Source organism: Lactobacillus melliventris (assembly GCF_013346935.1).
Lineage (GTDB): Bacteria > Bacillota > Bacilli > Lactobacillales > Lactobacillaceae > Lactobacillus.
Map to the genome: position 1 here is coordinate 1 of NZ_JAAEEB010000006.1, position 57,671 is coordinate 57,671.

The window sequence follows — 57,671 nt, forward strand, 5'->3', positions numbered from 1 at the left end:
TGACTTTTGTCAACTGCTTTTGCTTGATTTTTTAACGCTGTCTTCGTGCTCTTGCCTTGCGGCTCATTGCCCGACGACAGTTATTAATACTAGCAAGTATTTTTCTTTTTTGCAAGTCTTTTTTGCAAATTATTCAAGTGACTATCTTCTTTATTCATGATAAAGTTGTCATATCAACGTTTAGAGGGGAGTTTTCAAAATAAAAAAATTTGATTTAGCAATTATAGGAGCAGGTCCCGTAGGGTTATTCTGTGCCAATTTTGCTCATCTTCATGACCTAAATACAATAATTTTTGATTCACTAGCTGAGGTTGGCGGGCAACCAAAACTACTTTATCCTTTTAAAGAAATTTTGGATATACCAGCTTACAGTTCTATTTTAGCTCATGAATTAATTACCAAATTACAAAATGATGCCAGACAACATACAACATTTGTTTTAAATCATCCAGTTAGAGCCATTGAGCAAAGTAACAATGAATTTGTTATCGATGACGACTATTCTGTTAGAAGCGTCATTATTGCTACTGGGACTGGGTTTTTCAGTCCTAAAAAATTTCCACTAAAAACGAATGAGGAAATTGAAAAAAGGATTCACTATTATGTTAAAGATCCCCAGGATTTTGCTCATCAAAAAGTAGGTGTCTTCGGTGGTGGTGATTCAGCTCTTGACTGGGCAATTGAATTAGCAAACCAACCAGCTGCAAAGATCAAACTAGTTCATAGAAGAAATGAATTTCGCGGTCTCGAATCAAGTGTCACCAAACTAAAAAGTTTAAAAAATGTTGAAATAAAGACCCCTTATCTTCCTAAATCAATTGAAATTAGAGATAATCAGCTTAATATTAGCTTGAAAAAAATTGGAAGTAACGCTATTACTGACGAGCAATTTGATCAAATAGTCGTTGGCTATGGCTTTCGAGCTAATAATCAGTTTGTAAAAAAATGGGGTGTTAATTTAGTTAATAACCAAATAGAAGTTTCTCGCTCTATGGAAACCAATGTACCTGGTATTTATGCAATAGGCGATGTCACTACTTATTCTGGCCGAGTCCCACTTATTGGTCTGGGCTTTGGAGAAGCACAAATTGCAATTACTACAATTATGCGTAAGCTTTTCCCTGAAAAGACCTTAACAATACATTCAACCAGCATTTAGGAGATGTTTATGACAATAATCAATTTTATTTTGCACATCGATCACCATTTGATTGAAATAGTCAATCAGTTTGGCAATTGGACGTATTTGATTATCTTTGCCATTATTTTTATTGAAACTGGATTAGTTATATTTCCCTTTTTACCAGGTGATTCATTAATTTTTGCTGCCAGTTCTTTAGCAGTTAATCCTGCATATAATTTAAATATCTGGTGGATTTATTTTGCAGTGCTGCTGGCAGCAATACTAGGCGATGCCTGTAATTATGAAATAGGTGCCTGGTCGGTTAGACAAGGCTCTAAACATACCTGGTTTAATAGATTAATCAATCAAAAAAATCGGACGGCAGCTGAAAACTTTTTTGAGCGACATGGACCAATTACTATTGTTATTGGCAGATTTATCCCCTTTATCAGAACTTTTGTCCCTTTCATTTCAGGTGGAAGTAACATGCATTATGGCAAGTTTGCCTTATATAACGTAGTTGGCGGAATATTTTGGAGTGGTTTGTTCACAATACTTGGTGCCTTCTTTGGCAACATCCCTTTTGTCAAAAATCATTTCTCAATGTTAATACTTGCAATAATTATAATCTCGGTTCTGCCGATTTTTATAGTATCGTTAAAAAAACGGATTAAAAATAAAAAGGAGATCCATTAAGGACTCCTTTTTATTTTTGTAATAATTTATCTGCAAAATACAATTCGTAGACGATACCGGCAATCGCAAAACAAGAAGCAAAAAAGCCTTCTGTGAGCACATTAATAATCGGATCTGTAGCTGGATCAAATAGCCAAGTATTGCTGCCAGCAAAAAACAAATGATGAAATGTAATAAAAAAATTATCAAAATTTGCCAAGGCAAACGGTAAAACGGCAATCGGCAATAGCAAAAATAATAACGCCCAAACCTTATCTAAGCGCAAAAACTTTTTGTTTTGTCTTTTACACCAAAAATATATGACCAAACAGCACAAGAAGGCAACGATCGCCAAAACAAATAATTTTTTGACATCAGCAAAATGCTTGGCAGCCATTGCAGAAGTATGAAAATCACGCATGTGCAGCTTACGCTTAAATGGCCAAATGAGGTACCACAACAACTGATTATAACTAGTCATCACCTGTTCAATCGATAAATTGACTGTTTTATTTGTTTTTTGCACTAATACAAATACGAATAACAGTGGCCAACTTGCAACAAGAGCTGTCACCACACTAGTAGAAATAGCAAAAATAAAATGATAAATAATAGTTAATATATTATTTCTTTTGCTCATAATTTAACCTGATCCAAACTGTCAACTACAATTGTCGGCTGCCTTTTGCCTTCAATGTCAGCCAATTTTGTAATACCCGTCGTTACCAGCAATTGGTCAACATGACTGTTAAAACCCGCCTTGATATCAGTATCGTAGTTATCACCTACTAAAAGTGCATCTTCTTTAGAAAACTGTAGTTTAGCTAACAGCATATCAATAATCACGGAAGAAGGCTTGCCGATAAAAAATGGTTTATGGCCACTTGAAGCCGCAATCATCGCACACTGAGAACCATTACCGGGCAATAAACCTTTTTCACTAGGCAAATTTAAATCTGCGTTAGTCCCAATAAAAGTAGCACCGTTCCTAATTGCAGTAGCAGCCACTTGAATTTTATGATAAGTCAAGTCCGTATCCATCCCCACAATCACGTATTCAGGATTAAAATCAGTGACTTCAAAAGCAGAATTTTGCAAAAATTCACGCCATAAACCAATTTGACCTATTATATAAATACCGATTTTACTTTGCCGCTTCTTTTCACGGCTTAAAATATAACTTACCGTTGCCATGCAAGGAGTATAAATGTGCGCAACATCGGTTTTAATGCCATGAGTTTTAAGCTTATCCACCACCATTTGTGGCGTACGAGTAGTATTATTAGTCAAAAAAATATAGCTTTTGTTTGCCTGTTCAAGGCGCTTAACGAAACGAACACCTGCAGCAATAGTTTCCTTGCCCCGATAAATGGTGCCATCAAGATCAATTAAAAACAAACGGTAATCTTTCACTTATTTGCTGCCCTTCCTTTTTTTGATTACAAAAGAATGGTTATTTGCACGCTCTTTTTTTATTGCTATTGTTTCGGGCTTCTTTATCTTGGGTTGGCGAACATGGTAGCTCTTAAACGATTTATAAAGCTTCTTTCTGTGTATATTTTGTCCCCGATTTTTAAACGAATTTAGTCGTCTTTTTCTTTTATTATTATGATAATGATGTACCGGACTTAACAACTGCAAGATAAAATACGGACTGCCGGGATTGCAGTATTCTAGTAAATAATCCGCAATAGTTTGTTTCTTACGATCTATTGCAGCCTGAGCATTATCCTGGTAAAAACCTTTCAAACGCAGATGATCACTGGACAAATCTCCCACAATAAAATCATACTGATCAAGATAGGGGTCATATTTTTGCCGCAAAAGTTCAAGATCCAGAGCATCATCCTTATTAACTATTACCTGATACAGTTGTTTGTTTATTTTTAATTGATCATTATCCAAAGCCACTGCTGCCAAAGGATGGCGCAAAGGCTGCTCTTGGTCAAATTTATTTTCTTGTGGTTGATTAATGTGTGTATTTTTCACTATTAGTTTCACTTCCAGTTAAAGGGTATTTTTGTGCCAAATAGTTTCCAATTACCTCACGCAAGAATTGTGGAAACAAAAAATCATTGTCGCCCACGATTGCCAAAGTTGGAAAAAACGGTACCAAAACATAATGATCCAAAACAGCAATTTGATATTCCTGGTATGGATCAACTTCTTTGCCGTTGACGAAGACTACTCTACTCATAGGGTCAAATTTTATGCCCTTATAATGCATTTGACCAAATATTTTCCCGCGAAAACTCATTCCCTGCAAAGGGAATTGATCTAAAAAATGCCGGTTTTTTTCAATTTCCATAATTAGGCGCCATAGATCACTGCCTCTTAAAGTAGAACGCACTACATGCATTGAATGCGGTAAAGACTTTTGCAAATCATATTTAGTGATAATGCCTTTTTTAAAAGGGGTTAAGAAAAGACCTGAGCTGAGCATTGCCAAATCGGTTCCTGCAAAATGAGCAATTGCATTCATTGAAACTTGGATTGCAGCTTCACGGTCACCATCATATTTTTCGGGCAAATCAGCAACAAGTTCTCGACTCAAAATTTCTTTGCCCTTTTGCCTGTATCCTAAAATAGTGTCTTCATCAGCTGAATGGGACTTCATCAAACTGGTTGGCTCAACGTGCGGCGTAATCTTGCGTACATGGTGATTGTCATCAATTTCCATATACGTATTGCCTACATAGTTGCCCCATTTGCCGGTTTGAGTAATCCAAACCCCCTTAACTTCTTTACCATGGGGAAGCAAGTCGTGGCTATGGCCTCCCACAATCAAATCAATTTCTGGATAATTTTTGGCTAAAAAGGTATCCATATCTAAGCCAATATGAGTTATTAAAATTAACACGTCATAGTGGCCTTTTATTTGTGGCAAAACCTTATCCATTGTTTCTTTCAGCATTTTGACGTGCCAGTGATTAGGTTCATAAGAAAGTGGGTATGCGGCAGTCAGACCGATGAGACCGATGCGTGTTCCCTTTTTTGTAGTTAAGATTTTATCCTGAACTGCCCAGTGAGGCAGAGATTCATCTTCTTCACGCAAATTGGCTAAAATAACGGGAAAATCGGCATGATCAAATAGTCTTTCTACTACAGCGTGGGAATTGGAAATACCTTCATTGTTACCAATAGTAATTGCGTCGTAATGAAAAGAATTCATTAATTGAATATTAGCCTGGCCATAAGTTGCATCAGTCAAAGGATGTGAGCGGTCCATGAAGTCTCCAGCATCAAAAGTAAACACCTGGTCGACAGTTTGATCTTTTTGAGCTTCCCGCAAATACCGACCAATTTTGGGAAAATGTTCGAAATGTGAGTGTAAGTCATTAGTATGTAAAATGCGAATTTTTTCCATTATCCTGCTCTCTATCCAATTTGATTCGACTTCAAAACTATGTTATAGGCATCTAGAACTTTTCCCTTAGGCTTTTGCCATTCTACCCAATCCGGATTTTTCCAATCATCTTCGTTTGTCAAAGTCTCAAGCTTATAGTTCTGATTGATATATTCTTCATAAGTAACAAGGGCTTTAGTACGTGGAATATTTAATTGTAAAATACGAACACTCTTAATTTTTCCTCTGTCAGCTGCAAGTTCTGCTATACCATTCTGATCAATATTAGAAATTTCAAAATACTTGCTGCCGTCATTGCGCACAATTTCTTCAATTAAATCTAATTCTTCATATTGTTGCTTATTCATCAATATTCCCCGTATAAATTAAATCTGTGACATATAGCAAAAAATGTGCAACCATGCTATTGTAATTAACAACAGAGGTGTACACATGAAATATCAAAGCCAACTGTTTAAGGCTCTCATTTTTAGCATCATATTTATCATAACTAGTGGTTTCACTGTGGTCGGCCATCGCGGAGACCCCAGCAAATATCCTGAAGAAACTATTCAAAGTGACAACTCTGCCTTTAATTCAGGTGCAGACTACGTTGAACTTGACCTGCGCCTTTCTGCAGACGGTGAACTAGTTGTATCACATGATGATGACCTATTTCGAGTGACCCATACACATGCAATTGTATCACAAAATTATTGGCAGGCACTTAGACAATTGACCTATGACAATGGTGAACATGTGCTGAGCTTACCAGAGCTATTTGAATATTATCAAAAAAAGCCTAATACCAAATTTATTCTTGAAACTAAAATTGACCATGGACTTGATCCTTCTTATGAATTAGAAGATCAGATTGCCGCCACTGTGAAGAAATATCATATGGAAAAAAGAATAATGATTCATTCATTTTCTGCAGCCAGTTTGTTTCATTTTCGTAAAATTATGCCCGATGCCTACTTAATTCTAATCGTCGGCAGTCTTAAACGAATAAATTTTAGTAATTTGCCGCAAGTCAATGCTGTCAATGTTTCTTCTGACTTGATTTTAAATCATTCCTGGCTGATACATTGGCTACACCAGTTAAATAAACAGGTTTTTGTGTGGACAGAAATGGACGAATCGCCCGATCTATGGCAATGGCTAATTAATAAAAATGTCGATGGCGTAGTAACCAATTTTCCCAGCACCGGATTTAAGTACAAGCTGGCTAAGGAAGGCACCAAAAAGTATGCTATCCACCGCAAAGGCAGCTATTTTGGCAAAAAGAAAGCCAAGACCATGATGAACCCTTATGTACAGAAAATGCAAAATAAATATGTTTATCCGGGACAAAAATTTGAAGTAATGTATGGTGTCAGGGCGCATAATCAACTTTATTATCAGATTGCAAATCAAACATTTATCTCAGCTGAGTTTGTCAACATGGACTTAAGACCAGCAGATATTGCACCTTATCAAAGTAAACAAATAATCGCTAAACCGCAAAAAGATGTTCGAATTTATCGTTACCCTGATAATCAAGCCAAAACAAAAAAATTGCTACCGGCAAATACCCTTTTTAAAATCCAGAATTTTAATGGTAGTCCTAAGAGTTTATGGCTATTTACATCACAAGGTTGGATCAAAGCACGTGATATTCTTTTCTATGGTTTCTTTGACGACGCAAATTGGCAAAATTATCGCCGCTTGCCGCGAATGAGCCGTTATTCAAATATTGCTTTAACTCCTTATTTACAGCTGCAACCAGCCAAGACGTTAAACACGTGGCAGAAGATCAAGCAAATTCAAAAAATAACTACCAAAAAAGTGCTGCATAATTAAATGCAACACTTTTTGTGTGAATAAATAATATTATTCATTTGTAGTACTTTGCTTTTTCAATATCTCATAAGAAAGCTCAATTTGCTTCTCTGGCACTTCTTCATTATTCATCAATTTAGTCAACATTCTCATTGCTACCGCTCCAATATCATAAAGCGGCTGACGAATGGCTGTTAGCGCTGGGCGCACAACTGAAGCAATTTGTGTCGCGCTGGCTGTAATTATTTCTAAATCTTCCGGCACTTTTTTACCAGCATCAATAGCAGAATTCAAAATTCCCACTGCAGTGACATCACGACTGACAATCACGCCATCAATACCGTCCTGCTCCAGTTGGGATAATAAATTATAGCCATCAGAATGGTCTTTAATCTTAGTATAGATATGACCTTCCCCTAAACCATGATCAGCCATAAATTTTTTGTAAGCCGGAATTCTATTTTCAGCGCTAACCACAGTGTCTGGATTGCCTAAGACTAAGGCTAAATTTCTCTTGCCATCATTATACAGTAGGTTTAAAGCTTCTGTATCGGCCTTTTGATAATCAATGGCAACTGATGGAAATTCACTGTGACTATCTTTAGTACCAGCTAAAACTACTGGCGTATCAGTCCGTTTAAAGGCCTCAATTGCTTCTTCCGGCAAATTGTCTGACATGTAAATCACACCATCGACCTGCTTATTAAGCAATCCCTGAATTGCCTGATCTTCTCTCATTAAGCGGTTTTCAATACTGGTGATAATAATGTTGTACTTATATAAAAGCGCAATATCATCAATTCCTTTTGACAATTCCGCAAAATAAAGATTAGTTAAATCCGGCACGATTAAACCAACAGTGGTGGTTCTTTTAGATGCCAGTCCTTGTGCTACCGCATTTGGCTGGTAATGCAACCGGTTGATTACCTTCATAACCCGTTCGCGAGTGTCTTTACGCACATTTGTATTGCCGTTAACAACTCGTGAGACAGTAGCCATTGAAACTTTAGCCTCACGAGCAACATCATAAATTGTAATATCCTGTTTTCGCATTTTGGTTCCCCCATCTTAAAATTACTAGAATAAAATTTATCATTCTTTCCCATAAATTGCAAACGTTTACAACTATTCTTTCATTTTTTCAGGTCTAGAACATGATATACTGATTTTAATCATAAAATCAAGATGGAAGGAAGAAGCTATGAACTTAACTAAATTACAAGAATGGCTGCAAAGTACCAATTGCGATGTTGCCTACATTTCTAATCCAACGACAATTGCTTACTTTACAGGATATGACATGGAGCCACATGAACGAATCTTTGCCCTTTTAGCATTTAAAGATCAAGATCCGTTCGTCTTTGTTCCAGCTTTAAATGTTGAAGAAGCTAAAAATTCAGCTTGGAACGGTGATGTATATGGTTATCTTGACTCAGAAGATCCCTGGGCGATTATTGCTGACAAAGTGAAAAGCAGAACCAAAGAATACCAAAAATGGGCTTTAGAAAAAAATAACCTCTCTGTTTCCCATTATCAACTCATCCATGAGCAATTTCCAGATGCTAATTTTGACGGTGATGTTTCTAATTTTGTTGCAAAAATCCGCTTATATAAAACACCGGAGGAAATTAAGCAATTGCAAGCCGCTGGCCGTGAGGCAGACTTTGCTTTTCAAATTGGTTTTGACGCCATTAAGGAAGGTGTTACTGAAAGGTATATTGCTGGTCAGATTGAATATCAGCTAAAGGTACAAAAAGGCGTAATGCATGAAAGTTTTGAAACCATTGTACAAGCCGGTGCCAACGCCGCTAATCCTCATTTAGGTCCTACCATGAATAAAGTCAAGCCAAATGAATTGGTGTTATTTGACCTCGGTACTATGCACAACGGTTACGCTTCAGATTCCAGCAGAACAGTTGCTTATGGTGAACCAACAGCCAAAGAAAAAGAAATTTACGAAATTGATCGCGAAGCTCAACAAGCTGCAATTGACGCGGTGAGACCGGGAATGACAGCTTCTGAATTAGATAGTGTTGCTCGTGATATTATTACTAAAGCGGGCTATGGTGAATACTTTATTCACCGCTTGGGTCACGGCATTGGTAAAGAAGTACACGAATACCCTTCAATTGTTCAAGGCAACGATTTGATCATTGAAGAGGGTATGTGTTTTTCAATTGAACCTGGTATCTATATTCCTAATGTAGCGGGGGTCAGAATCGAAGATTGTGGTGTTGTAACTAAAAACGGCTATGAACCATTTACTCATACAAGTAAGGAACTAAAAGTTTTACCTCTTTAAATAAACTCACTTTATTTATTGCATAAAAATGGCACTGACAGATTTTATTTTCTGTCAGTGCCATTTTACTAAAATCGTGTTTATGGTCTAGAATATGGATCAACAGGTGCATCTGCAGGGCCTTCAGGCTTTGGGTCTGAGGGTTCCGAGTGATTAAAATCATCTGGACCCTCTGCATGGTGCAAGTCATCAGCTACATCTGCAGCATGATCTTTTTGCTGTGCATCAGTATCTTTTGAACTATCAATAACGATATCATCAAAATCTTTCAGTTCAGAATCATCTTCTACATTCTTGGGGAATGAGGCCAGTTGATTCTTTACAATTTCAGTACCGTTATCATATTTTTTCTTTAAGTCTTGAACAGTTTCATTGTTCTTAACTTTTTTCTTAAGTTCGTCAATTTGTTCATCACTGACTAATAAGGAACCAGCTAGGAACCCTACAGCACTTCCGACAATAGTACCTAAAACAAAATTTGCAAAATTTTTCATAAAAGTAACTCCTTTTACTAATCTTCACCTTTACGCCGCTTATGCCGTGCAAACACTGATGCTAAAGCAGAAGACATCAACCCGTTACGTTTCCAATGAAAATTATTGAAACGCTTTGCCATATTTCTGGTAGATGTGTTGACATCCGAAACGCTTTCGCCTAAATCAGCTGCTGCTTGCACAACAGGATCAATAGTTTTCATTTTAACATTAACATCTGCTAGCAAGACATTAGTTTTATCAAGCAAATCACTGGTTTGATGAAGTAAATCATTTACATCCCCGGTGACCTGTTGAATTGACTCGTTAGCACTCTGGATCGTTTTTTCTGCTTCTCTAGTCGCTTTTGCGGCACGTATAAGCACTGGAATTGTGAAAAGTACTAAAATTAATAATGCAATGGCGGCTATTAAACCTGCTAATGCACCATAAGAAAATTTCATCTTTTACCTCCAATTCTATACCTAAAAAAAGTCTAGCATGAAAATGCTTCAATCTCAATCTATATGTAATATTTTGTTATAGTTAATATGCATATACGAAAGGTAATTATTATGGATAAAATATTTCAAATCAATAAAAACGTGCTTAAGTTTAACTGGGACAGGCTGGGAGAACAAGTTCTGACAATTATTTGGCAGCTCCTAGTTTCAGCTTTAGTTTTTTACCTGATCGACCATGTTGGTAAAAAAATAATTAAACATTATTTAGATCATAGTAAAAGAAAACAAAATAAGAGAACTCAAACAGTTACTGCATTAATTAACAGTATCTTTGAATACACTGTGATTTTTTTCTACTTGTTTGCTGTTTTATCTATCCTAGGTATTCCAATTGGTACGCTACTTGCGAGTGCTGGTATCTTTTCTCTGGCTTTAGGGATGGGAGCCCAAGGCTTTGTCAGCGATTTAGTTAACGGCTTCTTCATTTTAAGTGAAGACCAGTTTGACGTAGGAGATATTGTCTCAATCAACAATCAAACTGGAGTAGTGGTTCAGTTGGGATTAAGGACTACAAGACTTAAAGGGTCTGATGGTTCTCTAATCTACATCCCCAATCGTAATATTTCAATCGTACAAAATTTAGCCCACGGTGGCATTGGCTTAGATATTGAAATCCAACTAAAAGCTAATAACGATTTTGCAAAAGTTCATAGTCTTATTGAACAGGTAAACAAAAAATTGAGTACCGATATTAATTTTTTAGTGCAAGAACCTAAAATTATTGGCATAGCTACGCAAACAGCACAAACTGTTAATTATGTGGTTCATTTTCAAGTTAAACCCGGTTATGAAAAAGAAGTGCAGGATAAATACTTAACGCAGTATTTAAACGTCCTGCAAAGCAACCAAGTTCTTTTAGCAGAATAAAATAAAAACTGATAAATGTCTTTAATACTTTTCCAGTAAAAAGTATTAAAAATAATATTTATCAGTTTTTTAGATATTTATTCAAACTGAGCGAGCCAGTTTGGTAAACACTTTAATAATTTAGCGAGAGCTTTTCCTCGGTGAGAAAGACTATTTTTTTCTGCAGTTGTCATTTCGGCAAAAGTTTTCTGCTTTTCCGGTACATAAAAAAGCGGATCATAGCCAAAGCCGTCTTCACCTTCAGGCGCTGGTAAAATTAGGCCTTCACATTGACCTGAGACAACCAAATCTTTTTCAAAATGACCTGGCATTGATACTACAATTGTAGTATTAAATCTAGCTGTTCTTTTTGCTAACGGCACACCACCAAGCTCGGCCAGTAATTTAGCATTATTCTTCTGATCATTATGCTCAGGACCGGCAAAACGCGCCGAGTGAACTCCAGGAGCACCATCAAGTGCATCAACCATTAAGCCGGAGTCATCCGCTATTGTCAGCAGCTGACTATAGTCAGCTAATTCATGTGCCTTTAGCTTAGCATTTTGCTCAAATGTTGTACCGTACTCATCAACAATTGGCGGCCTATCTAAATCGGCATTAGTCTTAACTGTGAGGTTAAGCGCAGCTTTTTTAAAAGCTGCGCTTAATTCTTTCACTTTGCCCTGATTAGTTGTTGCAAATAAAACTTCCATTTTTTCTCCTTTCTTCTTAAAGGTGTTTTGCACTAACGTATTGCTCGTCTAATACTATTTTACCCAATTCGTTAAACTTTCTGACGTCCCCCGTTGTGTAATACTTGTGCGCACCATCATTAGAATTACTGCCAAAAAGGCCGTCACGTTTCATTACATTATACGTATATTGCGCTACCTGGTCAGCTGGATCAATAATTTGAACATTTGGTTTTAAACATTGTGCAAACTCACTGCGAATAATAGGATAGTGCGTACATCCCAAAACGAGAGTATCTATGTCCAGCTTGTTGATTGGCAACAAAAGTTCTTGCAGTGCAGAGACATACGCCTGATGACCTGCATCAGCTTCAATTAGGGGTACAATCTGAGGGGCTGCTATTTCATGCACAACTATTTGGGAATCACGCTTTTGAATCTCCTTTTGGTATGCATTTAAACTAACAGTCATTTTTGTCGCCACAACTGCCACGTTTTTGTTTTTAGTAGCTTGCGCTGCCGCTAGAGCGCCCGATTGAATTACGCCGATAATTTGCGGCTCAATCTCTTTTTGAATAGCATTCATAGCTACTGCCGTGGCAGTATTGCAGGCAAAGACAATTAGTTTAACGTTTTTACTTAATAAAAAATTAACACTTTGCTTTGTTAGCGCAATAATTTCCGCTTTAGACTTATCACCATAGGGAACATGAGCATTGTCACCAATGAAAACAGTTGATTCATGAGGCATTTTAGCAATTATTTTTTTGACTACCGTTAAGCCGCCAACTCCTGAATCTAATAAGCCAATTGGTCGATTATCCATATTAAAAGACTCCCTAAATAATTTATACTTCAGTCAATTTTACGGTAAAATAAAAGAAAATAAAAGGGATGAATTTCTTTATGCAAGACAATAACCAGCAACATGAACATGTTTATTTTGTAAATCAGCTTTATCGGGACTTTTTACTGCCAACGATCTTAGGCAAAGACAATGATGTAATTCTATATTGGGGTGGCAAGCGCATAGCCCGTAAATATGACTTAGCGTCCTTTGAAGATGTAGCCAGCTTTTTTACAACTACTGAATTTGGCAATATTGAAAAAGCAAGAGCCCATCATAGTGAAAAAATTTTCAAATTAACCGGACAAAATGTAGCCGATCGGATTAGCAGTGGTAATCAGGAATTTTCCCTTGAAGCAGGAATAATTGCAGAAGCAGTTGAAAAAGAAACTGGTCGCACTACTGAATGCGAAATTAAGGTTGATGAACATAAAAAAATAGTAAAACTAATCGCCAAATTTGATTAAGCACTTTGAAACAAATAATTTAGTTTTTTACCATTTTTGCAATATTATTAAAGTAAGAATGGAGGAAACAAAATGCTTAGAGAATTTAAAGAATTTATTCAACGGGGCAACGTTATCGATTTGGCTGTTGGTGTAATCATCGGCGGAGCTTTTACCAACATTGTTAATTCATTGGTAAACAATTTAATTAATCCCCTTTTGGGTCTATTTATCGGACGAATTGATCTTTCCAATCTGGTATTTAAAGCCGGAGGTGCTACTTTTAAATACGGTGAATTTATCAATACTGTGATTAACTTTTTGATTATTGCATTCATCGTCTTTTTGCTAGTTAAAGCTGTCAATAAAGTAATAAGACATAACGACCAGCAACAACCAGCTGGCCCAACCGCTGAAGATTACTTGAAAGAAATTCGCGATCTATTAAAAGAAAAAAGCAATTAAAAAAATTCCTGCAGTTGCAGGAATTTTTTAATTGGTATATTGATCCAAAATTTGACTCAATTTTGCTTTAGGTGTGTAACCCGTAATACGATCTACAATTTCACCGTTTTTCTTGATTAGCAAAGTCGGAATAGCCATAACTCCCAAAGAGCTTGGTACTTCCTTGTTTTGATCAACATCCATTTTGGTAAATTTAACGTCTTGTCTCTCCTCAGCCAATTCATCAACTACCGGAGATTGCATTTTGCACGGGCCACACCAGGTTGCCCAAAAGTCCGTTAACACGACGCCATCTTTTGTTTCTTCTTCAAAGTTTTGATCTGTAAGTTCATCAACCATTGAAAAAACCTCCTTTAAGGAAAATATTTTTATCTATTGATATTTTCATTATAGCAACCAGACTTACTTTTTACAAGTAAAGTAAATTATTGCAAATGCACAATGGTTGCACCATTTCCGCCCTCGTTTGCAGTGGCGTAATTATAACTTTTCACATGCTTATTCGTCCGTAAATATTGCCAAACGCCTTTTCTAATAGCACCAGTACCTATGCCGTGAATAATGGTAACAACATCTAAACCAGCTAACAGCACCGAGTCAATATAGCGATCTAAATTAGTCATTGCTTCATCATAACGCTGACCGCGCAAATCGAGCTCACTTTTAGCATTGCTACGCCTGTTTGCACTAACTGCACGCACTTTCGAATGAGTTTGCGGCTTTTCATGCTGAGTGCTTTTTTCAATGTCGCGATCACTGACTTTAACCTTAATAATACCCATCTGGACCTCATATTCATGTTCAGACAACTTTTTGGTAATCGTACCAGTTTGCCCATAAGACAGTACTTTTACCTGATCGCCTACATTAACATGGTGTCTTCTTTTTTCGCGTTGCAGAACACGATTATGAGCCAGATTTTCGTTTTGTCGTTCAAGCTGATTAAATTCACCCTTGGCGGCAATAATTTCGTTTTGTTTAACATTACCTTTTTGCTGCTCAAGTTGTGCGATAATTTTATCAGCTTTTTTACGGCTTTTGGTAACTACTTCATTAGCTCTTTCCTGAGCAAATTCCAGCTGCTTTTGCACACGTTGATTGTACCAATCGAGTGCTTGCTGCAATTTCTTTTCCAACTTTTTAGCACGATCAAGACTGGTAGTTAAATGACTGCGGGCATCTGAAGCAGCCTTAGTTTGCTTCGTTAACTCAGTAATCATTTGGTTAATATCAACGTTTTCATCACTCATTAGCCCCTGTGCTTTTTTAACCACGTCTTCGCGCATCCCTAATCTGCGCGCAATTGCAAATGCGTTACTGTGACCAGGAATACCAATTTGTAAACGGTATGTTGGCGACAAGGTCTTTAGATCGAACTCCATTGATGCATTAGTTGTTCTTTCACGATTATAGCCATATAGTTTCAGTTCTGGGTAATGGGTAGTAACGATAATTTTAGCTTTCTTTTGCCGTAAAAAGTCCAAAATACTGATTGCCAGACTTGCGCCTTCTTCTGGGTCCGTTCCCGCACCAATTTCGTCAATCAAAACCAGTGTCTTGGCATCGACCTTTTTCATTATTTTGACAATGCCATTAATATGTGAAGAAAAGGTACTGAGTGATTGCTCAATAGATTGTTCATCCCCAATATCTGCGCAGATGTCTTTAAAAACACCGGCTTTGCTTCCTTCTGCAGCAGGAATAAACAGACCAGATTGTGCCATTAACTGTAAAATACCCACAGTTTTTAATGTAATCGTCTTTCCACCAGTATTTGGACCAGTAATCAACATAGTATCGTAATCTTCACCCAGACAGATATCATTGGCAATAACTGTTTCAGGATTAATTAAAGGATGTCGTGCTTGTAAAAATACAAGTGACTGATCATCAGTCAACTTAGGTTCAGTTGCTTTCATAGCATGAGCTAATTTCGCTTTTGCCTGAATAAAATCGAGTTTAACTAAAGCACCAGCAATCGTATCAATGCTATCAGCTTCCGGTCGCACTAGATCAGACAAGTTACGCAGAATATGACTGATTTCTCTTCTTTCTTGTGCCAGAAGGTTTTGCTGACGATTATTGAGATTTAAAACTGCACTAGGTTCAATAAAAAGCGTTTGTCCACTGGCACTTTGATCATGAACAACGCCGCCAAATTTATTGCGGTATTCTTGTTTGACCGGAATAACATAACGTTCATCACGAATTGTCACAATCTGCTCTGACAAATACTTGCTGCTACTACCCTTGATATAGCCATCCATTCTCTGCTTAATTTCAGCATCATTGCTTTTGATTTCATGACGTAAATGGGCTAATTCGCTGGAAGCAGTATCGAGAACTTCTCCATCAAAATCTAGAGAACGATTAAGTTTGTTATACAAACTTTGAGGTACATCTAATTGTGCCAAAATAGAATCTATGGCGGTTAAATCTAGTTTTTCCTCATCAATTTCACCAAAAAATTCATTTGTTTCATTTGCAAGCGCCAAAACTAATAACAAATTACCCAATTCCTTGGCGTTTAAGTTTGCCTTGATCCGCAAACGCTTGGTACTTGCAGTAACATCAGCAAAATCTGTCAATGGCAATTGCCCTTTAACCCGCAAAATATCAGCACCAGCAAGAGTTTGCTTCAAACTAAGTTCAACTTGAGCAAAATCATTACTTGGCAGTAAGTTGAATGCTGTCATTTTAGCTGGTGTAGTAATCGCCATTTGTTGTAATTGTTCAGTAATTTTGGCAAATTCTAAAGTTTTTAATATTTTATCATTCATTATTTTTCTAAATTATTAATCTTTAATAAAAAAGGCTGGCCCAGCCAGTCTTTCTTATTCACCACTTAATCGGTCATCGTCCAAAAATGTATTTAAGACTCCTTGGACCATGTTCCACTCATCATCTGCTTCAATCTCGTGTAAATCACTACTGGTAACATCACCTGCGGAATCTGAATCATAGCTGAATGCTAAGACTTCAATTTCGTCATCATCACTAGCAGCTGCCGGATAGAGCAAAACATATGATTTATCATAATTATCTGAATGAAACGTAAATAAAATTTCGTATAATTCTTCATTACCCTGATCATCAATCAGGGTAATCTGACGGTCATCACCGTTAACTTCTTGTGCCATATTAATCCTTTCGGTTTAGATCCAAATAATTCTGTAAAATCAAAACAGCAGCCATTTGGTCAATAACTTCTTTGCGCTTATGGCGATCGTACATTCCTGCCTCTTCAACTAAAACTCTTTCAGATTCCACTGTCGTTAGTCTCTCATCTAAATAATGCACTGGCAAACCAAACTTTTTCTCCAGTCTTTCACCATATGCTTTACTGCGATTAACTGAAGCACCTGAAGAGCCATCCATGTTTTTAGGCAGACCCAGCACAAAGGCCTCTGGTTCATATTGGCGGACAATTTTTTTAATTGCACGCATACCAAAATTATAACGCGTTTCATCAATAGGGATGGTTTCAACCATCTGCGCAGTTATTCCTAATTCATCACTAACAGCAACGCCTACTGTCTTTGATCCAACATCTAAACCAACTAGTCGCATTATTTATCTTTTCCAAGATAATTTTTGACAAGCTCTTCAATAATTTCGTCACGTTCATGCTTCAAAATTAAATTACGAGCATCATTATGCCGTGGAATATAAGCCGGATCGCCAGACAATAAGTAGCCGACAATCTGGTTAACTGGATTATAACCCTTCTCTTCCAGAGCATTATAAACGTCTTGCAGAGTATCATGAACATTTTTGCCTTTATTTTCGTTAAAGTCAAAATGCATTGTCTTATCTAGCGAACTCATAATTATTCCTCCTAGCATAATTTTACTTGAAAAACAGCACAAACTCAATTAATTATTTTTCGGAAATCATTGTAACCACTGTCTGAATAGCCTTTTCAAGGCCTTCAGGGTTTTTGCCACCGGCTTGAGCCATGTTTGGTCGACCGCCACCGCCACCACCAAAGATTGGTGCGACTTGTTTAATTAGATCTCCTGCTTTAAGCCCCTTTGCCAAAGCTTTATCACCTAAGCTAATAATCATATTGGCCTTGCCATCACTGGCAGTTCCTAAAACGAGCACATCAGACTTCTGACCACTCTTCCAAGTATCAGCGAACTCACGCAAATCATTCATGCCACCGGCATCAACTTCTTGGGCAATAATGGACAAATCACCTGCTTGTTTTACATCATTAAAAATTGAATTTGCTTTACTCTGATTAATTTGCAAGTTTAAATCTTCAACCTGCTTTTGACTATCATGTAATTCCTGTTCAAGGGAATCAACCTTATCAATAATATCTTCGGGCTTGGTCGATTTTACTTCCGCTTGAATATCATCCAGGAGTTCAGATCTGTTAGCCAGATATTCGTAGGCCTTTTTAGAAACAACTGCTTCAATTCTTCTCATTCCAGCACCAATGGCAGATTCAGAAATGATTTTAAAAATACCTATTTGGTTAGTATTGGCGCAATGAGTACCACCACAGAATTCAATAGAAAAATCTTGCATTTGGACAACTCTAACTTTATCACCATATTTGCCATCAAATAAAGCCAAAGCTCCCATTTTTCTACCAGTATCAGGATCGGTAATAGTAGTTTTGACATCAATTGCTGCCCAAATCTTTTGATTTACCAAATTTTCAACTGACTTAATTTCCTTGGCAGTCATTGGTTCAAGTGCAGTAAAGTCAAAGCGCAAATAATCAGGCTCCACCAAACTGCCGGCTTGATGCGTATGTTCACCCAGAACGCTTCTCAAAGCCGCATGCAACAAGTGTGTAGCTGTATGTGAGTGGCGCAGGCCTTCGCGGCGAACTCTGTCAATTTTTAAAGTATAGTCTTCACCCTTTTTCAGAGGCAAAATCACATCGACAAAGTGCATATTTTGATCATTCGGAGCGTGTTGTACATCCGTTACCTGAGCAACCAGTTCACCTTCTTGATTATAGATATTACCGTGATCTGCTACCTGGCCACCACGTTCACCGTAAAAAGGAGTCCGGTCAAAGATTAAAACCGCATTATCACCATCTGCTCTATCAACTAATTGGTCATTGACTATAATATCAATTAATTTAGCATGTTTTTCTTCATAAACACCATATTCAAACTCTGATTTATCCTTTAAGTTCATCAAAGTTTCATCCTGCGCACCCATTGATTGCAGATTACCCCGAGCTTTACGCGCACGCTCTTTTTGGGCCTTCATTTCAGCATCAAAGCCCTTTTGATCAACCTTTAAGCCTGCATCTTGTGCAGTTTCAAAAGTCAATTCATAAGGAAAGCCATAAGTATCAAACAACTTGAACGCATCTTTACCGGTAATTGTTTTATCTTCAGAGTTTTGGGCCTTGGCAATTAAGTCATCAAGTAAAGTTAACCCAGATTCAAGAGTTAGCTGGAATCTTTCTTCTTCATTTTTAATTACTTTGGCAATAAAGTCCTTTTGGTCTGTAACCTCTGGGTAATGACTTTCCATAATTTTACCGACCACTGGGACAAGTTGGTAAAGAAAAGCACCCTTAATCCCTAAACGTTGACCATTTAAATCAGCGCGCCGAATCAAGCGCCGTAAAACATATCCTCTACCTGTATTTGATGGCAATGCTCCATCCGCAATGGCAAAACAGACAGTCCGCACATGATCAGCAATAATCTTAAAGGCTGTTGTATCCGCCTTGTTTGTGCCGTACTTTTTAGCAGCAGTCATTTTTTCAGTTTCATGAATAATTGGCAAGAAGAGGTCAGTTTCAAAGTTAGTTGGTGCGTCTTGTAAAATAGACAAAACACGCTCTAGGCCCATACCAGTATCAATATTCTTGTGTGGCTGATCAACATATTTGCCATTTGCTAAATGATTATATTGTGAAAAGACTATATTCCAAATTTCCAAGTAACGGGCATTTTCACCGCCAGGGAAGTTTTCAGGATCATCTTCTGCCACATCGTTATTTTCTTGACCACGATCATAGAAAATTTCAGAGTCAGGACCACAAGGACCTTCACCAATATCCCAGAAATTTTCTTCCAGTTTAACAATATGATCTTCAGGCATACCAACTTCCAGCCAAATTTTATGTGCTTCTGTATCTTTAGGATAAACCGTACAGTAAAGTTTTTCTTTATCTAAATCGAGCCAGTCAGGACTGGTCAAAAATTCCCAAGCCCAGGTAATCGCTTCTTTTTTGAAATAATCGCCAACTGAAAAGTTACCCAGCATTTCAAAAAAGGTCTGGTGTCTGGCAGTTTTACCAACATTTTCAATATCATTAGTTCTAATGGACTTTTGTGAACTGGTGATCCGGTGATTCTTGGGCACTACTGAGCCGTCAAAATACTTTTTCATCGTTGCCACACCGGAATTGATCCACAGCAATGTTGGATCATCTTGCGGAATCAATGATTGACTGGGCAATACCATGTGGCCGTGCTGCTTGAAGAAATCCAAAAACATCTGTCTAAATTCTGAACTTGTCAGTTTCTTCATCAAATATATCTCCCTTTTTGCCAAAATAAAAACACCGTTGCTTATCTTAAGGACGCCTTTAAACGCGGTACCACCTCAATTGCAACAGTGTTTGTTACCTCTTAATTATTTTATTTATTTGAACTGTAAGGAGCATCTTTTAAGTAACAGTAAGCCATTTTCACCAGGCGGCTCTCTCTTTGAACTGTTATTCTTAAAAAACATATCTTAAGTTAACAGTAATTGTACTACTTGCACAGTTTTTGTCAATAACAGGCCTATTAAGGTAAAATTTAAACTCAAAATGCCCTAGTCCTTATTTACGATAAAAATCATCAAAAACGGTTACGGGCAAATGCCGTTTGTGTTCACTCTTACGCCATAAAGATTCGATTTTTTCAGCGGCTTCTTCAGAAACTTCGTGCCCTTCTAAATAGTCATCAACATCCCTGTAGCTGACGCCGAGTGCAACTTCATCAGGTAAGCCAGGCTTATTTTCTTCCAAGTCGGCTGTGGGCGCTTTGTGATACAAATGCTCCGGACAATTTAAAAACTTGAGCATCTGTTTTCCTTGGCGCTTGTCTAAACGAAACAGCGGAGTTAAATCTGCCGCACCATCACCATATTTGGTATAAAAGCCGCTGAAGTTTTCAGCTGCGTGATCCGTCCCCACAACTGCACCATTATGGGCACCAGCAATAGCATACTGCACCACCATGCGCTCGCGCGCCTTAATATTGCCCTTATTAAAATCGGTAATCTCCTGCCCAGCTTCATTCAAAGTAGAAACTAAGGCATCAACAGCCGGTTTAATATTAACTACCAAGTCTTGATCCGGTCTTTGAAAAGCCACAGCATCTGCCGCATCTTGTGCATCAGCTTGAACTCCATAAGGCAAGCGCACTGCAATAAATTGGTATGAATTATCGCCAGTTTCACTCCTCATTTCCGAAATTGCCATTTGACATAGTTTTCCTGCTAACGTAGAGTCTTGTCCACCAGAAATACCCAATACATAAGACTTTAAGAAGGTATTTGCTTTGAGATAATCTTTTAAAAAATCAACTGAACGTCTAATTTCTTTTTGCGGATCAATTTGGGGCAAAACATGCTCATATTTTATAATTTCTTTTTGTAACGGTCTCATTGTGCAGTATCTCCTTTATTGATTTTGGTGCGAATATCCTGAATAATAGTCATTTTACTGTCATATAAATCTTGAGAAAGATCAACAGGATATTCCTGGGGGTTCAAGCTGCGCTTGTATTCATCCCATAGTCCGTCCAGATTGGCTGCACAAAAGTTCTTAATATCTATTAGTTTGGGCTTTTGGTATGTTAATTTGCCTTTAACAAAAATATCTTTTAAAAGTGGTTCTGCAGTGTAATCAGTCACCACTTTATTGATATAAGAATATTGCGGATGAAACATGTACAATGAATCAAATTTACGCGGATCTACGCCGGCCCGTGCAATCCAGTCACCTTCATTTTTCTTAGCAGTATTAGCTGAGATACGCCAGACTTGTTTTTTACCTGGAGTTGATACCTTTTCTACATTCGAAGAAATTTTTAAAGTGTCACGCATATGGTGCTGATCATCTTCAATTGAAACTAATTTATAAACAGCTCCTAAAGCAGGCTGGTCGTAAGCCGTAATATATTTAGTCCCTATCCCCCAAACATCAATTTTTGCTCCTTGCATCTTTAAACTTGTAATCGTAGTTTCATCCAAATCATTTGAAGCAAAAATTTTAGCATCAGTATAACCAGCATTATCCAGTTCCCGGCGTACTTGCTTTGAAATATAGGCCATGTCGCCCGAATCAATACGCACGCCTTGGAAGTTAATTTTGTCTCCCATTTCGTCAGCAACCCGAATTGCGTTTGGTACGCCGCTTCTAACTGTATCGTATGTATCTACCAGAAAGACGCAGTCTTTATGCGTTTCTGCATAGGCCTTAAATGCTTCATATTCACTACCAAAGGCTTCTACTAAGGAATGGGCATGTGTGCCAGAAACTGGGATACCAAATAATTTGCCTGCCCGAACATTACTGGTAGAATCAAAGCCACCAATATAAGCAGCACGAGTGCCCCAAATAGCTGCATCTGCTTCCTGTGCACGCCTGGTACCAAATTCCATCACTCCGTCACCTTGAACGGCCAGCTTGACGCGCGCCGCTTTAGTGGCCAGTAAAGTTTGGTAATTAATAATATTTAAGATAGTTGTCTCAACCAATTGACATTGCGCAAGTGGACCCTCAACTTGCAATAAGGGTTCGTTGGCAAAAGCAATTTCTCCTTCAGGCATCGATCGTACAGTAAGCTGCAATTTCAAATGACGTAAATAATCAATAAAATCGTCATCATAGCCAATTTCTTCTTTTAAATATTTTAAGTCACTTGCTTTAAATTTCAGGTTTTGTAAATATAAAATGACGTGTTCTAAGCCTGCATATACGGAATAGCCATTGCCGAAAGGCTCTTTCCGATAGTAAACTTCAAAAACAGCATTGCGTTCAGAAATACCTTTTTTAAAGTAGGTATACATCATATTAATTTCATACAAATCTGTATGAAGGGTTAATGAATCGTCTTCATCCAATTCTTGGTAAAACATTCTGTCCTCTTAACTAAATCCACTAATATTTTTGTTTTATTATAAACATTTGTGGCCTTTTTAACAAACTTACCAATTTAAACGATATCATCGTATACCCGTAAAATACTACTTAATTGCTCGTGTAACGAAAAATGCCGCTCAACATAATTTTTCTCAAGCTGCGCCATTTCTCTAAGTTGAGTTTTAGGCGTGTTCACAGCTTGCTTTAAAGCTGAACAAATTGAATCTATCTCACCGACTTTGGCAACAAAACCATGTTCTTTATCTGGTATCATCATGCTAATATCACCAACGGCAGTTGACAAAAGTGGCAACAAATTATCGCTTGCTTCCAGCAACACTAGAGGAAAGCTCTCAGAATAAGATGTCAGAACAGCCAAATCCATTCTGCGATAAAGATTTTTTAACTGTTTATGTGTCATGAAACCTTGAAAAGTTACTTGTGGACCCAAGTTTAATTTTTGCGTCAGGTCCTTTAGTGATCTTAATTGAGAACCGTCTCCGGCAATAAACAAATGAACATTAGCATTATTTAATTGTTTTAGAGCCTGCAGTAACAAGTCTTGGCCCTTAACTTTTTCAGCCCTGGCTACGTTTACAATATTAAAGTTGGGGTGCTCATATTTAGCAGGGATTTGACTGTCTGCATGAAAAAAAGTACCGTTGTAAATCACGTGAACTTTTTCCCGCTTGATTTTAGCTTTTTTAACTAACAAATCAGCAAATCTTTTAGTAACAGCAAAAACGCAATCCGCTTTGCGAATGGCCTGAATGTTTAATTTGGTAAAAATTTTCCCTGTGAAGCCGCGATCAGCAAAATCAAGATAAGGATTAGAATGAACAGTTACGCACCATTTAGCGGTAATTTTGTGCCTAATTAAAGAGACAAATAAGTTAGCCCGCGCACCATGCGTGTGGACAATACTAAAGCCAGCATTATTAATAAAATGAGCCAGCTTATTTAAGCCGGCCAAGTCATAGCGACTATTGATGCCCAAAACTTGCACTTTTAATTTTGCAGTCCGTGCAGCTTGGGCAACAGGGCCGTCAGCTAAACATAATAATGTAAAATCCTGCTCTTCATTTTTTGCTTGTTTCAGCAAATTAATAATATGAGTTAAGCCACCACCATTTTCAAGCCCGGCATTAACATGCAAAACCTTCATAATTAGATTTTTTCCTTTTTTGACTGATAAACTTCATGCACAAAATGAGGCAAAATCGTCATTCGCTTTAAGCGTGAGGGGTTTTTAAGCAGACGGTAAAGCCATTCTAAATGGACATTCTGCCAAGTTTGAGGAGCACGTTTTACTTTACCTGAAAAGACATCAAAGCTGCCTCCTACTCCCATCATTAAAGCTGGCAGGAGATTTCTCCGGAGAATGGATAAAAGTTGTTCTTGACGGGGTGAACCCAAGGCGGCAAAAACTAAATCCGGTTCTGTCCGTTCAATTTGGTAAGCAATTAGTTCCAGATCTTCTTTAAAGTAACCATTTTCAGCTCCTACTAGCTGTATATCAGAATATTCTCGTGCAATCTTAGCCTGAATCGTATGCATCACTTCCGAGCGAGCGCCAATTAAATAAACTCTGAGGCCCCGATCATTTGCCAGCTTCATTAGCCAAGTAAATAAATCATAACCGGTTACCCGTTCTTTAAGTGGCTGACCTAAAATATGACTTGCTTTGACAATGCCTATACCGTCAGCAGTAATATAGTCAGCATCATAAGTCAGGATCTTCATAAATTCAGGGTTTTCATTTGCTGACATGACAATTTCAGGATTGGCAGTAACAATAAAAGTTGATTGGTGGGTATTAATTCTGCCAATAAATTCATTTTGAAATTGATTAAAACTTTTATTATCAAAATTTACACCTAAAACATTTACCTTAGCCATAGCTATATCTCCTAATCCGCAATTTACCTTATTTTACCAAAATAACAACCAGTTCAGAATACGCTTTACCTTTTCTATAAATATGATACTATTAACTCGTCAAAATGATAGGAGTACGGGAACTATGAAAAAAATAATTACTTATGGCACATTTGATTTATTGCATTACGGTCATGTTCGTTTACTAAAAAGGGCTCGTGAACTAGGCGATTACCTCATTGTTGGATTGTCTACTGATGAATTTAACCAGTTGCAAAAGCACAAGGAGTCCTATAACAATTACGCCGAACGTAAATATATTCTTGAAGCAATCCGCTACGTAGACCAAGTTATCCCGGAAAAAGGGTGGGAACAAAAAGTTAGCGACATCCAAAAATATGATATTGATACTTTTGTTATGGGTAATGACTGGCAAGGCAAGTTTGACTTTTTAAAGCCCTACTGCCAAGTAGTTTATTTGCCACGCACACCAGGAATTTCTACCACTAAAATCAAAGATGATTTAAAATAAAAAAGCTCTGAACTAACTAAACACAGTTAATTCGGAGTTTTTTATTTGGCAAAGGTAAATTCAAAGCGATCCGCAACATAGTTTGCCCTTGTATATTCAAATGGCATGCCATTTGATAATTCAGTTACCTGCAAGCGCGTGATCAACGCCTCACCTTTTTTGGCATCAAGAAGTCTTGCTGAGTTTTCATTTGCAACGGCTGCAGAAATATATTCTGTTACACGTCCTACTTTATAACCATTTTTTTCCAAAGTTTGGTATAAATGTGAAGAAATATCAGCTTTCGACATATTTTTAACCAGGCTTTGTGGAATAGAAACGACTTCATAACAAATTGGAACATCATCCGCATAACGAATACGTTCCATCCGTAGAACTTCCTGCTTATCATCCAGATTAAGACGCTCCATCTCCGATAAGGAAGGCTTACCAAAGCGATAGGATATTAGCTTACTAGAAGGTGTTTGACCATTTGCATGAGTTATATCAGTAAAAGACATAACACCCGACATTTTTTCCTGCACTTTTTGATTGGCAACATAAGTACCACTACCAACCCGCTGCTCTAAAATGCCTTCATCTTCTAAAGTTTTAATTGCTTGACGCAAAGTCATCCGCGAGACGCCAAATTTTTGAGCTAATTGTCTTTCCGCTGGAATTTTACTACCAACTTTATAGTCATGATTTTCAATTTCACGTTTGATTTGATTATGAATTTTGATGTACATTGGTTCTTCCATAAATATACCCCCATTACACATCTTATATAATCTAAATTGGTCTACTTCGTATGATATGTTACAAATTATAATAAAGCAAGCTATTTATTTTTTAGTGGTCCATTTCATGCCCCATAAACGGAATTCTGCATTTTGTCCGCACTCCACCATAATAGAATCATCACTTGTTGCGATGACACTAGCATGCAAATGAGCCTGATTTTCGACAGCTAAAGTAGCACCGTTAGAATTGAAAATCAGATCATGGCCCTCAAATTCAGCTTGATCACTAAGAACTAAGAAATACTCATATTCATTTCCGCCATTAAAAGTTGCCCGTCTAGAATTACAATTAACTTTATTTTGAAAATCAGCATGATTAACGATAACGGAATTATTCAGGGTGATTTGGGCTTCTCCTGTAGCAATCAAGCGGTCAATTCTACTATTTTGGATAATCACATGCGGCTCTTTTTCAAAATAAATACCGCCTTTAAACTCACTGCCAATAATATTAATCCAAGTTTTATCCGTAATGAACATTGCCGTGTCTTCTTGTGACAAAAGCATACTGTTAAGCATGTTTAGCCAAGCTTGCCCCTGAATAAGAAGTGCATTCACAACAGTATTATTAATATCTAATTCCACATTTGACTTGCTAAAAGTATCAATACTGCCATGAATACGTGAATTATTAATAACAGCGGTGCCATGCCCTTCAAGTGCTAGAGCACCAATGTCTTTCACAGTATTTTTAATAGTCGAGTCATTCATCTCTAAGCGAAAATTCGAATCAGCAAATAATGACACAGAACCATTCATAACCACTGTTGAGAATAATTCCAAGGTGACTTTGCCATTGGCAGCAATAACCGCTGTATCACCACCAAAGCCTTTGACGATACAGTTGCGCAATGACAAAAAAGTATTAGCTTCGGCCGGAACGAACAAACTATTCGCATCAGTTACCGTGTTGATGCACAAATTCTCTAAATTAACAAACTGGCTGCCGGCATCAATATTGATAAAGCCTAATATTGTTGTGTCTTCTGGAAGATTACCTGTCCCCTTAATAGTAATATCAGATAAGAAAATTCCTGCGGGTAACTCATAAAATCCCGGCTCCAAAAGCAAAACATCATCTGCACGTAAATCATTTAAGGCATTGTGCCAGCTAATTTCTTTACCTCTAGCACCAACGCGCACAAGTCTTGACATATATTTCCCTTCTTAATAAAAGTTAGCTCTTACTATTGTACTATCATTGAAATGAAAATAGGTAAACTTTAACAACCAAATTCTTAAGATTTAAAAAATCATTTGCAATATTTTAAGATAAAACGCGGAATTTTCGTTAATTGTTTGAGGTCAAGATAAATACCAGTTTAAACAGTAAAAATTGAGGGGTAATTCATTTGGCTAGCACGAAGCTAGAGCTTTCACTGAAATTTATGGCAGTCAGCTTGCGTTATAGCTAACAGGGGCAAACAATTTCAGAAATAGAAGTCCCGTAACATTTATTGAAAACAGATATGCAAATAACAATTCTGAGCCGACAAAAAAGACGACTCACAAGAGCCGTCTTTTTTATTGGGTTAGCTGGATTCGAACCAGCGCATACTAGTACCAAAAACTAGTGCCTTACCGCTTGGCTATAACCCAATAATGATGGAGGAGGGTGGATTCGAACCGCCGAACTCAGAGAGAGCGGTTTTACAGACCGCCGCGTTTAGCCACTTCGCTACTCCTCCGTCACGCACGTTAATTATAATACCGAAAAACGTGCGCGATTGCAAGCAAAATTTGCCTAAAATTACTTCTTATTTTCTTTAACGAACTTTTCTAGTCGTTGAAGCCCCTTTTCAATTTGATCCATTGAAACAGCATAGGAGAATCTAATATAGCCTTCTCCGCCTTCACTAAAGCTGGAGCCGGCAGAAACAGCTACGTGTGCCTTGTCAACCAGCTCATAAATGAATTTATTATCATCTTGCTCAAAACCATCTGGTATTTTAGCAAAAATGTAGAATGCACCTTGGGGTTTAGCACATTCAAAACCTATTTTGGTCAATCCGGCATACAAAGTGTCTCGCCGTTTTTGGAATTCTTCTTTCATTGGCAAAGAATCATCCATGCCGTTTTTAAAAGCTTCTTCAGCTGCATCTTGCATAGGGGTTGGTTCAGTAGTCGTTATTGCTTGGTGAATTTTCGCAATTTGTTGCAAAATATCTTTTGGCGCACAGACAATACCAATCCGGTAACCGGTCATGGCCCATGACTTGGAAACGCCGTTCATTAAAATTACTTGGTCATGCAATGATTTTTCCATTGACGCATGAGGTTGGTCATAATTCAATTCACTATAGATTTCATCACATAGTGCAAAAATTGGTTTATCGCGAATAACATCCGCCAAAGCATCCAATTCATCTTGACTATACATTACCCCTGTTGGATTAGTAGGATAATTCAATACCAGCATGCGAACCCGGTCACCATATTTGTCAATTACCTTTTGCAATTTTGCAGGAGTCAACTTGAAACCATCATTTGATGTGTTTACTTTAACTATTTCAACGCCTTCATTAATTAAACCTGCATCACTCATATAAAGTGGGAACAATGGAGTAGGAACAACCATAATATCGCCAGGATTCAGAGTTGCCATAACTGAATCAAAAATTGACTCAGTAACACCATTTGTAACCAAAACCTCAGTTTCGGGATCATAATTTTGACCATATTTTTTACTTAAAAATTGACTTGCTGCTTTGCGCAAACCAATTGTTCCGTTTGAAGGAGCATAGTGAGAATGATTCTCATCAATTCCCCTTTTGGCTGCTTCCTTTACGTGATCCGGTGTATTAAAATCAGGCTCACCTAGAGTAAATTTCACAACATCCGGAATTTTACTGGCATAATCCGCAAATTTTAAAATTGGATTAGAAGGGGATTCAGCCAGACCTTTTCGTACATATTTAATTAAATCTGCCATATTTTCACCTAACTTTCTTTTTAGTTATAAAAATTATACCTTTTAAAAAATTATTTTTCTACAATATTTTTTTAATTTCAAACTAATCTAGCAAAAAAGGCCTGCTAACTAGACGAGTTAAGGCCTTTCTAAAAATATTGGTTTAGATATTCAGCTATCCTTTTCCCTGTATTTGATCTCGTAATTTAATCATTAACGGATAATTATTAGTAAAAATTCCCGCAACATGCTCTTGAAAATACTTCTTAGCTATTTGCGGATCATCAACTGTCCAAATTCGCTCGGTAACCGCTTCCCGCGTTGGGAGCAATTTACCTGGATGGATACCAGCAAAATGATTATCTTTGACCAGCTTAGCTGAATTAACTACTTCTTCATCCGTTAAGTAGCAATAAATTTGATTAGGATCAATTTCTTGACAGTTCTTCAGAGTGACATAGTCAAAGGATGAATAAATAATAGGATACATAAAATGATATAGATAAGCCAAACTTAAAACGGTTTTTTCAATACCATGATAGTGAATGATTCCGGTTTTAAATTCCAAATTTATTTGAATATCTTTATTTTCAAGAAGTTCAAATAATTCCTGCAAAGTGGGTACGGGTTCACCGTTTGATAAATGTAATTTTCTCAGCCTTTTAAGGGTGAAGTCCTTGATATAACCGGTGCCATCTGTTGTACGGTCAACTTTTTCATCATGCATAACTACAGGGACACCATCTTGGGTCAAGTGAACATCAAATTCAACGCCTTCAGCACCATTTGCAACAGCATTACGAAAGCCTTCCATAGAATTCTCTGCAAATTTAGCAGGATAGCCTCTATGTCCAAATACTATTGTCTTACTTTTACCGTTATTCATATTTTTGTATTAGTTAAACCTCATCAAAAAGATAAACATTACAAACAAAACATAATGAGTATAATAAACCCATTTAGCTATTTTTTAAATATGAAAGACTAAAAAAGTAAAGAAATTTTGCAATGCATTTTGGGCAAAAAAAGACAGGTCCTTTACAGACCTGCCATTTTTCGGGTTGGGTGTTCGTAAGAACAATTGGGTTAGCTGGATTCGAACCAGCGCATACTAGTACCAAAAACTAGTGCCTTACCGCTTGGCTATAACCCAATACCATTTGAGCTTTTACTTGATTGCTCAACAGTAAATAGTATAGGAAATTGTGTCTTGCAAGTCAAGTACAAAATAACTTTTTTCCCGCTATAAATTTAATTCATAGGCGTTTCTAGCGCCATTTTCAGTTTGGTCAACCTGAACAATCCCCCGGTATTCAAAGCCTAAACCTTTAATTAAGCCCTGCATCCGCTTATTGACCGCGTGGGTATCAATCCGAAAATTACGAATGCCAAGCATGAGCCCGCGAGAGATTAAATTGGACATCATAAATTGGCTGAGGTGTTGCCCGCGAAATTTGGAACTAATGGCAATTCGGTGAATTGTTGCATATTGCTCCTTGTTATTAGACCAGGCTCCAGCTATTTCAGCATAGTTAGGATCCGGTGTTGTCAGCAAGACCGCGACACCTGCTATTTCCTTATTTGCTACGAGGCAGTATGCGCGCTTAAGATTTATATCTTCTGTCAGCATTTCACGACTGGGCGTGCCATTCTGCCATTGGGGATTACCGTCTTTTTTTAGCAACGCTTTTGCTTCATCAATAATGGTCATGATCTGATCAAGATCTTCTTTTTCAGCCATCCGAATATAAATTAACATTTTTCTTACCCTACTTAAAAATATATAGAAATAATTGTAAAACAAAAGCAGCCCAATTACTAGGCTGTTTTTTACGGTTTAAAACCTTTATTATACTTTTTACTGTTAACTACATAGGTGGGAACGCTAATAAAATGCAGAGAACAAACATTGTCATTATGGGAAATACTGAAGCCATAATAGTTGTAATCTCCATCGTGAAGCGACCCTTGTGTATTAAACAAATCTCCAGCATGCTCCCATTCTTGATAGTAGCTTCTGTTAGATCGTTCCTCTTCTCCACTGCCAACATAACCAAATATCATTTGTTTTAAGCCAAAATAAACGCTTTTCTTTAATTCGGTCATAGACATTGTCTGACTAATATTATAAAAGCCGGCCATATCTTCGACAAAATTATCATCAAGATTAAGGCCATTAGCATGGCAAGCACGAACAATACCCGGAACATAGTGACTATCTTTAATAGTCTTATTATTCTTACTATATTCCAAGGCAATATCAGCTGCTAACTTACCGGTTCCATTACTTTCAACCCAAGGTGACAAATTTAGGTCACTCCTAGCTTCATTAATAAGACGAAGTGAAAAAGCAGTTAGATCGCTAATTTGCTTAGGTGTAAGCTGATTTAAGTCAACTTGAGTCAAATCATCAGCTTTACTTTCAGACACTTTAAGGCGGCTGAAATCATTAGCTTTCATCCCTCGCATTGAAGCATTGACAAAATTCTTAGTAGGTTTGCCTTGATAAGCGAGCAGCAATTCGCTTTTAGTGTAACCTTTTGGTAATTTCATTTTTGCCTGAGTATATACTCTGGGGAAACTTTTCTTAACGACTTTAACATCCTTAGCTAAAATCCAATGAGAATTGTTACCGATTTTATAAGCAGGTCTTTTTTTCTTACCAATTTTTTTCTTCGCACTATATGGATAGCTATATTTAGCTTTTGCATAAAAATTAGAATGCTTTCCAGATATTTTATATAGGCGAACTTTCTTCTTCTTTTTAACTTTAACATAGCCCTTAATAGTGGCTGCTGCTACTTGTTCAGTCCCGCCTAGAGTTAATCCTGGAATGGTAAATAAAAAAATAATATTAACTACGGCAATAGCAAATTTGCTTTTCTTCATATTCTTCCTCGAGAGTTACTCTTAAATTGGCTCTTTATGGTACAAACTCAATTCTAAACTTATTATGAAAAATTGCCAATTAAATTATTTTTTCAATTAAGAAACAGTCTGTAATATTGTACAGAAACTCACTTTAAATATGGAATTCATACCTGTCCGAAACTGCGTAATGCCTTCCGGTATGAACAATTTTACCATTTTCATCTTCTACACAATTTTTAAGTAAAAGCAATGGATAGCCAACAGATTTTTTTAAAAATTTAGCTTCATCTACCGAGGCAGAAACCGCGCTAACTATCATATCCCTAGAGGATAATTTCAAAATATGATAGTTACTCTGTAATATTGTATATAAAGACTGGGTTAAATCAACTTTCTCCAAGCCTAAAAATCTAGGTACAGGAAAATAATTATATTCTAGCATAACGGGTTCATTATCTATTAAGTGTAGTCTTTCTATAAAGATGGAGTTCTTGCTTTTAAGTATGGATTCATATCTTATAGGTGTTTTAACTTCGGAAGCCTTAATTACTTGTACGCTATAATTAAAGCCCTCCTTTTTTGCCGTTTTAGAGAAACTTTCAATTGATGTTGTCCTGACCATTCTTTTTACTTTCTGTGGTCTCTGTACAAAAGTGCCTACCCCACGTACTTTTTTAACCAAGCCATCCTGAACTAGACCCTCAATGGCTCTTCTAAGAGTTACACGGCTAACATTAAACTTTTTACTTAACTCAAACTCATTTGGTAATTTACTATTAATCGGATACTCTCCGGATATAATTTTTTCTCTTATTTTCTCTGTTACTTGAGAATATAAAGAACTTGTTTTTGACAAAAAAAACTCCTAACTCATATAACATAAAAACATAAATAGATGTTCAATAAAACTAATAATTAAATTTTCGCTTTAAAATAGTCATACGACATGAATAAATATATAGATGATAAGCAAATATGGTCAGTAATATTAATTTAAAATTTTCATTAAATATCGTGAATAATTTTAAATAAATTATACTAAAATATACTTTATTTTTTCAAGACTAGATCATATCGGTTTTTAAAGGCATATACATTTTGGCTAATTTATATATGAAATAAGTCTGCAAAAAATACACAATTTACCAAACTTAAGATAAATTTAGAAATATTAATATAACTAACTTAATTCTAGCCATTTTTTGACCATAATAAAATGAAATAACCAAAATCATGCAAAAATAAGCATAGCATTAATTGAATTGAAAATTTGGTATTCGATCAAGATATTGAGAAAATTTTATCAATATCTATTACCACATAATTGTATCTAAAAAGGCATTGAGAAATAAAACTCAGTGCCTTTTTGATAGTATGAATAATGGTTTCTTCCAAGAATCTTTATAATATCTGCTTTTAAATTACGGTGATCTAATATGAAAGTTTCCACATATAGCGACGTTTAGTAAGTGGGTGCTTCCTTGCTTTTGCTAGCTCATTAGCATAACTACGCATTACACCAGTATGCAGCAATGGATTAAAGTAATCAATTACGTTTTTACTTGCAATACTGCTCAATCCGAAATCTTTTGCATCAATATTTGTAATCTTAGCATCAAATCTTTGTAAAAATGTTAAAGCCCTAGCATCAAGATGACGAGTACTACCATCATTCATGAATAGTAAATATGGTGTATCTTTTAAAGTCAGCTCGAATGGTCCATGGAAATATTCACCACTATGAATTGTTGGTGCTACAATCCATTGCATTTCCATAAATATGAATGAAGCTGTGGAATATGCTACTCCAAGAGAAGCACCACTACTTAGTACGAATATTTCCTTTTCATTTTTATATTTTTCAGCAAATTCTTTAGCAGCCGGCTCCACAAACTTAGTTGCATTATCAATTAGTCCCGAAATTCCATCAAAGGCTTCAACTGCCTCATCATAAAATTCATAACCTTCGAATTCATTCACTATTTCAATAGCTAAGGCTAAACAATAGGCCATTTTTTCTGTTTTGGCAGAACTACCCTCTTGAAAGCCATGAACCAGCTTATACTCAGTAGCTTGAATAATTGGTGAATCTGCGTGTACTGATAGACTAATAACATGAGCTCCGATTTCTTTAGCCTTTTTTGTAGCTGCAACTGATTCTGGAGTTGATCCACCTAAGGAGGCCGTGATCACAATTGTATTTTTGCCCAAGCCCTTCGGTGTATCATAGTTAAATTCATTAGCTGTATGAATCGAGGTCAATAATTTGGTGCTTTCATGAGAAATAAAATAGTATCCAGGATATAAGTCCGCCATTGAAGCACCACAGCCTACAAATAGTACACGGTCAACCATAGGCTGCTTCTTTTTTATGTCACTGATAATATCTCTAACTTTTTCAAAATCCATAAATAAAATACCTCTTTTTCTATTATTCTTTTTATTAATCAAATATGCCTAAAACATTAAGCAAAATGCCACCTATAATGGAGATGACCATAATCCAAACAGAGCTTACTTTCTTCTTAATTAGATACAGCATTCCTAAGGTAAATAACAAAGGTAGCATTTGTGGAAAGATTGAATCTAATGTTTTTTGTAAAACAAATGTTTTACCAAACTTAATCGGAGTTGTGATTCCAATCATTGTTGCAATCATTGCCCCTATAACCATTAACCCTATAACGTTCATCAAAGACATTATTCTATTGATCATACCGTTGCTAATTAACTTTTGAATGTTCTTCTTACCTTGTAAATATCCCCACTTGCCTCCCCAGTAAGTAATAATTACTGCTGGAATAAGAGAAATGATCATTGCTAAAATTGGTCCGAAAATATTTCCCTCTTGGGCAAGATTTATTCCTAATCCAAAAGCTATTATTTTCACTGTACCCTGAAAAAATGAATCCCCGATACCAGATAAAGGTCCCATTAGTGAAGTTTTCACTCCGTTAATCGAATCAGGATCAAAAGTATCTGGATTGGCTGCGTATTCTTCTTCCATAGCAGAAGATAGTCCTAAGACAAATGAGGTTAACTGAGGCGTGCAATTAAAAAATGCCATATGTCTGTGATAAGCATCTTTTTTCTTTTGCAATTTTTCCGGCGTATCAGGGTTCTTTCCGTAAATTTCATCAATTGTTGGTGCCATTCCATACATAAAACCCATGCTCATTTGTCTTTCATAATTCCATGAAGTTTGAATTGCCCATGATCTCCAAAAGAATTGCCAAAATTTACGCCTTAATTTCTGTTTGCTATTATCAGCCATTACTTTTACCTCCTACAATTCTTCTAAATCATCTAGACTATCGCTTTCAGTATTCTTTTCATCTTTTGATGTTTTTTTACCTCTGAACATTAATTTATTCAGAATAATAGCTAATAAAGTTGCAAAAATTGCAACAGCTACAACTGATAATTTACCGTATGCTGCAATAAAAAATCCGATGAAAAGGTAAACAGCGTTTTTCTTATCAATCATAGTCGACATAAGTAAAGCAAACCCATATGCAGGTAAAATCTTGCTTGCAAGAGTCAGCCCATTAGTTAACCAAGCGGGTATCATTTTTACAATATTAGTAACTACTCCTGTTCCCATATAAATAGCTAAAAAGATTGGTATAAAATATACTAATCCATAAATTATGGGGCCATAAACTATATGATAATTACGCGCCTTTTTAAATTTGCCAGCATCTATCGCTTTTTCAACTAACTGGTTAAAAGATGAAAGCAACATTCTAACAAGTATAGCTACAATCTGACCTAAAACTGCTACTGGCAGTGCTACAGTTAGTGCAGCTTGAGCCGAAGTATGTGAAAGAATAGCGAATGCACAAGCGACTATCGATCCTAAAGTCATATCTGGTGGAACTGCGGCACCAACAGCCACAATTCCTATTGATACTAGTTCAAGAGTAACCCCAACTAATAATCCCTTTGCAGGATCTCCTAATGCTAAACCGACAAGTGTACAAGTTATTAATGGCTCTTTAAAATTTTCATGTCCTAGCAATCGTGTATCATACATTGCTAGAACGCCAATTAATCCAACAATTAGTGCTTTCCCGAACATTTTATTTCCTTCTTCTTTAAATAATATTATTTAGAAACTCTTTTTTATCCGAAGGTACTGGTTGCATGGAAACTTTAATACCCTGATCACACAAATTTTTAGTTAATTCAATTTCTTTTGGTGTTAAATAAATTACATTAGAAAATCTTTTTGCATTGGGCTTAGATGGTATTAGTCCATAATTAATTTCTTCAACCTTGCCATAGTATTTTATAAATGAATTTAATTCTTCGACATTTTCGAACAAGAGCATGACATTTTCATCCAAGGATTTTATCTGGTCAAGCTTGTCAATTGCCATCTTTAAACTAAAAACATTTAGACGCACATTTTCTGGCTTAGCTAATTTTAAGGACATTTTTTTAAAATCATCTTTTGCAGTGTTAGTGTCAATTATAATCACTCGTTCTATATTTGCAGATTTTGTCCAAGAAAATATTACTTGTCCATGAAGCAAACGATGATCAACTCTAATTACTTTTATCATAATCTGTACTCCTTACATGATTTTCTTATTAACTCACTAACTGGTAGCTCTCCTTTCTTTTTTATTTTTAGACACTAAATTTATATCTTTTAATAAGCCTATAGCTTATTTACTTCTGAAAGGTGAAACTTTCCATAGCTAAATGACTCTTGTATTTTAAAAATTAATATTGATATCATTTTTGCTTTTAATATGAGCATCTCCCTTGTAAATTTTATTTACGCGTAAATTAATGTTGTATTAACATGTCTACCTCATATTAACACTCAATTGCATTTTATGTAAAGGCTTTCTTTAGAACGCATCAAAAAAGCAGATACTAGTGTTTTCTACTAGTATCTGCTTACTTTTATAAATATTCTGTTTTAACTTTAGACTAACTAATTAGTACCAACCATTAGCAAGCCAGAATTGTTTAGCTGCTGCCCATGAGCCGTAGCGACCAGCAACATAGTTGTCAGCAACACGCTCTTGATTAGCGGCTGAATAGTCGCCGTTAAGATATGCGGCAGAAAGTTGGTATTTACCAATGTACTGACCATTTTGCGCACTGTATGAGCCACCAGATTCACGACTGGCAATCCATGCCTTTGCTCCTGCTTCTGAGTCAGTTGAAGCAGTAGTGTAATTTATATTAGTAGCGTAAGTTGACTCAGTGTTATTTGCAACCGTACTGTTTTCAGTCTGACTGCTGGTTACCGCTGTATTTTGAGATTCATTTGCCGGATGATAGCCTTTATTGACGTATTTGGCCTTAACCCATTGGTTCTTGCCTAAGTCGTACCACTTGTGACCCTTTTTGTCATAAGCAGTCTTAATGACTTTCCAAGAAGAATTACTTGGTAAAATTTGACCAGTAGCCTTAGGGTGTTTATAACTGTTCCAAACATGAATTGAATTACCATCAACATAGTTAACAGTTACAACTGCTGCATCATTTTCAACGGTAGCTGCTTGAACGTCGCTAGTTGCAACGCTGCCTATAACTGCAACTCCAGAAGCAGATAATGCTGCTACTGCTGCTGATTTAACTAAAATAGATTTTACCTTCAAAAAAATTCTCTCCTTAAATAAAAATCCATAATATGTTTTTCAAATCAAAAATAGTAAACTAATAATCAATTTGATGTTATATATACTACAACTGTAAAATTGCAGAATGATAACAGGAATATCACTCAACCTTTAAGAATTAGTTACCATTTTTATGAAAAATGTCATAGTTGTAACACAAAGTTAACTGTTATTTAATTTGACAAACAGCCATAATAGCAAGGTAAAATGCAATGTTGTAAGTAGCAAGAACATGCGTTTGTTCACTTAGATTTAAGCGAGTATAGATTATTTTTGCAACATAAATGAAAAACAATAGCCAGTTTTGAATATTTTTGTTGCAAAAGTGCTATAGTTAATTTAATATTCAGCTGAAAGGAAAAGAAAAATGAGTAAATATGAAGTTAAATTAGATGAAAATGATTTACAGATGCTTGAGGATTGTCATTCAAAAAATCCTTCAATTATGAAGGCATTGAATGCAGCTAAAAAGATTGAAGATTAAAAGTTAATACGACTAGAAAGCAGATATGTCCTGCTCCCAAGTTTGAGGAATATTTTGGGACTAAATTGTCTATGCAAGATAAAATTGAACTTGTTAGTCATAGAAGATTTTCATTAGCTATATTTTGGCGGTATCACATTATCAAATCTATTCCAGCAGCAAGCACTTTTGTAAGATAGCGCAATTATAACTTTAAACAAAAAGAGACTGGGAAAAAACTCTAACCTAACTAAAAAGACCGACAAATCACGTCAATAAAACGTTGATTTGCCGGTCTTTTTAAATTGTGAAATTTTTTAATTTAACTTCAAAGAGCACTTTTTTCCAGACTCTTTTTAGTATATTAATTATTTTCAAACAAAGCCTGAATTTCTTCAGGAGTGTTGGCCTTTTTAAGGCTTGCAATAAAGTCTTCATGAGTCAACAATTTAGCAGTATTTGACAAGTATTGCAGATGAGCATTGCTATCAGTTTCTGGTATTAAAAAAGAAATAACTGTATCAATTTTCTTGCCATCTAAAGATTGCCAATCAATTGGCTCTTTGAGTTTTAAGACTATCATTGAAGACTTGGCAATTGCAGCTGACTGAGCATGGGGAATTGCAAAACCATCAGTCATACCAGTTGAGCCTTCTTTTTCACGTTTAAGATAGCTATCGTAAACCGCATCACTATCATTTGCTAATTGGTTTTTGACAGCAAAATCAGCCAGATATTTGAGTGCATCATTACGACTAGTAACAGCAACACCAACTTGAATGTTCCTTAATTCAAGAATATCACTGGGCTCAAAAGCTTCTGTATTAATTTCAGTATTTTGATTAGTTACATTGGCCTCGCTAGGTGCAACAGTAGTTTCTGCTGCTGCAGCCAGCTTATCTTTTTTATCAAATCTACCGGCAATTAAAGCTAACAGCGCTCCTGAAATAGCAGCTCCAATGAGAATCCACAATACCCATAAGAACGGTTTATTAACTAACGGTAAAACAATAAAGCCACCATGAGGAGCAGGTACACTAATTTTCGTTATATAAGTTAAAACTGATGCTACTGCAGAACCAACCATAAATGCCGGAATATTCCATAATGGGTGTTTAGCAGCAAAAGGAATCGCGCCTTCAGTAATATGAGTTGATCCCAGTAAAAAGTTGACATAGCCAGCAGCTCTTTCACTCTTTGAATATGCTTTGCGATTCATTAAGACCGCAAAGCCCGTAGCTAGAGGTGGAGCGATACAAGCCGCAGAAACACCAGCCATAAAGTAATAGTTTCCTTGTGCTAACAGCACGGTTCCCGTAACGTATGCCGCTTTATTAATTGGTCCACCAAAGTCTGCCGCACACATGATGCCAATTATGATACCTAACAGTGCAGGATTAGTATTTTCAAAACCTCTAAGCCAGGACATTAAACCAACGTTCAATGCTTTAATTGGGGTATTTAACAAATACATAATTGATCCCGTGATTAAAACCCCGAGAACAGGTAAAAGAAAGATTGATTTCAACCCTCTAAATTTATCATCTGGCAGTGGTTGAAATAGCTTCTGCAAGCCTAAAACAACGATCGCAGCTAAATAGCCACCAACGATGGCTCCCAAAAAGCCACCGCCACCGTTGAAGGTGATAAAACCCGCAGAAAGGCCTACTACAAAACCCGTTCTTTGAGCCAAAGCTTCAGCAATATAAGCTCCTAAAACTGGAGCCATTAAGTTCATAGTAGTACTGCCGACTGTATTTAGCATCGCAGCAAATTGATTGTATTCGCTACTTTTTGGATTTGCTGAATCAATTCCCCAGAAGAAGGAAATAGCCATTAGCACACCACCTGCAACGACAAATGGCAACATATGAGAGACGCCATTCATTAAAGAGGTATAAATTTTGTTGCCTAGCTTTTGATTTCCTACACTATCTTTATTTGAACTCTTGGCTGCCTGACCCTCTTTATAAATAGGAGCTGCCAACGCTTTTTTAATTAAAGCATCTGGCTCTTTAACACCCCTTGCTACCGGAACTACTACTAGACGTTTGCCTGCAAAACGATCTAAGCCAACATCAATATCAGAAGCAACTATCACTGCTTGAGCATCTGCAATTTCTGCACTAGTCAGATTATTTTCGATGCCGGTTTGACCGTGTGTTTCAATTTTAATGGTATAGCCAAGCTTTTCTGCGGCTTTTTCTAAAGCCTCTTCTGCCATAAATGTATGAGCGACACCGGTTGCACAACCAGTAGCACCCACCAAATCATATTTAGCCACTTTAATTCGTCCTTTCCGTTACTGAAATTTGTGGTAATAAATTATCTAAAGAAAAATCTGTTAGTCCTGTGCGACTAGCGGTATCGCTTCCCGCGGCAACAGCCATTTTAAGAGCAGCACTAATAGGTTTTTTCTTTTCCAAAAAGGCAATGAAGGTGCCAAGCATGGTATCTCCGGCACAAGCTGAATTAACCACTTGTATTTGCGGAGCATTGGCAAACAGGATATGCCGTTCATTTATAAAAGCAGCACCATCAGCACCTAGAGAAACTAAAACATTTTGACAACCCAATTTAATTAATTTCTGAGCCAATTCGACTGTTTTTGTGGCAGTCATCTCACCCTCATAATTGAAGAAGGCAGCGAGTTCATCATTATTAGGTTTAAGTAAAAACGGCCGATATTTTAAAGTATCAATTACTTCTAGGTAACTACTGTCAATCACAAATTTAGCCCCTTGTTTTTGGACTAATTGAGCCAGTTGCACTAAAAAGTTTGGTTTTATACCCCGAGAAAAGCTTCCGGAAACAACTACCATATCATCCTTAGTTACTGTGCTTTCAAGATAATCCAAAAATTGATCTTGTTTATCTGAACTTACTACTGGTCCGGGATTAACTTGTTTGTATTCTGTACCTTCGTCTAAAACATCCGTAAAGACATTAACTCTAGTAGGTTCTTTTACCTTTAAGAAATTAGTTTTAATACCCTTTGCTGTTAAACCAGAAATAACATAATCTAGTGTAAAGCCGCCACCAATACCAGTAGCTACACTATCAATGCCCAATTTCTTTAAAATGAACGAAACATTGACTCCCTTACCATTAGGTTGTAATTCAAATTTTTCAGTTCTATTAACTACCTTTGGTTCCAGCTTTTTAGTGACAATTACTAAATCAATTGCTGGATTCAACGTTACTGTATAAATCAAAGATTTCTCTCCCTTTTTTTGCCTTTTGTATTATTATTATAAAGACAAATATGTGTAACGTTTTTCTGAATTGATAGCGTTTACTATAATTAATAGAAAAATATTTACAAAAGGAGCACTTAAATGGCAACAAAAGAACTCTCAGCAGCAGAATTGCATCTTTGGAATATAGTCGAAAATAATCCCCAAAAGATTGCTAACATGTCGATAGTAAAGCTAAGTCAATTTGCCAACGTGTCAACGGCTACAATTGTGCGCACCATGCAAAAGATGGGTTATAGTGGTTACACCTCTTACCGTGAAACTTTGAAACTAAAAAGCAATTCAAATTCCACTTTCAGTGTTCTAAATGATGCTGATGATAAAATTAGAAGCGTCATTACTAAAAACGAAATTGAAATGAACAACACGCTGCACAATTTGAGCTACAGCACAATTGAAGACAGTATTTCATTGACCAAACAAGCTAAAATAGTTTTTATTTTTGCCCGTGGTTTGTCCGAATCAATTGCTCACGAAATGATGGTCAAATTACAATTAACCGAAAAATACTGCGAATTTCACTCAGATCCAAATATCATTAAAACAATTGCCAGCAAGATTAAGAAGGATTCGTTAGCAATTTTTATTACCCTAAACGGAGAAACTGAGGAACTAGTAACTGCAGCTAAAGCTTTAAATAAAAATGATGTTCCAATTTTGACATTTACTACTAACCCATCCGGCAGTATTTTGCCTTTCTCCACTTTAACTTTCATTGGCTACAAATCAAAAACTAACTATTTTCCTGAATATGAGGTTAGATCACGACTGCCACTGCAAATAATGACGCGCATCTTTTGTGACGCTTATTCGGTTAGATGTGATTTTTACAAGAGCAAATAAAAAGCCTTCTATACTTTAAATTAGTATAGAAAGCTTTTTTAAGTTTGAAAAATTCAGTTATTCAGCAACTTCCAGCTTATCACGCCAGGATTTTGCCCCTTTAAGAGCTTCATTTAAGTTTTCGATATTCTCTTTACCATGAGTAGATAACCATTTTCTACCTGCTTCTTCACTTTCAGCAGCGAACGGTTTAATGGCAGGTTTCCAAGTAGCACGACCACAAAGAACACCGTTAAAGTCAGCTCCAGCTTCTTCAGCCATTTTAATTTCAGCGATAAATTCTTCACTGGTTACACCAGCTGATAAGAAAATATAAGGCAAGTCAGTTATTTCAGACTGCTTTTTAAGCAGATTCTTGGCTTCTTCTTGAGTATAAACAACATTGTTGTCACCGTTAAAGCCTTCGACGAATTTAATGTTAAACGGAATTTCAACTTTAAGGACAGTTACACCATATTCAGGCTTTGAAAATTCTTTCATTGTCTGCAAAACTTTGTCAGCTTTAACCTTGGCAAATTCTTCGCTCTTGGCATCAGGAATGTTAGCATCATAAGTCAAAACCTCTAAGAATAATGGTAGTTCATTGGCCTTAGCTTCTGCACCAACTCTTTCAACAAAAGCTTGTTTTTTATCATTAATTTCTTCGCCCTCATCAGGATCATAATAAACTAAAAACTTAATGGCATCTCCGCCTTCATTTTTAATTCTTAATCCGGACTGATTAGCAATTAAATCAGGCATTCTTCCTGGTTCAGTCGTATCATAACCAGTTTTTTCATAAGAAAGTAATAATCCGCAATTTTTATCTCTAACTTTGGTAGCTGGTAAGCCATACTCTGGATCAGTCAAAATAGATGAAGCATATGGGGTCAGCTCACTAGATACTGCTTTTTTAAAATCAACGATAGTTGTTTCATCAGCAGGTTTGTTAGCAGCCTCTGCTAACATCTTTTTCAAAGAGCCACGTTGGTCAATTGCCAAAGCACTAATTATGCCATCAGTAGTTGACAAGTTTGCCATATGTTTGGCAACTGCTGCAGAAATTGTTTTCATTATATATCTCCTTTAACATTATCTTTAATCGCACAATTATTATTATATACTGATAGTTTAGCCTTTTAAAGAAAAGCAGAAGTTTTAGTAAACTTTTTCACAATTATAAACAATTCAGAAAAAATTTACTTTGATCACCAAATTATTTCTTTTTAGAGTTAACAGCTTTCTTGGTCTTGCAAATAATTTTTGCTCCCCAATAAGAAGCTGCCATTTCTTTAATTTCTCTAACTTGAAAAGTATGTGTCGTTTCAGGCTTCAAGTTATTTAACGTAAAATCTGTTTTTTCAATATTAGAATATAGCAAACCATCGATTTTTAACTGATAACTGTCACAGCTAGGTACTGGCTGCCAAGATACTGTAATAGAATTTGAGGTGGTTTTTTGATCATTTTGTGTTAAATTGGCTGGAACTATTAGAGCCTCATTTTTTAGCGGCAGTTCATTAACTGGTACTGCTGTCGAAGCGATGCCTGTAATTTCAACATTGATTTCATCTTGGCACACCTTTGTCTGTTGCAGCTTTATCCTTAAAAATGTTTGCTCCAAATTTGAGCTAAATTCTGCTAAATAAGGATTTGTCAGATAATGCTGATCGAAATAATAGCAGTTATCATGTTTTTGAAAATCTTCCAAATTTTCTGCTTTAGTTAAATGAACTTCCTCACTACCGATCAGAACTGCGATTGTCCCTGGTACTTTAGCAGTTTTAATGTTTAACTCGGTTGTCTTTTCAGGGTCAAACTTTGCATAAGTGCCTTGAGCTTTATTAATTTTAACGGTCAAACTGGAGCCCCGCAAACTACTGCTAATTTTAGTTTGGACATATCTATCTTGCTTATATTGAGCAGAGAAGCCATCATCTTCATAGACATTAAAATTGCTAGTACCACTGGGATAAATCACAAATTGCCGCATCTTTTTTAAGTTGAAGTATTCCTGCGGCGTGTTAGTTGCCGCTGCTACCGGGATAATGGCTCCGGCTTTAACAAATACCGGCAGTTTCCACAATGGAGCGGCAAAATTGTTAATTACTTGTCCACCTTGATATTCCTGACCAGTGAAGTAGTCAATCCAGATTTGTTTTTTATCAGGCAAATAGATTTCGTTTCTGACATCATTTCCTTTTTCATCGCTGGCAGTGTTCTGATAAATTGGAGCAACTAAGAAATTATCTCCCCATAAATACTGGTACCTGACCAAATTGGTATAAAATTCTGGAACATTAGGATACTCCAAAAACATTGCCCGTACCATTGGCTTACTAGTAAAGGTTGCCTGGGCTGCAATACTATATATATACGGCAACAACATTGATTTCTGCTTTAAATAAGCACGATTCAGTTTAGTTGTGATCCCGCCAAACGCAAATGGATTCTTAGGATTTTTGCCCCAGCCATCCATGTTCAGCTGAATTGGTGTAAAGGCCTTCCACTGATAATCTCTAGTATTAACAATCGGGTTTTGCCCACCAAAAATACCATCCATATCCGAAGCAACATTAGGTTGGCCTGATAATCCTTCACCGATATAAGTTGGTATTTGAAAGCGAATATACTCCCATTCGCCACCAACTTCATCTCCTGTCCAGACTGTACTAGTATTCTGCGTTCCTGCCCAACCGTCAACTGTAATAATAAACGGCCGCAACTGATCGCCTTTAATTTTAGCAATCATTTTGGCTGTACTTTGGGTAGCATTTAACCCAAATGAATAACCATGACCAACCCACGCTTCATCAGTCTTAAGTGCGGTGACTCCGGCAACCAGCTCTTTTTCAAAATCACGATCATCCGGCTTAGGATTTTCTGGATCGACAGGCGCAAGATTTTGCTGCGTCCATAATCCTACTTGCACGCCTTTGCTATTAGCAAATTTGACAAATTCCGCTAAGTTCTTAAGATTTCCTGCTAAAGTATCCGTTTGTCCATATCCGGCACCATAGCCGTCATTAGGCAAAAACCAGCCTATTGGCATATCATGCTCAAGGTACTGTTCAAGCATTGCCCGGGCACTGAATTGATAGGAAACCCCGCCATGTTCGCCGTTCAGAGTTTCCCTAATTGACTTTGGCTTTAATTCTGCAGGCAAATCTTTTGGTTGATACTCCCTGTAATACTTACCATCCGGATATTTAATAGCACCCTTTTCTTCAGAATTTACTTCTACCCAATAATCCCGGTTATAAGCATTTAAATGAGCTTCATAGAAGCCAAAAACTGGTGTTAGCGCTGGCCGGCCAGTTAACTGATGATAAGCCCTGATCAATTCATATGCTGAATCCGCAAAGAAATAGACAGCATCAAAGCGTTTTTCTTCATGTGCAGTAGTAATTTTATTATTAGAAGCGCTGTCAAAATCGTAATGTCCGGGTTTAAAAGTATTACGGATTACGCCATAACCAGTGGTTGACCAGTAAAAGGGATTAGGAGACGCTACACCTTGATCAACCCAGTTATTGGTATTAACAATTTCAACTTTTTCTCCAGCTAGTGTGAATCGACCGTTTTGCGTACCTCCACCAAAGTAATTACTATTGCAATCAACTAGGGTTTGAACTGTTAATGAATTTGTTAATTCAACTGACTTTGCTTCTTGAAAAATTGTCTTGCCGTTTTTAGTGACGCCTAAAGTAGCTGAGTTTCTGTTTAAATTAATTTCAATTATGCCCGTATCAATTTGCCAACCGGTATTGGTCGCACGAATACTGGCACCATTCATACCGCAAGAATCATAAATATCTTTCACAAAAATTTGAGCATGTAAGCCAGCTTCAGATTGTTCTGGTTCTTGAAACTTTTGAGTCGGATCAATATATAATCTGAATGTTGTTGAGTCCAAGATATAAAGGCGAGCTGTCAGCCCGTTTTGATAGTTAATTTCAAAATAACCTGATTGCTTAGTCACATTAGTGATGGCTTGCAACTTCAAGTTACTAAAATCGGTTACTTGGTTTTGGTCATTTTTATTAATAGTGCTCTCCTCCTTCATATTAAAAGAAAATTAATCTTAATTAGAAATGTTTGATAGGATTGATTATATGCTAAATCAGGGTGAGGATAAATAGTTATACACAAAATTATTGTCCAACCACTTATTTGTCTTTCTACTTAAAACTCAAGGTATACAGCCTTAAATTATGCTAGAATTAAGACAAGATATACAGTTATTTTTATATAGGAACAATAATATGACATTTATTTATACATTAAGATATATGCTGGATCCAAGAACAAATACGCCAGCAAAAGACGAAAAATTAATTGATTTTGTTAAAAAAGGCCAAATTGATGATGTTGCCTTTTTCATAAACGGCGAAGAATTAAACCACAGTCACTTAACTAAAGCTGAAACACAAGTCTGGCTAGATGCCATTAAGCCTTTACAAAAGAGACTATCTGATATAGGTGTAACTACTAGCTTAAACCCGTGGACAACTATTATGCACTCCGATCGAGGCTATCAAGTTAATCCTGAGATTGGTTTCAATACTTTTGTTGACATTGATGGTAATAAGGCTAAGGATATGGCTTGTCCTGCCGATCCTACATGGCGCAAATATTTGGCTGCCACTTATGCCCAGTATGCCAGCATACATCCCCGCCGATTATGGTTAGAAGACGATTTTCGCCACTATAATCACACCCCTTTAAAATTGATGTGTTTCTGCGACTATCATATGCAACTGTATAATGAAAAATTAGGCAAAAAAGAAACACGTGCTGAATTTGTTAAAAAGATGTTGCAACCGGGAAAACCCACTAAGGAGCGCCAAATTTACCTGGATCAAGCACGTCAAGAAATGATTGAAAATGAACATCTAATTGAGCAAGCCGTTCATGAAGTTAGTCCCGAAACAGATCTGGCACAGATGACTTCATACCCTGACTGGCACGCTCTTGAAGGCCGAGATTGGGACAAATTGTTTAAGGCTTTAGCTGGAGAAGGTCATCCCAAGGTGGCTCGGCCCCACCTACCTGCTTACAATGAAGTTGCGCCTCTAGCATATGGTAGAAATTTTGAAGAGTATACTCGTATTACCGCTGCTTTTTTAGGAGAAAATGCTGAATTTTACCCTGAATTAGAAAGTTATATGTATTCCCCTCTAGTCAAATCAAATGCATTTACTGCATTTCAAATTATCACTGCTGCTTTAATCGGAAGTCAGGGAATTCTACTCAACTTATATGACATGATGGGTAATGGTATCAATGAAAGCTGGCATTACGCTGAAATGCTTGCTGACATCAAGCCATTCGTTAATCAATTATTAGAAAATCGCCTGCCGCTAGATCATTTAAGAGGGATTAAAGTTCTGGTTGATCAAGATTCCAGTTATCACTTACAAACTACTGCCGGCAAAAATGTGGAAGAACTTTTGCCCCACGAAAAAAACTGGGCTAGTCTATTAGGAGCTTTTAGTTTTGCAACAAGCATTTTACCTGTTAATCAAAAAACTTCATTAGAAAACGAAATTATTGCTGTTTCCGGGCAACTTTTACGTAATCTGGCAAATGACCAGATTACAGCATTGCTCAAAAAGAATTTGGTATTGCTTGATGGCGAGAGCATGCAAGTTTTGCTTGACCGCAATCTGGGTAACTTATTGCACGTTAACAATGCTGAGTGGCATCCAGTTCGCACCAATTATCAATCCTTTGAACAAGCCGACGGACACATTGTTGACGGCGTCAAAAATCCACGAATAACAATGTTGCAACATACTGGTAATTATTTAAAAATTGAATATCAGCCTCAAAGTGATGTAAACGTATGGTCATTTGCGTACAACTCGATTGATGAAAAATTGGGCAACGTTATGGCTGTTATTGATCAACATATTATTGTTTTACCTATGGATCAAGATCCACGCCACGGTTGGGATTCCCAATTTATTACGTATAAGCAGGGACTGCTCCAGCAAATGCTTGATAGCATTAAACCTGTGGACTACCTAATAGGAATGCCTAACGTCAAGCTCTTGGTTGAAAACAATGGTCAAAAAGCTTGGCTCGCTAACTTTACATTAGATGGTTACCAGCAAATAAAATGGCATCTGGCAGCACCACTTGTAAGTAATGAGGCAACGATAGTTAGAAAAGTTGGTAATTCAGTTAAGAAGACAAAAATTCATATTAATGTTGAAAATGGCATTGCTTCAATAGATGAGCCTTTAGCACCACTTGAAACTATTCAAATACTGTTTTAAATTAAATAAAAGCCAAAAATAGCGCCTAGTCTCTTTGTTTAGAACTAGACGCTATTTTTTATTCAAATTCTACTTTTTCATATTAGCTAACATTGCAGTAACATCAACGATACCAGCTTTACCTGCTGTCACATAATCGGATGCTGCACCGCTCATTTGACTGTTGAGCCATTCAATTACCAGTGGTAAATTCATTCCCGAGATTAAGTGAATTTTTTGACCACCCATAATCAGACGACTAACCACATTTGCCGGAGTTCCACCCATTAAATCGGCGAAAACAGTAATATCTTCGATATTCATTCCTGAAATCTGCTCTTCAAATTTTTTCTTAAAATCATCAGGACCTTCAGATGGAAGCAAACATACCGTATGTACGTGCTCTTGTTCGCCCATAATTAATTCGGCACTGGCTTTTACGCCCTCAGCCATTTTGCCATGACTAATTAAAATTAATTCTTTTTCTGCCATACTTTATCTTTCTATTTAATACTTTATACTATCAGCTTTACTTAAAGCAATTACTATATTTAATTATATCTTAGCGATAACTCCAAGGCCACCTAAAACAATACATAGTATTAAAACAATAAAGATTGCTTTGGTTGATGTCATACCCTTTTTACCAAGAAGCCAGTAAACAAAGCCTACAACAGCTGCTGGCAATAATTTAGGAAGGATCATGTCCAAATTATTTTGAACATTCATAGTAACTTTACCAATTTGAGGTGCCCAGGCAAACTTAATGTTAACCATAGTAGCAACAAGGGCACCAACCATGAATACACCCAAAACAGTAGCGGAATCAGTTAAAGCATTTAAGCGGTCTCTCATGTCAGTAACTAGAGAAACACCTTTGTCATAAGCAAAGTGAAGTTGTTTCCAACGGAAGACACAGATCAAAAGGCAGGCAATAACCCAAATGATAACACCAACTGGGTTTCCTTGAGTTGCCATTGAAGCAGCTAAAGCACCAAAAATAGTTGGAATTAAAGAAGCGAAGATAGAGTCACCGATTGCGGCAAATGAGCCCATTAAACCAACTTTAATACCAGTAACGGTGTCTTTTCCTTCAATACCTTCATTTTCCTCTACGGCAAGATCAAGACCAGTGATGATTGTATTAAAGAAGTTAGAAGTGTTAAAGAACTGCATGTGAGTCTTCATCATTTCCTTTAACTCAGGAGTATCATCGCCATAAATTTTTCTCAATTGCGGCAAAATAGTGTATAAATAGCCACTATTCTGCATTCTTTCATAGTTCCAGCCTAACTGGAAACCAAACAAAGATCTACGGTTAATTTGATTGAAGTCTTGTTCAGTTAATTTATATTTAGGTTTAGAGTTCGTCATCAGTAATCTCTCCTTCATCGTCATCAGAGCTTGAACTTGCACTATTACTTTGACTTTCAGTACTTTGTGCTTGCGCAGTACCTTTATTTATTGGAATATTCTTGTAATGCAAAATTGCAAGAGCTAATCCCAGCATTGCAATTGCAAGCATTGGCAAGCCGTTGAAAATAGTAGTAAAGCCTTTGTTAACAGCTGATAAGCCTGTACCCAAAGCTTGCATACCACTAAAGAGAACTGAGAACAATGTCGTAATTGTAAAGCCCAGAATCAAATATGCTGCATGTCTCTTAACTGGCAAGTACCGGAGCAAAACAGCAAAACCAACTGCTGGTAATGTGGCACCAGCAACAGTCAAACCATTACCAAGCCATAACAGATCTCCATTTAAAGCATTTGCGATCTGCTGTACTAATCCCTGACCAAAGGCCAATGCGATAAAGACAGGAACAGCACGTGAAAGTGACCACGGAATTGCACCGTATAAAACATTTCTTTCAACTGCCTTATAGTTAATCTTGTCTTGATCAATCAAGTGATCAATTCTGTGTGAAAAGTAGGTGTTGGCAAACCTTGCCAAAACGTCCAATTCAATCATAATAGCAGCAACTGGAACAGCAATTGAAGAAATAGCTGTTTGAGGACTCATACCTTTAATACTAGTTGAAAATGCTGTAGCTAAAACTGTACCAGTAGTAGCGTCAATTCTTGAAGCACCACCAAAAGTACCGATACCTAAAACTGTCAACTGCATTGATGCACCGATAAACAGACCGGTAGGCAGATCTCCCATGATCAGACCGGCGATCAACCCAGCACCAACTGGTGTGTTTAATGATGAATAAATTTGCAATTCATCTAAAATTTCTAATCCTGCATACAACGTAAGCAGTAATATTTGCCACCAAGCCATTTTTCTCCTCCTACTTCATCTTTTCATTAATCAATTTCATTAAATCCCGTGACTCAACACTAGGATTTAATTGGGCAATTAAGTTAACGCCTTTGCCAGAAATCTCTCTGAAAACATCGGCTTCATGCTCATTGATATTAACTTGCTTAGTCAATTCAGTAGTATCATCTTGTTTAGACATGTTACCAACATTGATTGTGTCCAGCTTAATACCCATGTTAAGCAATTCAAGAAACTTATCTGGTTTCTTAGCTACCAAAAACAGTCTCTGCTTGCCATAACGTTCTTTCTTCAGGTGATCAGCAGCTATTTCAGTTGGTAAAACACTTAGCTTAGTAGTCATAGGTGTAGCCATTCTCAAGCCGCTTTTTTGGATGTCATCCTTAGCTGCCTTCTCATCAAGAACAATAATCCGTTCTACTTGCAACTGAGGTGTCCACAAGTTTGCCACCTGACCATGAACCAAGCGTTCATCAACTCTCGCTCCTACAATATTCATATTTCTTCCTCCATATCTTTTAAGGAAATCTAAATATTAACAAAAACGCTTTCAACCCTAATATTAAGGTACCAACCAATTTTTGTCAATATATATTTTGGTATATTTAAAATACCTTTTTTTGAAAACATAATTATACTTTTTTCAATAACAACAAAAGCATACTAATGAAATTCGTGAATTGTGACTCCTTTAACCACACGATTAACCGTGCCTGTTGGAGAAGGTGTATCCGGCTTATTATTAACTTTGATTGAGGTTAACAAAGCAATTGTTTGACCAAACATTACATCGGGTAAAGCCAAATATGCATCTGGCAACAATTCTTTCTCAGCAAACGTAAATGATTTACCTGAGAAGTTTTGTCCTTCTTTCTCCTGCCCCACGGCCATCACTAGCGGTACAATTTCGTCATCTTTAATTTCGTTTAAAATGTCCAAATCATATTGTCTGGTATAAGTATTATTTGAAACAAAATCAAAAACAATCGTCTTTTTGTCCAAAAATGACTTAGGGCCATGACGTAAGCCCATTGATGTATCAAATAGTGCTGCCACTTCTCCTGCAGTTAATTCCAAAATCTTAAGTCGCGTTTCTTCAGCAAGACCTCCTAAACTGCCACTTCCTATATAAGTAATACGATTAAAGTCAGTATCAACTAAAGATTGAATTTCATCTTCACGGTCAATGACGCTTTTACCCATCTGAGCAATTTGCTTAACAATCTGCTCTTTTTGCTCATCTGACAATGTATCAAAAACAAGCAGTGCCATTAAGCTCATGCAGGAAAATGAGCCTGTCATGGCAAACCCCTGATCTAGTGACTTTTCCGGCATTAATAAAACTAATCCAGAAGGGTCACCTTTTAAGTCTTGTGCCAAGTGGCCTTCTGGTGCACAAGTAATCGCTACTTGATATAAATTTTTAACTAACTTTTTAGCTAACTCTACAGTTGCTACAGATTCCGGTGAGTTACCACTGCGAGCAAATGATACCAGAATTGTAGGAGTATCTTTTGCCAAATAATCTTCCGGAGTAGATACAATTTTAGTAGTATCAATAGCTTCAAAGTCATACCTTGTTCTGTCACCATGCTTTTGTAAATATGGCATAATCGTATTCCCAACATATGCACTAGTACCGGCACCAGTGAAAATAACTCTGACTTTGCCGCATTTTTGCTTTATTTCGTCTAAAAATTCGGTAATTTTCGCCTTGTTATTCTGATAAATTGACCATGTTTGTCCCCATAATTCAGGCTGCTGTTCAATTTCGCGAGTAGTAATTTTAGCGCCCATTTTCTCTAATTCTGCATCTGTTTTTGAAAACATAATTATTTTCCTTCCTTATATAACTAAGATAAATCATTATATTGACGTGAACGATAAACGAATTTATCGCCTCTAGCCAAAGAAATTGTAAACTCTACTGGTACATTTTTATCATTAATAGTTTTTCGAAATATTTTTAGACTCGGTGCACCGACTTTCTCAGCCAAATTTTTACTCTCTTCAGAATTAAGACAAACCGCTTCAACATCTTCAAAAGCCATTACACTAATTTGGTTGTATTTTTCTTTCATAACAGTATAGAGTGGCTTAGATTTTAAATCATCAATAACAAGTTCAGGGAATATTTTTTCCGGCAAATAGGACGTACTGAAAATTCGCGGCTCATTATTAGCAAGACGCAAACGTACAAGCTTGTATGTTTTTTCTGTTGGTCCTAAATTTAGCTGTGCTGCAATATTTTTATCCGGGATAATCAAGTCTAAACTTTGATTTTTAGTTGAAGCCTTCTGACCAGTTCGTTTTAATTCTTCTGAAAAAGAGTACATCCCTCCAATATTAGGCTGATTAAGAAAAGTACTTGAAACAAAAGTACCTTTACCATGAAGACGATAAATCAGTCCCCGTTCTTCAAGATCCAGAAGTGCTAACCTAACTGTATTACGGCTAACCCCATATTTAACCAATAGTTGTCGTTCACTAGGTAATTTGGCATTAGGTTTCATATTTTTTATCTGTTTTTCTAAGTCTAAAATTACTTGTCGATAAAGTGGTTTTCCCATTAATACCCCCTCCTCAATTAACTGGTTGATACCACTTAAAGTTTATCAAAGAAAGCGGTTCATTGCAATTTGATTTTAGTGTTTTACAAATAATAAAAATGAAATAGGAGATTAAAAATACCATTAAGAGAAAACCCTTAATGGTATTAACTAGATTTATTCAACTAATTTTTAAAAGTAATATTTTCCCCAAATTTTTCACTCAAGTAAATAAGTTTTTGACTTATTATTGATTCATTAATTTAAAGAAAAAATGAATCAGCCGAAATACAATAACTATTTAATTGATATTCGTTCCCCACACCAATAGCTGACTTAGAGAAGGAAAAGCTTCACTACCATTCGCAGCCTTACACAAATGGTTGACTTTTAAATAACTGCTTTTCTTTTTTACTACGGAAAAATACTGAATTTTATCTGTCTTTTCTAAATTTAATGTTATAGTTGCTCCATCAGAAAACGTAATATCTGCTTTAGTCCAATAATTATCATGAGGAAAGTCCGCACGCAAAAGAATACCAATTTTTTTAACCAACACTTCACGGCCAAAATCTAATTTTAATTCAGCATCATCTCTTTGGTCTATTCCCCATGACTGAAAAGGAAACCGACCGTGTCCTTTATTTGCTAAATAACCATCAATCACATTTTTAGCTAAAAAGGCATCTTCATTTCTGGTCTCTGCATTGGCAGTAACATGAGGAAAGGCTCCACTATTTTGGTGCTGATCGTGTGAATTATATGCCAGGTTCTGTTCTCTTAATATTTCTTCTGTTGTTGCCTCTCGGACGTAGGCATAATGAGCAATCCCTCCAAAAGAACCATCTGCCATAGCAGGGTAGCGTTGAAAATTAAAGGGAATATTATACCGCCAGTGCTTGCCCTGAATATATATTAATGCTGGATTTAAAATAGGATCAAGCTGAACAACTATATATGAATTAGGCTTTTCTAATTCAATTTCATAATAATCCCCCAATTGATATCTTTTTTTAAACACAAGAACTGTAATATCATCTTGCATTTGTTCCAATAATACCTTATCTTCTGCATCTTTTAAGCTAACCTTTATTCGCATTTATTATTTTTCCTCATAAATTGTTCTAATTGACTTACATTAGGATAGCCATCGTTATCACCACGAGACTGAATAGCTAACGAGCCAATTGCGCAAGCTCTTTTTACAGATCGCTTTATTTCTAAGCCAGAAATCAAGCCTGAGATTAGTCCCACTGCAAAACCGTCTCCAGCACCAACAGTATCAACTATTTTATCTGTCTGATATCCTTTTACATATCCACTAGAACCGCTGCTAGTTTGGTAATAGGCACCTTTAGCTCCTAATTTAACAACTACTAATTTTGTGATATCACTTTTACTTAAATAAAAACTAGCAATTTCTTTTGGATCAGAAGTACCAGTTAATATTTTTCCCTCATTGCTTCCAGGCAGAACAACTTTAGACTGAAATGATAAATCATTGAGGACTCTAATCATTTTTTCTTTATCGTGCCAAAGAGACATGCGAATATTAGGATCGAAAAAACTAATAACTTCCTGTTTTTCAGCTTCAGTCAAAATCTTTTCAGTTAAATGTAAAGTACTAGTTGATAACGCAGCTAAAATACCTGTCACATGAACTGCCTGAAAATCTGAAATGTTAATTTTTGCCAGGTCTGCACAACACAAATGTGAAGCAGCAGAATTTTTACGACAATATGAAACTTGCGGATCTCCCTTTGACACTAACTCCTTAAAGTAAAATCCCGTAGGCCATTCCTCATCCTGTCGCAAATATCTTATATCTATTTCTTGCTTTCGCATAAATTTGACAATTTTTTTGCCTAAAAGATCTTTACCCACATTTGATAAATATGTCGTTTTTATTCCTAACTTTTCGAGACCAACAGCGACATTTAGCTCTGCACCAGAAGGAAACGTTGTGAAATTCTCAGAATCAATCAATGATTGGTCTATGTCTCTAGAGCTAAACACAATCATTGGCTCACCTACCGTTAAAACTTTATTTTTTTGAGACTCCATTATTTTCACCAATAAAAAAGCGGCATTTAAGCCGCTTCATAGTATCCTATCTTACTAAATAACCACCATCAACTGGTAAAATAATACCATTGACATAATTTGAAGCAGCACTAGCTAAGAAAACTGCCACTCCCATCAATTCTGAAGGTTCTGCCCAATGACCAGCTGGAATACGATCTAGAATTTCCTTGTTGCGATCTTTATCAGCACGAATTGGGGCGGTATTAGCTGTTTTAATATAGCCTGGTGCAATAGCATTAACCTGAATATTGTAAGCACCTAACTCACTAGCAAAAGATTTAGTAAGTCCTGCAACCCCATGCTTTGAAGCAGTATATGATGGTATAAATTTACCACCTTGGAAGGATAGCATAGAACCAATGTTTATAATTTTTCCGGACTTTTGCTTTGCCATTACCTTAGCTGCTGCCATTGACATATGGTAAACTGCATTCAAGTTAATATTAATAACTTTGTCCCAATCTTCGTCTTTTGATTCTAGTAAAGGATTACGTCTAATCATACCTGCATTATTAATTAAAATATCAATATGACCAAAAGTTTCTAGTACTTTATCTATTACCTGTTGAGGAACGCCTGGCTTAGTCAAGTCAACATCCATAAACTCTACTTTACGGCCGCGTTTTTCAATCATTGCACGAGTATTATCCCATTCAAGTGTACCGAAAGTAGGAATAAATATATCGGCTCCTGCTTCTGCTAAAGCAACGGCATAACCTTGACCTAATCCTGTATTACCGCCAGTAATAACGGCAACCTTTCCTGTTAGATCAAAAAAGCTCATCTTAAATTTATCTAATGCTTTTTCGTTATTTTTAATTTCTTCTTTTGATTGTTCCATTTTGTCCTCTTTTAATTTAAATCTTCCATTGGAATTGTATCCATATCATCATAAGTTTGATTTTCACCAGCCATAGCCCAGATAAAAGCATAATTTGCTGTTCCGACTCCACAGTGAATTGACCAGCTAGGATTGATTACAGCTTGTTCATTTCTAATAACAATTTCCTTAGTTTCATGCGGCTTACCCAAAATGTGGAACACTCGGGTATCTGGTGAAGCAAACTCACAATATAAATAAGCTTCCATACGTCTGGCGTGAGTATGCGCAGGCATTGTATTCCAGCCTGAGCCACTATCTAGAACTGTATACCCCATTTGTAATTGGCAGGTATCCATCTGGCTGGCATCAATATATTTATAAATAGTACGCTTATTCATATGCTCCTGATCACCTAAACGTTTCTTAAGAGCATTCTTAAACAACAACTTTTTATTAGGATACGTTTTTTGAGCAGGTGTTGATACTACGTAATATTTTGCCGGCTCTTTTGGATTAGCAGAAGTGAACACCACATGCTTATTTCCTTTACCAATGTAAAAGCCATCATGTTTTGTCATTTGTTCTTTTTGACCATCAATTTCTAATGCACCATCGCCTCCTAGATTAATAATTCCTAATTCACGTCTTTGCAAAAAGTAGTCAACTCCTAAGTCCTTATCTAGAACTATTTCCAATGGCTTATCAGTTGGCATTACTCCGCCAAGAATCATTCGATCATTAAAAGTGTAGGTCAAATTGATTTTTCCGGGTTCAAATACTTTTTCTACCAAAAACTGATCTCTTAATTCTGAAGTTGAATAGTTTTTTATATCTTCAGGGTTATGACCATAATTAATATTCATTTTCATAAAAATAAAAGCCTTTCTTTATATTACTTAAATTCTAATGGTCCAATTGAAGGATTAATTGAAATGGGATTACCAGCAAAATCTGTAATATTACTTGCTATAGTAGTACCAGCTTTCTGTAATTCTGATATTTGTAATAACTCAGCGATATTCAAATTATTTATCCCTGAATCACTATCCTGAATATCAGAAAGTAATTTTTCTACCAGTACGGGATTTTGTAATTTAATATTATCGCCACTTGTGAACCACTTATCATTAAAACCATAAGTAGCGTTATTACAAATATTAATATCACCAGTCATGTCGTCATAATTGAATGTTTTTAGCTTTTCCGATTTAGAAATAATGACGTTATTTACAAACCTCAAAGTCCGTTTTTTAGAACTTGTTTTAAATATTTCAGCCGTATTTGGATTAGTAATAAAAAGGTTATTATAAATATCCACTTTTTCAGCATTGTCTTTAGGTAGATAAGAAATCAATTTATTATTATCCCAACCATCATTGACGCTGACGTTATATCGAAATACCCCGTTTTTAGAATAATTCATAAACAGCACTGTACCACGAGCATTATCATGAGAATAATTGTGTTGGACAATAACATTATTGCAGTTTAAATCAATATCAAACGCAGTACCGTCATTAGAACCATATTTTCCGTTGGCAACTTCATTTCTTTCAACTACAACGTTGTCTGAGGACATTACCCACAGTCCAGCGTAGTTATAACTAGTATTTGCATTACAAAATTTATTAACTATATTATTTTTTACAATACCATCACTAGCAACCTCAGAAATAATCAATCCATCGCCAAACACATCGTCAACTTTATTGTTTTCATACCTAATATTTTTATTTAGCTTAGGGTAACTTTCTGAACCATTAGAATAAAGCATCGTAGTTTTGTTTCTAATTCCAGCTGTTGCTACATTTTTAACTTGATTACT

Annotated in this window: 57 protein-coding genes and 3 tRNA genes (1 of these 60 running past the window's edge); 10 read left to right on the forward strand and 50 right to left on the reverse strand. The window is 36.5% G+C overall.

What is annotated here, in order from left to right; genetic code table 11:
* Positions 1-199: 199 nt before the first annotated feature.
* Positions 200-1,159 carry an NAD(P)/FAD-dependent oxidoreductase gene (locus tag GYV61_RS06265; RefSeq protein ID WP_174795266.1) on the forward strand — a complete coding sequence of 320 codons (960 nt, stop codon included), beginning with the start codon at positions 200-202 and terminating at the stop codon, positions 1,157-1,159.
* A gap of 9 nt (positions 1,160-1,168) precedes the next feature.
* On the forward strand, positions 1,169-1,819 hold the full coding sequence (locus tag GYV61_RS06270) for a VTT domain-containing protein (RefSeq protein ID WP_122025757.1): 651 nt from the start codon (positions 1,169-1,171) through the stop codon (positions 1,817-1,819).
* Positions 1,820-1,829: 10 nt separating this feature from the next.
* Here the strand turns inward: GYV61_RS06270 and GYV61_RS06275 are convergent, their stop codons facing one another.
* From GYV61_RS06275 to GYV61_RS06295, 5 genes are read right to left on the reverse strand one after another with little or no spacing between them, the layout of a single operon-like run.
* Complete coding sequence (locus GYV61_RS06275; protein WP_174795203.1) at positions 1,830-2,438, reverse strand: TIGR01906 family membrane protein; 609 nt, start codon at positions 2,436-2,438, stop codon at positions 1,830-1,832.
* Positions 2,435-3,211, reverse strand: a complete 777-nt coding sequence (locus GYV61_RS06280; protein WP_174795204.1) for a TIGR01457 family HAD-type hydrolase — start codon at positions 3,209-3,211, stop codon at positions 2,435-2,437. The genes GYV61_RS06275 and GYV61_RS06280 overlap by 4 nt, the downstream gene beginning before the upstream one ends.
* Entirely contained in the window at positions 3,212-3,790 is a 579-nt protein-coding gene (locus tag GYV61_RS06285; RefSeq protein ID WP_420870817.1) for a YutD family protein, read from the reverse strand.
* A complete protein-coding gene (locus GYV61_RS06290) occupies positions 3,768-5,165 on the reverse strand; it encodes a bifunctional metallophosphatase/5'-nucleotidase (RefSeq protein ID WP_174795205.1) in 1,398 nt (465 codons plus the stop codon). Before GYV61_RS06290 ends, GYV61_RS06285 begins: the two co-directional genes overlap by 23 nt.
* 11 nt (positions 5,166-5,176) lie before the next feature.
* Positions 5,177-5,512 carry a hypothetical protein gene (locus GYV61_RS06295; protein WP_174795206.1) on the reverse strand — a complete coding sequence of 112 codons (336 nt, stop codon included), beginning with the start codon at positions 5,510-5,512 and terminating at the stop codon, positions 5,177-5,179.
* A gap of 85 nt (positions 5,513-5,597) precedes the next feature.
* Here GYV61_RS06295 and GYV61_RS06300 point away from each other — a divergent pair, with 85 nt between their 5' ends.
* Entirely contained in the window at positions 5,598-6,986 is a 1,389-nt protein-coding gene (locus GYV61_RS06300; protein WP_174795207.1) for a glycerophosphodiester phosphodiesterase, read from the forward strand.
* Between the two features lie 30 nt (positions 6,987-7,016).
* Here GYV61_RS06300 and GYV61_RS06305 read toward each other — a convergent pair whose 3' ends face one another.
* The gene (locus tag GYV61_RS06305) at positions 7,017-8,018 is read right to left on the reverse strand and encodes a substrate-binding domain-containing protein (RefSeq protein WP_174795208.1); all 1,002 of its coding nucleotides are present in this window, start codon (positions 8,016-8,018) and stop codon (positions 7,017-7,019) included.
* A 148-nt stretch (positions 8,019-8,166) separates the two neighbouring features.
* Here GYV61_RS06305 and GYV61_RS06310 point away from each other — a divergent pair, with 148 nt between their 5' ends.
* Entirely contained in the window at positions 8,167-9,267 is a 1,101-nt protein-coding gene (locus tag GYV61_RS06310; protein ID WP_046324459.1) for an aminopeptidase P family protein, read from the forward strand.
* 80 nt (positions 9,268-9,347) lie between these two features.
* Here GYV61_RS06310 and GYV61_RS06315 read toward each other — a convergent pair whose 3' ends face one another.
* Complete coding sequence (locus tag GYV61_RS06315; RefSeq protein WP_174795209.1) at positions 9,348-9,761, reverse strand: YtxH domain-containing protein; 414 nt, start codon at positions 9,759-9,761, stop codon at positions 9,348-9,350.
* Between the two features lie 17 nt (positions 9,762-9,778).
* Positions 9,779-10,204, reverse strand: a complete 426-nt coding sequence (locus GYV61_RS06320; protein ID WP_046324457.1) for a DUF948 domain-containing protein — start codon at positions 10,202-10,204, stop codon at positions 9,779-9,781.
* 111 nt (positions 10,205-10,315) lie between these two features.
* Between GYV61_RS06320 and GYV61_RS06325 the strand changes: the two genes are divergently transcribed.
* Complete coding sequence (locus tag GYV61_RS06325) at positions 10,316-11,131, forward strand: mechanosensitive ion channel family protein (RefSeq protein ID WP_174795210.1); 816 nt, start codon at positions 10,316-10,318, stop codon at positions 11,129-11,131.
* Between the two features lie 77 nt (positions 11,132-11,208).
* On the opposite strand, the gene GYV61_RS06330 is transcribed toward GYV61_RS06325, so the two are convergent.
* Both GYV61_RS06330 and murI read right to left on the reverse strand, forming a co-directional pair.
* Complete coding sequence (locus GYV61_RS06330; protein WP_174795211.1) at positions 11,209-11,823, reverse strand: XTP/dITP diphosphatase; 615 nt, start codon at positions 11,821-11,823, stop codon at positions 11,209-11,211.
* A gap of 16 nt (positions 11,824-11,839) precedes the next feature.
* Positions 11,840-12,628, reverse strand: a complete 789-nt coding sequence (gene murI, locus GYV61_RS06335; protein WP_174795212.1) for a glutamate racemase — start codon at positions 12,626-12,628, stop codon at positions 11,840-11,842.
* A 68-nt stretch (positions 12,629-12,696) separates the two neighbouring features.
* Between murI and GYV61_RS06340 the strand changes: the two genes are divergently transcribed.
* Positions 12,697-13,116, forward strand: a complete 420-nt coding sequence (locus GYV61_RS06340; RefSeq protein WP_110445685.1) for a DUF2507 domain-containing protein — start codon at positions 12,697-12,699, stop codon at positions 13,114-13,116.
* 72 nt (positions 13,117-13,188) lie between these two features.
* Entirely contained in the window at positions 13,189-13,560 is a 372-nt protein-coding gene (mscL, locus tag GYV61_RS06345; protein ID WP_046324453.1) for a large-conductance mechanosensitive channel protein MscL, read from the forward strand.
* A 27-nt stretch (positions 13,561-13,587) separates the two neighbouring features.
* On the opposite strand, the gene trxA is transcribed toward mscL, so the two are convergent.
* From trxA to GYV61_RS06395, 10 genes are all read right to left on the reverse strand, one after another.
* Positions 13,588-13,899 (reverse strand): thioredoxin, encoded by a 312-nt coding sequence (gene trxA, locus GYV61_RS06350; protein ID WP_046324452.1) that lies wholly within the window; start codon positions 13,897-13,899, stop codon positions 13,588-13,590.
* Between the two features lie 86 nt (positions 13,900-13,985).
* On the reverse strand, positions 13,986-16,340 hold the full coding sequence (locus tag GYV61_RS06355; protein WP_174795214.1) for an endonuclease MutS2: 2,355 nt from the start codon (positions 16,338-16,340) through the stop codon (positions 13,986-13,988).
* A gap of 54 nt (positions 16,341-16,394) precedes the next feature.
* Complete coding sequence (locus GYV61_RS06360) at positions 16,395-16,700, reverse strand: DUF1292 domain-containing protein (RefSeq protein ID WP_174795215.1); 306 nt, start codon at positions 16,698-16,700, stop codon at positions 16,395-16,397.
* A gap of 1 nt (position 16,701) precedes the next feature.
* Positions 16,702-17,130 carry a Holliday junction resolvase RuvX gene (gene ruvX / locus GYV61_RS06365; RefSeq protein WP_046324449.1) on the reverse strand — a complete coding sequence of 143 codons (429 nt, stop codon included), beginning with the start codon at positions 17,128-17,130 and terminating at the stop codon, positions 16,702-16,704.
* On the reverse strand, positions 17,130-17,387 hold the full coding sequence (locus GYV61_RS06370) for an IreB family regulatory phosphoprotein (protein ID WP_038521496.1): 258 nt from the start codon (positions 17,385-17,387) through the stop codon (positions 17,130-17,132). Before GYV61_RS06370 ends, ruvX begins: the two co-directional genes overlap by 1 nt.
* 52 nt (positions 17,388-17,439) lie before the next feature.
* A complete protein-coding gene (gene alaS, locus GYV61_RS06375) occupies positions 17,440-20,079 on the reverse strand; it encodes an alanine--tRNA ligase (protein WP_174795216.1) in 2,640 nt (879 codons plus the stop codon).
* A gap of 295 nt (positions 20,080-20,374) precedes the next feature.
* On the reverse strand, positions 20,375-21,205 hold the full coding sequence (nadE, locus tag GYV61_RS06380) for an ammonia-dependent NAD(+) synthetase (protein WP_046324447.1): 831 nt from the start codon (positions 21,203-21,205) through the stop codon (positions 20,375-20,377).
* Positions 21,202-22,680, reverse strand: coding sequence for a nicotinate phosphoribosyltransferase (locus tag GYV61_RS06385; RefSeq protein WP_174795217.1), 1,479 nt, complete (start codon positions 22,678-22,680; stop codon positions 21,202-21,204). The genes nadE and GYV61_RS06385 overlap by 4 nt, the downstream gene beginning before the upstream one ends.
* 77 nt (positions 22,681-22,757) lie before the next feature.
* A complete protein-coding gene (locus GYV61_RS06390) occupies positions 22,758-23,849 on the reverse strand; it encodes a glycosyltransferase (protein ID WP_174795218.1) in 1,092 nt (363 codons plus the stop codon).
* Between the two features lie 2 nt (positions 23,850-23,851).
* On the reverse strand, positions 23,852-24,583 hold the full coding sequence (locus GYV61_RS06395) for a WecB/TagA/CpsF family glycosyltransferase (RefSeq protein WP_110445679.1): 732 nt from the start codon (positions 24,581-24,583) through the stop codon (positions 23,852-23,854).
* A gap of 124 nt (positions 24,584-24,707) precedes the next feature.
* Here GYV61_RS06395 and tagD point away from each other — a divergent pair, with 124 nt between their 5' ends.
* Positions 24,708-25,094 carry a glycerol-3-phosphate cytidylyltransferase gene (gene tagD, locus GYV61_RS06400; protein ID WP_174795219.1) on the forward strand — a complete coding sequence of 129 codons (387 nt, stop codon included), beginning with the start codon at positions 24,708-24,710 and terminating at the stop codon, positions 25,092-25,094.
* Positions 25,095-25,135: 41 nt separating this feature from the next.
* Here tagD and GYV61_RS06405 read toward each other — a convergent pair whose 3' ends face one another.
* The 17 genes from GYV61_RS06405 to pfkB form a co-directional block, all read right to left on the reverse strand.
* On the reverse strand, positions 25,136-25,834 hold the full coding sequence (locus GYV61_RS06405) for a GntR family transcriptional regulator (RefSeq protein ID WP_110445677.1): 699 nt from the start codon (positions 25,832-25,834) through the stop codon (positions 25,136-25,138).
* A gap of 84 nt (positions 25,835-25,918) precedes the next feature.
* Positions 25,919-27,031, reverse strand: a complete 1,113-nt coding sequence (locus tag GYV61_RS06410) for a hypothetical protein (RefSeq protein ID WP_174795220.1) — start codon at positions 27,029-27,031, stop codon at positions 25,919-25,921.
* A gap of 372 nt (positions 27,032-27,403) precedes the next feature.
* Positions 27,404-27,475 (reverse strand) — tRNA-Gln (locus GYV61_RS06415).
* A 7-nt stretch (positions 27,476-27,482) separates the two neighbouring features.
* Positions 27,483-27,564: transfer RNA gene (locus GYV61_RS06420), tRNA-Tyr, on the reverse strand.
* A gap of 62 nt (positions 27,565-27,626) precedes the next feature.
* The gene (locus tag GYV61_RS06425; protein ID WP_110445675.1) at positions 27,627-28,808 is read right to left on the reverse strand and encodes an aminotransferase class I/II-fold pyridoxal phosphate-dependent enzyme; all 1,182 of its coding nucleotides are present in this window, start codon (positions 28,806-28,808) and stop codon (positions 27,627-27,629) included.
* Between the two features lie 154 nt (positions 28,809-28,962).
* Positions 28,963-29,673 (reverse strand): glycerophosphodiester phosphodiesterase family protein, encoded by a 711-nt coding sequence (locus tag GYV61_RS06430; protein ID WP_174795221.1) that lies wholly within the window; start codon positions 29,671-29,673, stop codon positions 28,963-28,965.
* Positions 29,674-29,868: 195 nt separating this feature from the next.
* Positions 29,869-29,940: transfer RNA gene (locus tag GYV61_RS06435), tRNA-Gln, on the reverse strand.
* Positions 29,941-30,030: 90 nt separating this feature from the next.
* Positions 30,031-30,546, reverse strand: a complete 516-nt coding sequence (locus GYV61_RS06440; RefSeq protein ID WP_174795222.1) for a GNAT family N-acetyltransferase — start codon at positions 30,544-30,546, stop codon at positions 30,031-30,033.
* Positions 30,547-30,617: 71 nt separating this feature from the next.
* A complete protein-coding gene (locus tag GYV61_RS06445; protein ID WP_046324437.1) occupies positions 30,618-31,676 on the reverse strand; it encodes an SEC10/PgrA surface exclusion domain-containing protein in 1,059 nt (352 codons plus the stop codon).
* Positions 31,677-31,809: 133 nt separating this feature from the next.
* A complete protein-coding gene (locus tag GYV61_RS06450) occupies positions 31,810-32,514 on the reverse strand; it encodes a GntR family transcriptional regulator (protein ID WP_174795223.1) in 705 nt (234 codons plus the stop codon).
* A gap of 575 nt (positions 32,515-33,089) precedes the next feature.
* A complete protein-coding gene (locus GYV61_RS06455) occupies positions 33,090-34,067 on the reverse strand; it encodes an SIS domain-containing protein (protein ID WP_174795224.1) in 978 nt (325 codons plus the stop codon).
* Between the two features lie 34 nt (positions 34,068-34,101).
* Positions 34,102-34,932, reverse strand: a complete 831-nt coding sequence (locus tag GYV61_RS06460) for a PTS system mannose/fructose/sorbose family transporter subunit IID (RefSeq protein WP_174795225.1) — start codon at positions 34,930-34,932, stop codon at positions 34,102-34,104.
* 12 nt (positions 34,933-34,944) lie between these two features.
* The gene (locus tag GYV61_RS06465; protein ID WP_174795226.1) at positions 34,945-35,739 is read right to left on the reverse strand and encodes a PTS mannose/fructose/sorbose/N-acetylgalactosamine transporter subunit IIC; all 795 of its coding nucleotides are present in this window, start codon (positions 35,737-35,739) and stop codon (positions 34,945-34,947) included.
* Between the two features lie 16 nt (positions 35,740-35,755).
* The gene (locus tag GYV61_RS06470; RefSeq protein ID WP_174795227.1) at positions 35,756-36,226 is read right to left on the reverse strand and encodes a PTS sugar transporter subunit IIB; all 471 of its coding nucleotides are present in this window, start codon (positions 36,224-36,226) and stop codon (positions 35,756-35,758) included.
* 384 nt (positions 36,227-36,610) lie between these two features.
* The gene (apf, locus tag GYV61_RS06475) at positions 36,611-37,279 is read right to left on the reverse strand and encodes an aggregation-promoting factor (RefSeq protein WP_046324421.1); all 669 of its coding nucleotides are present in this window, start codon (positions 37,277-37,279) and stop codon (positions 36,611-36,613) included.
* Positions 37,280-38,127: 848 nt separating this feature from the next.
* A complete protein-coding gene (locus tag GYV61_RS06480; RefSeq protein ID WP_174795228.1) occupies positions 38,128-40,047 on the reverse strand; it encodes a fructose-specific PTS transporter subunit EIIC in 1,920 nt (639 codons plus the stop codon).
* A gap of 1 nt (position 40,048) precedes the next feature.
* Positions 40,049-40,978: a 1-phosphofructokinase gene (pfkB, locus tag GYV61_RS06485; protein WP_174795229.1), complete on the reverse strand. Its 930-nt coding sequence runs from the start codon at positions 40,976-40,978 to the stop codon at positions 40,049-40,051.
* Positions 40,979-41,101: 123 nt separating this feature from the next.
* On the opposite strand from pfkB, the gene GYV61_RS06490 reads away from it, so the two are divergent.
* Positions 41,102-41,863 carry a MurR/RpiR family transcriptional regulator gene (locus tag GYV61_RS06490; RefSeq protein ID WP_122025721.1) on the forward strand — a complete coding sequence of 254 codons (762 nt, stop codon included), beginning with the start codon at positions 41,102-41,104 and terminating at the stop codon, positions 41,861-41,863.
* A gap of 57 nt (positions 41,864-41,920) precedes the next feature.
* Here the strand turns inward: GYV61_RS06490 and GYV61_RS06495 are convergent, their stop codons facing one another.
* Positions 41,921-42,916: a tagatose 1,6-diphosphate aldolase gene (locus GYV61_RS06495; protein WP_122025720.1), complete on the reverse strand. Its 996-nt coding sequence runs from the start codon at positions 42,914-42,916 to the stop codon at positions 41,921-41,923.
* Positions 42,917-43,058: 142 nt separating this feature from the next.
* Entirely contained in the window at positions 43,059-45,908 is a 2,850-nt protein-coding gene (locus GYV61_RS06500) for a TIM-barrel domain-containing protein (RefSeq protein WP_174795230.1), read from the reverse strand.
* A 199-nt stretch (positions 45,909-46,107) separates the two neighbouring features.
* On the opposite strand from GYV61_RS06500, the gene GYV61_RS06505 reads away from it, so the two are divergent.
* A complete protein-coding gene (locus tag GYV61_RS06505) occupies positions 46,108-48,126 on the forward strand; it encodes a hypothetical protein (protein ID WP_174795231.1) in 2,019 nt (672 codons plus the stop codon).
* Between the two features lie 69 nt (positions 48,127-48,195).
* Here GYV61_RS06505 and GYV61_RS06510 read toward each other — a convergent pair whose 3' ends face one another.
* The 11 genes from GYV61_RS06510 to GYV61_RS06560 all read right to left on the reverse strand — a co-directional run.
* Positions 48,196-48,597, reverse strand: coding sequence for a PTS sugar transporter subunit IIA (locus GYV61_RS06510; RefSeq protein WP_110445659.1), 402 nt, complete (start codon positions 48,595-48,597; stop codon positions 48,196-48,198).
* A 63-nt stretch (positions 48,598-48,660) separates the two neighbouring features.
* Positions 48,661-49,479 carry a PTS system mannose/fructose/sorbose family transporter subunit IID gene (locus GYV61_RS06515; protein WP_110445658.1) on the reverse strand — a complete coding sequence of 273 codons (819 nt, stop codon included), beginning with the start codon at positions 49,477-49,479 and terminating at the stop codon, positions 48,661-48,663.
* Positions 49,466-50,389: a PTS mannose/fructose/sorbose/N-acetylgalactosamine transporter subunit IIC gene (locus tag GYV61_RS06520; RefSeq protein ID WP_034980636.1), complete on the reverse strand. Its 924-nt coding sequence runs from the start codon at positions 50,387-50,389 to the stop codon at positions 49,466-49,468. The genes GYV61_RS06515 and GYV61_RS06520 overlap by 14 nt, the downstream gene beginning before the upstream one ends.
* A 10-nt stretch (positions 50,390-50,399) precedes the next feature.
* A complete protein-coding gene (locus GYV61_RS06525; protein ID WP_174795232.1) occupies positions 50,400-50,888 on the reverse strand; it encodes a PTS sugar transporter subunit IIB in 489 nt (162 codons plus the stop codon).
* A gap of 164 nt (positions 50,889-51,052) precedes the next feature.
* Positions 51,053-52,219 carry an SIS domain-containing protein gene (locus GYV61_RS06530; RefSeq protein ID WP_174795233.1) on the reverse strand — a complete coding sequence of 389 codons (1,167 nt, stop codon included), beginning with the start codon at positions 52,217-52,219 and terminating at the stop codon, positions 51,053-51,055.
* Between the two features lie 23 nt (positions 52,220-52,242).
* Positions 52,243-52,959, reverse strand: a complete 717-nt coding sequence (locus GYV61_RS06535) for a GntR family transcriptional regulator (protein WP_174795234.1) — start codon at positions 52,957-52,959, stop codon at positions 52,243-52,245.
* A gap of 280 nt (positions 52,960-53,239) precedes the next feature.
* Positions 53,240-54,037 carry a hypothetical protein gene (locus GYV61_RS06540; protein WP_046324409.1) on the reverse strand — a complete coding sequence of 266 codons (798 nt, stop codon included), beginning with the start codon at positions 54,035-54,037 and terminating at the stop codon, positions 53,240-53,242.
* A complete protein-coding gene (locus GYV61_RS06545) occupies positions 54,028-55,002 on the reverse strand; it encodes a sugar kinase (RefSeq protein ID WP_174795235.1) in 975 nt (324 codons plus the stop codon). The genes GYV61_RS06540 and GYV61_RS06545 overlap by 10 nt, the downstream gene beginning before the upstream one ends.
* A 46-nt stretch (positions 55,003-55,048) precedes the next feature.
* Entirely contained in the window at positions 55,049-55,864 is an 816-nt protein-coding gene (gene kduD / locus GYV61_RS06550; protein ID WP_046324407.1) for a 2-dehydro-3-deoxy-D-gluconate 5-dehydrogenase KduD, read from the reverse strand.
* Positions 55,865-55,875: 11 nt separating this feature from the next.
* Positions 55,876-56,721, reverse strand: a complete 846-nt coding sequence (gene kduI, locus GYV61_RS06555; RefSeq protein WP_379907137.1) for a 5-dehydro-4-deoxy-D-glucuronate isomerase — start codon at positions 56,719-56,721, stop codon at positions 55,876-55,878.
* 17 nt (positions 56,722-56,738) lie between these two features.
* Positions 56,739-57,671, reverse strand: partial view of a right-handed parallel beta-helix repeat-containing protein gene (locus tag GYV61_RS06560; protein WP_174795236.1) — the 3' portion only. Its footprint extends 645 nt past the window's final position; only the last 933 of its 1,578 coding nucleotides appear in the window; its start codon lies off the right edge, out of view; its stop codon occupies positions 56,739-56,741.

Excerpts from the sequence above, each read along its gene's own strand:
- GYV61_RS06270 (WP_122025757.1), top strand. The coding sequence starts at position 1,169 with ATGACAATAATCAATTTTATTTTGCACATCGATCACCATTTGATTGAA.
- GYV61_RS06275 (WP_174795203.1), bottom strand. The coding sequence starts at position 2,438 with ATGAGCAAAAGAAATAATATATTAACTATTATTTATCATTTTATTTTT.
- GYV61_RS06290 (WP_174795205.1), bottom strand. The coding sequence starts at position 5,165 with ATGGAAAAAATTCGCATTTTACATACTAATGACTTACACTCACATTTC.
- GYV61_RS06295 (WP_174795206.1), bottom strand. The coding sequence starts at position 5,512 with ATGAATAAGCAACAATATGAAGAATTAGATTTAATTGAAGAAATTGTG.
- GYV61_RS06300 (WP_174795207.1), top strand. The coding sequence starts at position 5,598 with ATGAAATATCAAAGCCAACTGTTTAAGGCTCTCATTTTTAGCATCATA.
- GYV61_RS06305 (WP_174795208.1), bottom strand. The coding sequence starts at position 8,018 with ATGCGAAAACAGGATATTACAATTTATGATGTTGCTCGTGAGGCTAAA.
- GYV61_RS06310 (WP_046324459.1), top strand. The coding sequence starts at position 8,167 with ATGAACTTAACTAAATTACAAGAATGGCTGCAAAGTACCAATTGCGAT.
- GYV61_RS06315 (WP_174795209.1), bottom strand. The coding sequence starts at position 9,761 with ATGAAAAATTTTGCAAATTTTGTTTTAGGTACTATTGTCGGAAGTGCT.
- GYV61_RS06320 (WP_046324457.1), bottom strand. The coding sequence starts at position 10,204 with ATGAAATTTTCTTATGGTGCATTAGCAGGTTTAATAGCCGCCATTGCA.
- GYV61_RS06325 (WP_174795210.1), top strand. The coding sequence starts at position 10,316 with ATGGATAAAATATTTCAAATCAATAAAAACGTGCTTAAGTTTAACTGG.
- GYV61_RS06330 (WP_174795211.1), bottom strand. The coding sequence starts at position 11,823 with ATGGAAGTTTTATTTGCAACAACTAATCAGGGCAAAGTGAAAGAATTA.
- murI (WP_174795212.1), bottom strand. The coding sequence starts at position 12,628 with ATGGATAATCGACCAATTGGCTTATTAGATTCAGGAGTTGGCGGCTTA.
- GYV61_RS06340 (WP_110445685.1), top strand. The coding sequence starts at position 12,697 with ATGAATTTCTTTATGCAAGACAATAACCAGCAACATGAACATGTTTAT.
- mscL (WP_046324453.1), top strand. The coding sequence starts at position 13,189 with ATGCTTAGAGAATTTAAAGAATTTATTCAACGGGGCAACGTTATCGAT.
- trxA (WP_046324452.1), bottom strand. The coding sequence starts at position 13,899 with ATGGTTGATGAACTTACAGATCAAAACTTTGAAGAAGAAACAAAAGAT.
- GYV61_RS06355 (WP_174795214.1), bottom strand. The coding sequence starts at position 16,340 with ATGAATGATAAAATATTAAAAACTTTAGAATTTGCCAAAATTACTGAA.
- GYV61_RS06360 (WP_174795215.1), bottom strand. The coding sequence starts at position 16,700 with ATGGCACAAGAAGTTAACGGTGATGACCGTCAGATTACCCTGATTGAT.
- ruvX (WP_046324449.1), bottom strand. The coding sequence starts at position 17,130 with ATGCGACTAGTTGGTTTAGATGTTGGATCAAAGACAGTAGGCGTTGCT.
- GYV61_RS06370 (WP_038521496.1), bottom strand. The coding sequence starts at position 17,387 with ATGAGTTCGCTAGATAAGACAATGCATTTTGACTTTAACGAAAATAAA.
- alaS (WP_174795216.1), bottom strand. The coding sequence starts at position 20,079 with ATGAAGAAACTGACAAGTTCAGAATTTAGACAGATGTTTTTGGATTTC.
- nadE (WP_046324447.1), bottom strand. The coding sequence starts at position 21,205 with ATGAGACCGTTACAAAAAGAAATTATAAAATATGAGCATGTTTTGCCC.
- GYV61_RS06385 (WP_174795217.1), bottom strand. The coding sequence starts at position 22,680 with ATGTTTTACCAAGAATTGGATGAAGACGATTCATTAACCCTTCATACA.
- GYV61_RS06390 (WP_174795218.1), bottom strand. The coding sequence starts at position 23,849 with ATGAAGGTTTTGCATGTTAATGCCGGGCTTGAAAATGGTGGTGGCTTA.
- GYV61_RS06395 (WP_110445679.1), bottom strand. The coding sequence starts at position 24,583 with ATGGCTAAGGTAAATGTTTTAGGTGTAAATTTTGATAATAAAAGTTTT.
- tagD (WP_174795219.1), top strand. The coding sequence starts at position 24,708 with ATGAAAAAAATAATTACTTATGGCACATTTGATTTATTGCATTACGGT.
- GYV61_RS06405 (WP_110445677.1), bottom strand. The coding sequence starts at position 25,834 with ATGGAAGAACCAATGTACATCAAAATTCATAATCAAATCAAACGTGAA.
- GYV61_RS06410 (WP_174795220.1), bottom strand. The coding sequence starts at position 27,031 with ATGTCAAGACTTGTGCGCGTTGGTGCTAGAGGTAAAGAAATTAGCTGG.
- GYV61_RS06425 (WP_110445675.1), bottom strand. The coding sequence starts at position 28,808 with ATGGCAGATTTAATTAAATATGTACGAAAAGGTCTGGCTGAATCCCCT.
- GYV61_RS06430 (WP_174795221.1), bottom strand. The coding sequence starts at position 29,673 with ATGAATAACGGTAAAAGTAAGACAATAGTATTTGGACATAGAGGCTAT.
- GYV61_RS06440 (WP_174795222.1), bottom strand. The coding sequence starts at position 30,546 with ATGTTAATTTATATTCGGATGGCTGAAAAAGAAGATCTTGATCAGATC.
- GYV61_RS06445 (WP_046324437.1), bottom strand. The coding sequence starts at position 31,676 with ATGAAGAAAAGCAAATTTGCTATTGCCGTAGTTAATATTATTTTTTTA.
- GYV61_RS06455 (WP_174795224.1), bottom strand. The coding sequence starts at position 34,067 with ATGGATTTTGAAAAAGTTAGAGATATTATCAGTGACATAAAAAAGAAG.
- GYV61_RS06460 (WP_174795225.1), bottom strand. The coding sequence starts at position 34,932 with ATGGCTGATAATAGCAAACAGAAATTAAGGCGTAAATTTTGGCAATTC.
- GYV61_RS06465 (WP_174795226.1), bottom strand. The coding sequence starts at position 35,739 with ATGTTCGGGAAAGCACTAATTGTTGGATTAATTGGCGTTCTAGCAATG.
- GYV61_RS06470 (WP_174795227.1), bottom strand. The coding sequence starts at position 36,226 with ATGATAAAAGTAATTAGAGTTGATCATCGTTTGCTTCATGGACAAGTA.
- GYV61_RS06490 (WP_122025721.1), top strand. The coding sequence starts at position 41,102 with ATGGCAACAAAAGAACTCTCAGCAGCAGAATTGCATCTTTGGAATATA.
- GYV61_RS06495 (WP_122025720.1), bottom strand. The coding sequence starts at position 42,916 with ATGAAAACAATTTCTGCAGCAGTTGCCAAACATATGGCAAACTTGTCA.
- GYV61_RS06500 (WP_174795230.1), bottom strand. The coding sequence starts at position 45,908 with ATGAAGGAGGAGAGCACTATTAATAAAAATGACCAAAACCAAGTAACC.
- GYV61_RS06505 (WP_174795231.1), top strand. The coding sequence starts at position 46,108 with ATGACATTTATTTATACATTAAGATATATGCTGGATCCAAGAACAAAT.
- GYV61_RS06510 (WP_110445659.1), bottom strand. The coding sequence starts at position 48,597 with ATGGCAGAAAAAGAATTAATTTTAATTAGTCATGGCAAAATGGCTGAG.
- GYV61_RS06515 (WP_110445658.1), bottom strand. The coding sequence starts at position 49,479 with ATGACGAACTCTAAACCTAAATATAAATTAACTGAACAAGACTTCAAT.
- GYV61_RS06520 (WP_034980636.1), bottom strand. The coding sequence starts at position 50,389 with ATGGCTTGGTGGCAAATATTACTGCTTACGTTGTATGCAGGATTAGAA.
- GYV61_RS06525 (WP_174795232.1), bottom strand. The coding sequence starts at position 50,888 with ATGAATATTGTAGGAGCGAGAGTTGATGAACGCTTGGTTCATGGTCAG.
- GYV61_RS06530 (WP_174795233.1), bottom strand. The coding sequence starts at position 52,219 with ATGTTTTCAAAAACAGATGCAGAATTAGAGAAAATGGGCGCTAAAATT.
- GYV61_RS06535 (WP_174795234.1), bottom strand. The coding sequence starts at position 52,959 with ATGGGAAAACCACTTTATCGACAAGTAATTTTAGACTTAGAAAAACAG.
- GYV61_RS06540 (WP_046324409.1), bottom strand. The coding sequence starts at position 54,037 with ATGCGAATAAAGGTTAGCTTAAAAGATGCAGAAGATAAGGTATTATTG.
- GYV61_RS06545 (WP_174795235.1), bottom strand. The coding sequence starts at position 55,002 with ATGGAGTCTCAAAAAAATAAAGTTTTAACGGTAGGTGAGCCAATGATT.
- kduD (WP_046324407.1), bottom strand. The coding sequence starts at position 55,864 with ATGGAACAATCAAAAGAAGAAATTAAAAATAACGAAAAAGCATTAGAT.